The following is a 55267-nucleotide window of genomic DNA, read 5'->3' on the forward strand; positions in this document are numbered from 1 at the left end:
GTTTCTGGCTAGGATGCAGGAGGGGTCGGTTCCCCAAGGTGTCTCAAATGTGGTGGCCAATTACAACCTCTTGGCAAGGGGGCCTCCCCGTGGTATAAAGGAAGGGTATGCCCTTCGGGGCCGGTTCACACGGAAGCGGGGAGTGAGGCTTCTCCCCCTCCTTTTCGTGTGGACGTGCGCAAAATGCGCCCGCCTTCCCTGGAAGGCGCGTAAGGAGGAAAGAGGCGGCATGGAAGAAAAGGCGACCCAGGTCAGCGAAGCCAACTTGACCCCAGGCCAGACCTTCAGCATGGAGGAGGCCCTTCAGGAAACCGAGGCCCGCTTGGAGAAGCGCGTGCGCCCGGGCCAGATCCTGACGGGCAAGGTGGTCCTGGTGGGCTCGGAGGGTGTGGCGGTAGATATCGGCGCGAAGACGGAAGGCATCATCCCCTTTAACGAGCTTACGGAGAAGTCCCTTCCCGAGGAGGAGCTAAAGGCCCTTTTGAAGCCCGGGGATCTGGTGCGGGTCCAGGTGCTCAAGGTGGACCCCGAAACGGGCCAGGTCCTTCTTTCCCGCAAGCGGGTGGAGGCCACGGAGCACTGGGACCGCATCCGGGAGCTTTATGAGAAGGGCGAGCCGGTGACCGTCACCGTAAAGGAGAAGGTCAAGGGGGGTGTGGTTGCCGACCTGGATGGCGTGTCCGCCTTCATCCCCGCTTCGCAGCTGGACCTCAAGCGCATCCCCAACCTGGATGCCTACGTGGGCCAGCAGATCCTAGTGAAGATCATCGAGTTTAACCGCAAGAAGGGGCGGGTTCTCCTCTCCCGTCGGGCGGTTTTGGAAGAGGAACAGAAACGGGCCAAGGAGGCCTTTTTCCAAAGCCTACAGCCCGGCCAGGTGGTGGAAGGTACGGTGGTGGACGTTACCGACTTCGGAGCCTTCGTGAACCTGGGTCCTGTGGACGGTCTCGTGCACCGTTCCGAGATCACCTGGGGGCGGTTTAACCACCCCAAGGAGGTTATCCACAAGGGGCAGAAGGTGCGGGCCCAGGTGGTTTCCGTGGACCCCGAGAAGGAGCGGGTCAACCTTTCCATGAAGGCTCTGATCCCCGATCCCTGGACCACCGTGGCCGAGAAGTACCCGGTGGGAAGCCGGGTCCGGGGCAAGGTGGTGGGCCTCACCCAGTTCGGGGCCTTCGTGGAGGTGGAGCCGGGCCTCGAGGGGCTCATCCACATCTCCGAGCTTTCCTGGACCAAAAGGCCCAAGCACCCCTCCGAGGTGGTGAAGGAGGGGGAGGAGGTGGAGGCGGTGGTGCTGAGACTGGATCCCGCCGAGCGCCGCCTCTCCCTGGGCCTCAAGCAAACCCAGCCCGATCCCTGGCAGCTCCTCACCGAGAAGTACCCTCCTGGCACGGTGGTCAAGGGCAGGATTACCGGGATCACCGACTTTGGGGTCTTCGTGGAACTGGAGCCGGGCATGGAAGGGCTGGTCCACGTTTCCGAGCTGGACCATGCCCGCATTGAAAACCCCGCCGCCCTCTTCAAGAAGGGGGAGGAGATGGAGGTGGTGGTCCTCAACATCGACCCCGTGGAACAGCGGATCTCCCTCTCCCGCAAGCGCCTTCTGCCCCCGCCTCCTCCCAAGGCCGAGGAGGAGCGGCCCCGCCGGGCCAAGGGCAAGGAGGCCCGGGGCAAGAGGAAGCCCGGACCCCGCCGGGAGGAGCGCCGGGAGTACGAGTACGGGGCGGTGGCCGAGTACAACCTGTACGATGCCTCCGTGGTGCCTACGGCAAGCGCCAGCGTGAAGCTGGGCGACCTCTATGGCGACCTGCTGGTGAGCCTGGGCCTCGAGGAGGAGAAGTCCTCCTAAGCCCCCAAAAGGCTTGGGGCCCCGCCATCGGGCGGGGCCCCTTCGCTTCTCCCCCCCAGGTGCGGGCTTGGGGAGCAGGGGGCTTTACTGGCGGGCCTTTTCCTTCTCCTTGCCGTAGAAGATGCGCAGCAGGGTGTAGGAAACCAGGTAGGTGAGCAGGGGGCCTCCCAGGACCAGGGTCCAGAGCACGGCGTTGTTGCCCAGGATGGAGCCTTGTTGCTGGAACTCGATCTTGTACCCGGCCAGGGTGGTCATGAGGAAGAAGACCAAAAGGGCCAGGATGACGCTGGTGCGCACCGGGTGCTCCGAGGGGAGCTCCATGTAGCGCATCTTGTCCTTGCGGGTGTCCACGAAGGGCAAAAGAAGCCCCACCAGGGCCAGGATCCCCGGGATCACCACCCCCCCGATGAACTCCGGTCCTATGGTGGCCCCGAAAAGGTGGAACTCCCAGCTGGAGGGGATGAGCTGCAGGATGCCGTAGATCCAGAGGAAGTACCAGTCGGGTTTGACCGCCGGGGTGTTGGGGGTGGGGGGGCCGAAAGCCTCGATGGGGTGGGCCAAGAAGGCCCCGGCGATGAAGGTCATCACCCCCACGTAAAGGGCAAAGAGGATCCCCATCATCACCATCTGCTGGGGGTACATGGGAACACCCAGGATCTTGCCCGGGGCCACCCGCTCGGCATAGCGGGGCTGGGTGTGCTTCTGCTTCATCATGATGGCCATGTGCACCCCGATGAGGGCCATGAGAAGCAAGGGAAGCCAGAGGACGTGGAGGCTATAAAGCCGGGGGATGGACCTGTCCGAGCCCGGGAACTCTCCACCGAACATCACCTCCGCTATGGCCCCGCCCACCCAGGGTATGGAGGCGGCGATCCCATAGCCGATGCGGGTGGCGGTGACGGCATAGTTGTCGTAGGGCAGGGCGTAGCCGGTGAAGGCGGTGACCACCGCCAGGCCCAAAAGGGCCAGGCCCACCAGGTAGTTGAGTTCCCGGGGTTTCTTGTAGGCTCCCGAGAGGAGAATGCGGAGCATGTGCAGGAAGGCGGCGGCGATCATCACGTGGGCCGACCAGTGGTGGAGGCTACGGATCACCGCCCCGAAGGGAAGGCTGTCTATGTAGAGGACGCTGGCGTAGGCCGCGGGCACCGTGCGGCCATCGGGGAGCTTCACCTCCCGGATGGAAGGTTCGAAGTTCAAGGTAAGGAAGATGCCGGTGAGCACCAAGACGATGAAGGCGAAGAGGGTGATCTCCCCTAGGAAGAAAGAGTGATGCACCGGGAAGGCCTTGCGCAAGACCTTCTGGTAAAGGCCCGTGAGGTCTAGGCGTTCGTCTAGCCATTTGTACATGCTTCCCTCCTAGACGTGACGGCAGAAGCCCGCTTCCGCTTTCACTCCCACCTCGCCCAGAAACTCCCCAGCGGCTACCAGGACGCCTTCTTCCGCCTTAAGAGGAAGCTGGGGCACAGGCCTGGGCGGGGGGCCGGCGATGACCTGGGCGCCGCGGGCGAAGTCGTAGATTCCACCGTGGCAGGGGCAAAGGCCCGCTTTCTTGTCCGCCACCCACTGGCTCACGATGCAACCCAGGTGGGTACAGACCGCGGAGTAGGCCACGATCCCTTCCACCCCGTTCTGGGCCACCTCCGGGGAAAGCTCAGCCGGGTTGTACCGCACCACCAAGACGGTGTTCTTGGCCTCACCGCTTTTCACCACCTTGGTCTTGGGGTCCATGGGGTAGGCCAGAACGAAGGGGTCGCCGGGCTTGAGCTCCTCGGGGCGGATGGGCTTGGGCTCCCCCCCGCCTTGGGCGTAGACCAGGATGTCCCCCGGCTTCAGGGGTTCCTTCTCCGGGGTGACCTCCGCCTTGGGGCGGAGGCTCGCCCCCACGTAGAAGGCGGAAACCAGGGAGAGGCCGATTCCGGTGCCGATGGCGGTCTTTAGGAAAAGCCGCCTGCGGGATCTTTGCAAGCGAATCTCGCGTTCGTCCATGCTTCACCTCTTACCAGGGGAAGTGGCTCTTCTCCTCCTCGGTGACCACCTCGTCCCGGCCAAAGTACTTCTTGTAAATGCCCAAAAGGGTGGCCACCACCAGACTGATGGCCCCGAAGACCAGGCCCTGGAGCCAGGCGGGGTTGTGCCCAGTCTGGGCGGAGTAAACGATGAGGCGGACGAAGAAGCCGGAAAGGGCGGTGAGGAGGAGAACCAGGATTACCCCTACTGCTACAGGAGCCGTGGAGGGGGTAGGGAAATGGCGGCCGGGGCGCAGCTCTACTCCCTCCAGCCAGTAGGACACCAGACCGATGAGTCCGTAGAGAAGGAAGACGGCACCGAAGGCCATCAGGCCGATCTGGCCCACGGAAAGCTCCTCTGGGGTATGGCCCAGGAGGCGGGCGATGTGGAGACCATCCAGGTAGGCCATATAGAAGAGGCCTGCGGCCAGGATGAGGGCGAAGGTGGGTACGATGGGGTCATTGCGGTACATGCCTTGCCCTCCTTATTCCACCGGGCCGAAGCTGTTGCCGAAGCTGTTGCGGATATAGGTGGCCACGGCCTTGAGGTCCTCGTCCGAGAAGGCGGCCCCCACCGCGGGCATGGCTCCCCGCCCGTTCTTGACGATGTTCAGTATCATTTGGGCATCTTTCAGGTTGGCGTTGCCCGCCAGGGCGGGCATAACCGGGGGCATGCCCTGGCCGTTCGCCCCGTGGCAGGCGGCGCAGTTGGCCTCAAAGAGGGACTTGCCCTTCTCCATGAGGGCCGGGTCCACCCCTGCTGCGGCGCCTCCCTGCGCGGGGGCGTGGCTTTCCTGGGCAGGGGGGGCTATCTCAGCCACAACCCTCTCAGCGGCCGGGCTCAAGGCGAAGTAGGCCCAGATCCCGCCCAGCACGATCACCCAGGCTACCACGTACCAAAGGGGGTTGAAGCGCACCGGCTCCACGGGGAGCTCGGGTTCCCCCACGGCCAGGCGGAGCTCGAGGGTCCCCGCCACCTCGCTCCCCTCGTCCAGGCCCAGAACCATCACGTCGGGGTAGTTGTTAACGGTGAAGGGGATTTCCCGGATCTCCTCGCCCCCACCGCGGAAGTGGGTCACCACCCGCAGGACATGCTCCCCGTCAGGGATCTTTCGGGTGTCCAGGTTTAGCCGGTAAGGGGGTTCCTTCAGAACCGCCAGGGGCTCGCTGGCCCTGTCCAGGTACACCTCAATCCGGTCTACGACCATTCTGCCTCCCTTTGTGAAGGGGGGTACAAACCCCCACCCCACTACTATAAGGGTAGCCTGGCAAGGACAGATGTCCCCGCTTATGGAAAGGGAGGCTTAGGAGGCAAGGAGGGTCTGCAGGCGGGAAAGGCTCTGGCGTACTCCTTGGATGTTCCCACCCACCTCGAGGGCCGCGGTGGCAGGGAATCCCCTCAGCCGGGGGGCTAGCCTTTCCCAGGGCACGGCTCCCGTGCCCACGGGCAGATGGTCATCCCTGCGGGCGTGGTTATCGTGGAGGTGCAGGTGGATGAGCCGGTCTCCCAGGGTCTCCCAGTAAAGGGAAGGGCCCAGGGGACCCAGCTCCACCAGGGCGTGGCCCACATCCAAGCAGAAGCCGTACTGGGGGAAGCGGTCCAGAAGGGCCTTTAGCTCCTCCGGGCCCCGGAGGAGGTCCTCCTCGGAAAGGGCCAGGTTTTCCAAAGCCACGGGGAAGGGAAGGGGAAGGAGGGCGGAGAGGGTCTTTTCCAAGGCCTCCCGGGCCAGGCTTAAGGCCATGGGGTGGCGCACGGGCACCTGGCCAGTGTGGAGCACGCCCACCTTGGCCCCCAGGGCCTCGCCAAACTCCAGGGCCCGCTTGAGGCGCTCCTCGGCCAAGGCGCGGACGCTGGGGATGAGGCTGGCCGGGTTCATCTCCACGAAGGGAAGGTGCAGGGTGAACCCAACCCCCAGGGCTTCCCCCGTGGCCCGCAGGGTCTTGGCGTCGGGAAGGGGAAGGACCTCGTGCAGGTCGTAGGGAACCTCGAGGTCCAGGCCCAGTTCCGCCGCCAGGCGGAAGGCTTCCTCATAGCCCATCTCTGCATTGAAGGGACTGAAACCTAGGCGCATCCCAGCCATTTTAGGGTCTTTGCGGACCAGGCTAGCGGATGGCCTCCGCCTTCCGCTGGGCTTCCTCCAGGGCCTTCTGGGGAGGCACGCCGCCCTTTAGGGCCTTTTCTAAGGCTTCTGCCAGGACGCTGGCCCAGGCGGAGAACTGGGGGATACGGGGGCGCTCCTGGGCGTGGGCGATCTGCTCAAAGGCCACCTTGCGGAAGGGGTTTTCCCGGTAGAAGCCTTCCAGGAGGGGGATAGCCGACTTGCGCACGGGCACGTAGTAGCTGGCCTGGACCCAGCGGGCCACGTTCTCGGGCTCCATCAGGTATCTCCAAAACTCCAAAGCCCCCCGCACCTGGGCTTCCGTGGCCCCCTTGAGGACCACCAGCTGGGCTCCGCCCATGGGCACCTTGCCCCCGGGTTCCCGGGGCACCGGGGCCACCCCCAGGGTGAAGGCGAAGGAGAAGTTTTCCGCAGCGGGCCAGTTGGCGATGGAGGCCATGACCATCATCCCCTTGGTGCGCACGAAGTCCAGCTGGGCGAAGGTGGCCTCGGCCATGCTCCTTGCGGAAAGCGCCCCAGCCTGGTTCAGGCGGTGGAGCATCTCCAGGGCCTCGAGGGCCTCCTTGGAGGTGAAGTTGGGCTTGCCCTCCCGCACCAGGTTCCCACCCCGGCTGGTCACCATGGCCTCAAAGAGCCAGGCCTGGGGGTCGGTGACGAAGATGAAGCCCTTGGCCTGGCGGGAGGTGAGGGCCTTGGCCACCTCCTCAAACTCCTTCCAGTTCCTCGGGGCTTTAAGCCCCTTGGCCCGGAAGACGTCCAGGTTGTAGAAGAGAATCGGGGTGGAGGTGTTTAGGGGAAGGCCGTAGCGCTTTCCCTCCATGACCCCGTAGTTCCAGGCGGGTTCAAAGAGATCCTCCAGGAGGGCGCGCTCCAGGTTCAGATAACCATCCAGGGCCAGGGCCCGGCCTTCCCCCACCAGCCGGGGGAAGAAGCTGATTTCCGCCTGGAAGAGCACGGGCTGGCTTCCCGTGCGCAAGGAGGCCACCAGCTTGGTTTCGGCATCCCGGTAGTCCCCTGCATACTGGGGTATCACCCGGTAGAGCCCCTGGCGGGCGTTGAACTCCTGGGCGAAGGTGGAAAGAAGCCTCCCCGCGGGGCCATCCATGGAGTGCCAGAAGGAAACCTCCGTGCGGGTGCCGGCCTGGGCCAAGGCCAGGGGAAGGAGGAGAAACCCTAGGGCTAGGGCTAAGGGCTGTTTCATGGGGCGGATTTTACCATCCAAGAGGTCAAGCCTTGGTCAAGGGCTTCTTTAGCGCCTCTCCACCCCTATGGCCTTCCTCTGGGCCTCCTCGAGGACCACCTGGGGCTTCACCCCCTGCTTCAGGCTTCGTTCCAGGGCTTCCTCCAGGTAGCTGTACCAGACCACCAGCTCCGGGTCCTGGCTCCACGGGCGCCCCACCTCCGCCTGGGCGAAGACCGCCTGCCTTTCGGGGTCTTTCAGGAGGTCGGCAAGCTCCCTTTCCGCTTCCCTCCGCAAGGGCAGATACCAGGTGGTCCGCACCCACTCCGCTTGGCGTTTGGGTTCCAGGAAGTGGAGCCAGAAGGCCACGGCCCCCCGGGCCTGCTCCGGGCTTGCCCCCTTGAGCACCGCCAGGGCTGCCCCGGAAAGGGGTACCGTACCCCCTTCCCGCCGGGGCAGGGGGGCCATGCCCACTTGGAAGGGGAGGGAGGTTTGGGCCAGTACCACGGGCAAAGCGGTGGTGGGTCCGATTCCCATGAAGGCCTTGGTGCGCAGGAAATCGGCCACGGCGAACTGGGCCTCGGCCAGGTTCCGGGCCTGGGCGTGCCCCCTTTGCACCATGCGGTAAAGGATCTCCAAGGCCTCCACCACCTCCTTGGAGGTGAAGGCGGGAAGCCCATCCCTGACCAAGCTACCTCCCAGGCTCATCACGAGGGCGTTGAAGCTCCAGATGTCCGTGGAGATGACAAGCCCCTTGCTGGTGCGGCTGGTGAGCCTGCTGGCAGCTTCCTCCACCTCGGCCCAGGTCCTGGGGGGCTTAAGGCCCCGGGCGCGGAAGGCATCCTTGTTGTAGTAGAGGACGGGCACGGATAGTCCCAAAGGTAGGCCGTAGGTCTGCCCCCGGACCTGGGGGGTTCGCATCATCTCCGGATACAAGTCCTTGGGCAGGTTCTGGAGGTAGGGGTTCAGGGCCAAGGCCACCCCTTCCTGGGCCAGGCGGGGGAGGAAGGAAAGCTCCCCGTGGAAAAGGACCGGGGCACCCCCCGAGCGCAAGGCGGCCAGGAGCTTTACCCCCGCCTCCCGGTAGTCCCCCACGTAGCGGGCCTCAATCCGGTAGGTGCGCTGGGACTCGTTGAAGCTTTTTATAGCCTCCTCGAGGATGGCATTCCCCGGGGGGCCCGCCGTGTGCCAGAAGGGGATGACCACCTGGGCCTGGGCCAGGGTGGCCAGGATCAGGGGAAGGGATAGAAACCGCCTCATCCCCTAAAGGTTATCCCACCTGGGGTGAGAGGGCTGAGAGGGGGAGGGAGAGCTTTTTAAGGAAAGGTTCGGCCTGCCGGTAAAGGGTTTCCCGGAGGGCGAGAAAGCGCTCCCGGGCGGAGGGGCCTGGGAAGCCTGGGGGAAGGAGCTCGGGGGGCAGGAGGGGGTCTAGGAAAAGCAGCTTGCGCATTTCGTGCACCAGGCGGGTCAAGGTCCGGAAGGCCAAAAGGGGGTCCTCGAGCACCGGGGGCACGCTGGAGAAGAGGGTTTGGTAATGGGCCGAGGCCTCCTTAAGGGGGAAGGCGCGGAGCACTTCCTCCTTCGGCCCGAGGTGCTCCGCCCGGAAGAGGGTGGCGGAAAGCCCGTAAAAGGCGAGGAGCTCCTGGGTGGCGGCGAGGTCCACCCCCGCTCCCAGGTAGACCCCGCTTTGCAGGCTGCCGTAGCCCAAAAGGGCCATCTCCCGCCGGAAGCGTTCCCTTTCTCCCCGTTCCTTGGGGCCTTCCGGAAGGACCAGGAGGAAACGCCCATCCCAGGAGGTCCTGGCCTCGTAGAGGCGCCTTCGCACCTGGCGCACCTGCCAGTAGACCCGGTCGGAAAGGGCGTAGTAGGCTATGCGCCCCCGCCGCTCCGGCACCACCCAGCCCCTCTTGGCGCTCCGGGAAAGGGCCGCCCTCACCGCCGCCTCGGAGAAGCCCAGGACCTCCATCATGGTAATGAGGTCCCGAACCCGGGCGCGCCGTTCCGGGTAGATGTATTCCACAAAGAGGGTGAAGATGGTGGACCTGGCCCGCATCAGAGGGTTGGCTCCAAAAGGCGTTCCTTGTATTCCTTGAGGGCGGCCTCGAGGAAAGCCGCCAGGGGCATGCTTCCCAGGTTCCCCCGGTGGCGCCTGCGGACGCTCACCGTGCCCTCCGCTTTTTCCCTGTCCCCCACTACCAGGACATGGGGCACCTTCTGCACCTCGGCATCGCGGATACGAGCCTGCATGCGCTCGGGGCGGAGGTCGGCCTCGGCCCTGAGGCCCGCTTCCTTGAGCTTAAAGACCACCTCCTTGGCGTAGTCCTCCTGTTTTTCCGAAACCGGCACCACCACCACCTGCACCGGGGCGAGCCAGAGGGGAAAGTCCCCGGCGAAGTGCTCGATGAGGATGCCGATGAAGCGCTCCAAAGAGCCAAAGGGGGCGCGGTGGATCATGACGGGGCGGTGCTCCTCCCCGTCCGGCCCCACGTAGGTGAGGCCAAAGCGCTCGGGGAGGTTATAGTCCACCTGGATGGTGCCCAGTTGCCACTCCCTCCCCAAGGCGTCCTTCACCACGAAGTCCAGCTTGGGGCCGTAGAAGGCGGCATCCCCTTCCTCCACCGTGTAGTGGAGGCCAGCTTCCAGGGCTGCCTCCTCAATCTGCCTTTCCGCCAGGGACCATTTAGCCTCGTCCCCCACGTACTTGTCGCTTTTGGGGTCCCGGGTGCCGATGCGGGCCCTATAGTCCTTAAGGCCCAGGGTGGAAAGCACCTTCAGGACCAGGTCCAAGACCCCCAAGAACTCCGCCTTCACCTGCTCTGGGGTGCAGAAGAGGTGGGCGTCGTCCTGGGTGAAGCCCCGCACCCGGGTTAAGCCCAGAAGCTCCCCCGCCTTCTCGTAGCGGTAGACGGTGCCAAACTCGGCAAGCCTTAAGGGAAGCTCCCGGTAGGAGCGCTTCTTGAAGGCGTAGATGCGGATGTGGTGGGGGCAGTTCATGGGCTTTAGAAGGTACTCCTCCTCCTCGCCCCTTTCCTTGAAGCTTATGGGAGGGAACTGGCTTTCCGCATAGTAGGGGTAGTGGCCGCTGGCCCGGTAAAGCTCGAGGCTACCGATATGGGGGGTGGTGACCAGCTGGTAGCCCCGCCTTATCTGCTCCTCCCGCATGAAGGCCATGAGCTCCTCCCGGATCACGTTCCCCTTGGGGAGCCAAAGCACCAGCCCTTTCCCCACCATGGGATCGATCAGGAATAGCTCCAGCTCCCGCCCCAAACGGCGGTGGTCCCGCTTCTTGGCCTCCTCCAGTTGCCAGAGGTATTCCTTTAGCTCCTCGGCGGTGCGGAAGGCCACCCCGTAGACCCGCTGGAGCATGGGCCTTTTCTCATCCCCCCGCCAGTAGGCCCCGGCCACGTGGGTGAGCTTGAAGTGGGGGGGAATGCGGCCCGTGGAGGGCACATGGGGCCCGCGGCAGAGGTCGGTGAAGCCGTAGGCCTCGTCCCCTTGCTGGTAAAAGCTGATCTCCTCGTCCTCGGGCAGGTCCAGGATGAGCTCGGTCTTGTAGGGGTCCTTGCCCTGGTAGCGGGAAAGGGCCACCTCCCGGGGCAACACGTAGCGGCGCAGGGGAAGGTCTTTGGCGATGATGGCGCGCATTTTCTCCTCTATAGTGGGCAGGTCCTCATCGGAGATGGGCTCGGGGGCGTCGATGTCGTAGTAGAAGCCCTTTTCGATCACCGGACCCACCCCGAGCTTCACGCTTTCCGGGTCGTAGCCCTTTTCGGCAAAGAACTCCTTCACCGCCTGGGCCAGGACGTGGGCCAGGGTGTGGCGGAAAAGGAGCTGGTACTCGGGGTCCTTCTCCGTGAGGATCCGGACCCGGGCCCCGGGCGGGAGGGGCTTTAGCAGGTCGTAGACCTCCCCGTTCACCAAGGCCCCCACGGCCGCCTTGGCCAGCCCTGGGCCTATGGCCCGGGCCACGTCCCAGGCGGTGGCTCCCTCCTCCACCTCGAGGGCCTTCCCATCCGGCAGGTAGACCACCATGAACCCTACTATACACAGCCCCGTGGCCAGCGGGGATGGATTTAGCTAAGCGGAGGACTTGGGGTAAACCCAAGGTGTGCGCGGGGTGGGGGAACCGAACCCGCATGGGCAGGGGTGTGGATAAGCTAGATGAAAGGGCTCGTGGAGCTTTTTCCTTCTTTACCCCTCGTGGGGGAGTTTCCTCCCGGCGTAAAAGGCCCAGGCGTAGAAAAAGGCCGCCAGGAGGAAGAGGCGGGAAAACCCCAGGCTGTCGGCCACCCACCCTCCCAGGACGGTGGTGAAGGCGAAGACCCCGGCCACGGTGTTGGCCAGACCGATAAAGGCGCTTCGCTCTGCGGGAGGGGCCAGGTTAAGGAGATAGGTGGTGGTGGAAAGCCCCAAGGCGGCCAGGTAGGCCCCCTGGAGGAGGAAGACCAGGCCGAAGAGCTGCTCGGGCAGGAGGAGGGCCAAGAGGGGAGCGAGGAAGGCCAGGAAAGCCCCAGCCTGCAACACCCCCTTGGAGCCCCGCTCCGCCAGCCTGGCCCAAAGCAGGTTGGAAAGGGTGAAGGAAAGGGCGTAAAGGGAGAGGTAAAGGCCCAGCTCCTGTCCCTGCCCCAGGGTGCGCACCGCGTACACCGCATAAAAGGGCTCGGCCATCCCCGCAAGGCCCAGGAGAACTCGCACCCGGAGGTAGCGGCGGAAGCCTTGGTGCTCGAGGGGTAGGCGCAGGGAGATCCTTTCCTCCTTGGGAGGTTCTTCCGGCTCCCGGGTGAGGCCGAAAAGGTACCAACCCGTGCCAAAGGCCAAGGCCCCCAGGGCGAAGAGGAGGGCGTAGGGGAGGGGGAAGGGAAGGGGGAGGGTGAGGATTACCCGGACCCCGAAGCCCGCCAGGAAGGCCAGAAGCCCTCCGATGAGGTTCCGGGCGGAGAAGAGGTGGGCCCGGCGCTCCATGGGCGTGGTCTTGGCCACCACCTCCCAGAAGGGGAGGCTGGAAACCCCGGTAAAAAGGGCATTCAAGAGGAGTCCGGCCAGGAACCCCGCCAGGAGGAAGTGGGGCCAAGGACCCAGGAAAAAGGTGGCCAGGGCCATGAGGACCACCCCCAGAAGCCTTAGGGCCGCCACCTTCCGGTAGAGCACGATCTTCCGGGGAAAACGGGCCACATAGGGGGCCAGGAAGGCCTGGGGGATCATGCCCCCAGCCTGCAGCAAGGCAGGGAGGAGGCCGATCAGGGCCCCGGGGGCCCCCAGCTTGGCGGCAAAGCTGGTGAGGACGATGTTGGGGTTCAAAAAGGTATCCCCCAGCCATACCAGCCAGCCGTTCACCACCGCCAGGCGGTAGTTGCGTTCCCGGAGGTCTAAGATGGTGAGGATGCTGCTTCTTCCTTCCCTTGGGCCCTTCCACATCCTGCATCCACGCTACAACGCCGCCACGGTGCTGGCCCTTTTGGAAAAAGCCGGTGCCCCCGTCCTCTACCTGGCTTCCCACTCAGAGGAAAGCCTGCGGGAAGGGCTTTGGCGGGAGGAGGACCCCCTTCTCTTTCACCTGCTTCCCTGGGCGGAGGCGAAGGGCATTCCCGTGGTGGCCCTGGACGGGGAGGCCCATCTAAAGGAGGAGGCCGAGGCCTTCCGTCAAGCCCTGGCCCAGCACCCCCTGGGGAAATCCTACCTGGAGCGGATGCACGCCTTTGACCAGGAGCTTTTGCAGCTGCTCAAGACCCCCCTTACCCCGGAGGTCCTGGGCTCCCAGACCTTCCTGGACCATCTGGGCCAAATCTACGAGGGGTTCGCCCAGGCCTTCGGGGAAGGTCCGGCCACGGGATTCCGGGCCCGCCGCATGGAAAGGGTGGCGGAGGCCTTGAGGGGCCGGGAAGGGGTGGTAGTGGCGGAGCTTCTGGACTACCTCCTTCTGGCCAAGAGCTTTCCCGAGGCCTTGCTCAAGGCCCATGAGCCCACGGAGAAGGAACGCCAGAGGGCCCTTTTGGACCGGGCCTGGCAGCTTAAGGAGGAGGACGACTGGGCGGGGCTCTTGAAGGGGCTCTTCCAGATAGGGGATCCCGAGGCCCTGTACCTGGCGGCCCAGATCTACCTGGCGGCCGGGGAGTGGCAGGAGGCCTTAAGCCTCATGGAGGAGGTGTTCCGCATGGACTTCCAGCACCCCGGCTACCTGCCAGGCTACGTGCTGGCCCGCTTCGGCCAGCTTCTGGACCTGGCGGGGGAGCGGGAAAGGGCCCTGAGGGCCTACCGGGGAGTCCTGGCCCTCTCCTGGGCCCCGGAGGAGGCCAGGACCATCGCCTTGGCCGGGATGAGGAGCCCTTTCCGGCTTCCCTAGCCCTCTGGGGCATTTGTCCCGGTGGCCTTTGTCTAAGATGGAACCATGGAGGTGGAAATCCGCCGCACCCGCCATGCTGCGTACCTCCGCCTGGCCGCGGCCCATGCGGGGCCCCTGGGGCCCGCGCTTTTGGGGTATCCCGAGTTGGCTCCCCTGTACTCCAAGGCCTATGCGGCCTGTAGGGGTGCGGAGGGCCTTCCCTGTGCCGGGGTAGGAGGGGAGCCCCGGGTGTGCGTGGTGCGGCGGCTGGAGCACCTGGCCTACAGCGCCCTAAGGGGGGGCAAGCGCCGGCGGGAGCAGGAGAAGGCCATGGTGGAAGGGCTTCTGGTGTGCATGGGCCACCTGACCCGGGAGTTTCCCCCCGAGTTTGCCCCCGTCCTCGAGGCCACCCGCAAGGTGCTGGAAAAGGACCTGGAGTATCTTCGCGAGGAGCTTGCCCCAAAGGAAACGAGCCGGGTTTCCTGAGGTGGGAAACCCGCAAAGTGCAAAAGTGCCCTCCTTTGGCCGGAGGGCGCGGAGTCTAAAGCAGGTGGTGCATCTTGCCGAGAACCAGCATCAGGCCCACGGTGCTGGCGGCCAGGATGATGAGCATGAGCATGAAGAGGATAAAGCGTAGGTCAAAGGTTTCCCCCTCGGTGGTAAGCACGCGGGGGTTCAGGATCAGGTAGAAGAGCAGGGTAACCAGGGCCGCTCCCAAGGCAAACAGCGCGATGTACGCCATATTCTCCCTCCTGTTACCAGAGGCTGAGAAGCGCCTCCAGGCTTGCCCGTAAGTTTACCAAACCCACCCCGTAGGTGGGAATCCCCAAGGCCAAGCCCGCGCTTCCCCAATAGGGCCCTGGGCTTATGGGTAGCCCAAGGGGAAGAGGAGGGCTTTCCCAGGGCCCGTAGGCCCGCACCTCCTGGTAGATGAGGCCCGTGGGCGCCTCCACCCGCAAGACCAGGGGTTCTTCCTCGGCTTCCAGGGGTTGCCAGCCCCTTGGGGTTTCCTTGGCTCCCGGGAAGCTTTGGCCAAGCCCCTCCCCGGGAAAGGCTAAGAGGAGGCGGTCGGGGCGGGTTTTTTCCAGAAGGTGGGCCAGGGGTGCCCGGGTGGGGCCGGAAAGGGAAAGGCCCTCCAAGGTGGGCGAGAGGGGCGAAGGATCCAGGGCCAGAAGGATCCGTCCCCGAAAAGAGAGGCCGTTTAGGGCCTGGAGCACGGTCAAAGCCTCCTCGTAGGGGGCGTGGAGGAGGTAGGTCCTTCCTCCTCGTCCGCCTTCCAGGTAGCAGCAAAGGGTGCCGAATTCGTCCAGCCCTGCCCGGAGGTGCTCCGAGAGGACCTCGAGGTCCGCGGAAAGCTGTTCCAGCAGGGAGGAAGCCATGTTCTCATGGTATCCTAAACCCCGTGCGCTACCTGGTCCTCTCCGACATCCACGGCAACTGGCCTGCCCTAGAGGCGGTCCTCGAGGCGGCCCCTCCTTTTGATGGGGTGCTCTTCCTGGGGGATGCGGTGGGCTACTATCCGGATGGGGACCGGGTGCTGGACTGGCTCATGGAGGTGGAGGCCCAGTGCGTCCTGGGTAACCACGATGCCTGGCTTCTGGCCCTGGACCGGTTGCCAAAGGAGGGGGTGGTCCTGGAGATCCTGGCCTGGCAACGGGAGCGGTTATCCTCCAGGCACCTGGACTTCCTCTCCTCCTGGCCCTGGCAAAAGGAGGTGGAGGGGGCGCTTTTGGTCCACGGCAGCCCCTGCGATCCCATGGAGTACCTGGATGGGCTGGAGCTGGCCCGCCAGGCCTTCGCCTGTACGGACCACCGCCTCACCTTCCACGGGCATACCCATCTGGCCGGGGCCTTTCTGGAGCTTTCCGGGCCCCGCCCATGGGTGCGCTATCAGCGCCTGGCGGAAGGGGGTGAGCTGATCCTTCCCCCTACGGTGCGGGTCCTGGTCAATCCGGGTTCGGTGGGCCAGCCCCGCGACCACGTACCCGGGGCGGCCTTCGCCCTGTGGGAGGGGGACGGGATCACCTTTTTCCGGGTGGGGTACAGCCTGGACCAGGTGGCCCAGCGCCTGGCGGAGGAGGGGTTTCCCGCATGGCTCTACACCCGCCTGACCCTTGGGGAATAATCGGCCACGAGGCCATCCTGGAGCTTCTGCCCCGGCTTGGCGCCTCTACGCTGCTCTTCTCGGGGCCGGAAGGGGTGGGGAGGCGCCTGGTGGCCCGCTGGTATGCCTGGGGATTGAACCGGGGGTTTCCTCCCCCCGCCTTGGGGGAGCACTCCGACCTTTTGGAGATAGGTCCCCCGGAGCGGGGTTTGAAGGGGCAGGCGGAGATCCGCCTCGAGGAGGTGGAACCCCTTTTCGACTGGTTCGCCACCCACCCCCGGGAGCGGGTCAAGGTGGCCGTCCTGGACGCCGCTCACCTCCTCACCGAGGCGGCGGCCAACGCCCTTTTGAAGCTTCTGGAGGAACCTCCCTCCTACGGGCGCATCGTCCTCATCGCCCCAAGCCGCGCCACCCTGCTTCCCACCCTGGCCAGCCGGGCCCTGGAGGTGGCCTTTGCCCCGGTACCCGAGGAGCGGCTTTACCCCTTGACCCAGGACCCGGAGCTTCTGGCTTACGCTGGTGGGGCTCCGGGCCGGCTCCTGAGGGCCCTGGCCGACCCCGTTGCCTTTCGCGCCCGCATGGAGAAGGCCAGGGAGGTGGGTGGCGCCTCCTCCTGGCGGCGGTTTGCCCTCCTGAAGGAGCTCTTTGCGGACGAGGAAGGGATTTTCGCCCTTTATGCTGCCTTCCGCCACCGTCCGCAGGCGCTTCTGGCCCTCGAGGCCGCCCGGGAGGCCCTGGAGCGGTATGTGAGCCCGGACCTGGTCCTGGCCCGATTGGCCTTAGACTTGGAAACATGACCGTGGGCGTTCGCCTGCACGCCGATCGGCGCAAAGCCCGCACCCCTGTCCTGCGCTACTTTCGCTTCCAGGGGGATCCCCCGCCCCTGGAGGCGTATGTGGTGGTGCGCACCAGTCGGGGCCTGGAGGTGGGCAAGGTGCGCACCCCCCCCTGCAAGGAGAAGGAGGCCGGGGAGGTGGTGCGCTTGGCCACCAAGGAGGATCTGGACCTAGCCTCGAGGCTCCGGGCCAGGGCGGAGGAGGTGGCCTTTTACCTTAGGGCCCGCCTTCAGGAAGAGGGGGTGAGGGCTAAGGTGCTGGGGTGCGACTTCACCCTGGATGGCCGGCACCTTTCCGTGCACTATGCCGCGGAGGAGCGGGTGAACCTCAAGCGCTTTACCCGGGAGCTTTCCGAGCGCTTCGGGGCCCGGGTGGAGTTTTTGGCCGAGGGCCCCCGGGAGGAGGCCGCCTACCTGGGCACCTTGGGCGCCTGCGGGATGGAGTCTTGCTGCTCCACCTGGCTTCAGGGTTTTGCCCAGGTTTCCATCAAGCTGGCCCGCGATCAGGGGCTTCCCTTAAACCCTGAGAAGATCTCGGGTCCTTGCGGCCGGCTCCTTTGCTGCCTGGCCTATGAGCACCCCGTATACCAGGAGCTGCTTGCGGAGCTTCCCCGCAAAAACGCCCGGGTCTGCACCAAGGAGGGGGTGTGCGGCAAGGTGCAGAAGGTGAACCCCTTGAAGGGGACGGTGGAGCTCCTCCTGGAGGAGGGGAAGGCGGTGGAGGTGTCCAAGGAGGAACTGGCCTAGCGGGGATGAGCCAAGCTCAGGCCTTTGCCCTGTGGGTGAGCCGGATGGTCCTGAACCGCCAGGGGACCGAGGCCCAGATCTTCCTCCTCACCCCTGGGGAGGAGGGTTTCCTCTACCTGCGCTCGGATGGCTTCGCCCACTTTGCCCAGGGCCTGGGGGCGGAGGAGGTGGTGGGCTTCTCCTTGGGAAAGGGGCGGGTGGAGCTCCGCTTCCAAGACGGCAGCGCCCTCACCTTCCGCTACCGCCTGGGGCGGTGGGTCAAGGTCCTTCACTTTTCGTAGGGCCTTCCCACCGCTGCCGGGGGTCGGCTCTTGCCCATGAAGCCGGCCAGCACCAGAACGGTGACCACGTAGGGGAAGGCCTGCACCAAGACCGCGGGCAGGATCTCCGTGCCCTGAAGCTGGATGGCCAAGGCGCTGGCGAAGCCGAAAAGCAGGGTGGCGAAGAGGATGCCCAAGGGGTGCCATTTGCCGAAGATCATGGCCGCCAGGGCGATGAAGCCGAGCCCCGCGGACATCCCCCGCACGAACTGGTTGAGGAAGCCGATGGCCAGGTAGGCCCCGGCGAGGCCGGCCAAAACCCCGGAGAGCACCACCCCGATGTAGCGCATGCGGTACACGTTGATCCCCAGGGTGTCGGCGGCTTCAGGATGCTCGCCCACGGCCCTGAGGCGCAGGCCGAAGGGGGTCTTGAAGAGGACCCACCAGGTCAGGGGGACCAGGAGGAAGGCCAGGTAGACCAAGGGGGAAAGGGCAAAACCCTCGGGGCCCCAAAGGGGCAGGCGGTTTGCCACCTCCTTGGAGTTGGTGGCGTTGCCGTAGAAGTAGGTGAGCACCAGGCTGGGGGCTCCCAGGGCCAGGAGGTTGATGGCGGTGGCGCTGATGATCTGGTCGGCCCGGTATTTGATGGAGACCACCGCATGCACCAGGGCCACCAACCCTCCCACCAGCATGGCGCTTAGGACCCCAAGCCAGGGAAGCCAGGGATGGGGGCCGGGGCCTAAGGTGTGTTCCACCCTTTCCACCACCACCGCGGCGGTGAGGGCCCCGAAGAGGATGATGCCCTCGAGGGCGATGTTCACCACCCCGCTCCTTTCGGAGAACATCCCCCCCAAGGCGGTGAGCAAAAGGGGCGTGGTCTGGCGCAGGGTGGAGAAGAAGAGGGCGATCCAAAAGGCAGCGTCCAGGTTCATGGGGTCTCCTCCCTTTCCTCTCGCTTTCGGCTTTCTTCCTTAAGTTCCACCTCGGCTGCCCGCAAGGGGTCGGTGAAGTAGCGGGGCAAAAAGCCCCCTGCGGCGATGAAGAGAACGATCAAGGCCTGAAGCACTGCCACCAGTTCCCGGCTGATGCCGAGCTGCAGGTTCACCTGCAATCCGCCCGTGAGGAGGATGCCGAAAAGCCAGGCGGCGAGGCCCACCCCCAAGGGGGTGTTCTGGCCCATCAGGGCCACGGCGATGCCGTCAAAGCCCACGGAGTAGGGAAGGGATTGCTTCAGGCGGTACTCGTCAATTCCCCCACCCAGCACGTAGTGGGTGGCGGCTAAGCCCGCTAAGGCCCCCGCCAGGAACATGATGAGGACGATCTTCCGCCCAGAGAGCACCCCCCCGTACTCCGCCGCCTTGGGGGCCAGGCCCATGGCCCTCAGCTCGTACCCTCCCACAGTGCGAAAGACGTAGAAGTGGAAGAAGAGAAGGGCCAGAAGGGCCAAAAGGAAGGCCCCGTTGAGCCGCACCGAGGTGAGGTCGGGGCCAAAGTTCACCGCAGGCCCCGGGAGAAGGCCCCCCACCAAGTACCCCACCACCCCGGCCAGGAGGCCCATGAGCACCCGGTGGCCAAGGCTTTTCCTGGTGAGGAAGTAGCCCAGGAGGCCCAGGAGGAGGGCCAGGGGCAGGGCGAAGGAAAGCTCCCCCCCTGGGGCCACCAGCTCGGTCCAGTGGAGGATGCGGGCCTCGGGGCGGATCTCGTGGCTCCGGGCCTCGTAGCCGGGGTACTTAAAGGGCAGGTACAGGGTCCTCCCGAAGAATTTGTACTCGTTGGCGGAGATGAGGAAGAGGAAGAGGCTGGCGGCGATGTAGTTGAGCATGATGGTGTTGATCACCTCGTGGGCCCCGAAGCGGGCCTTGAGCCAGCCGGGCAGGGCGCCCCATAGCCCCCCGGCCAGGGCGGCGGCCAGGATGGCGAGGGGCAGTACCAGCCACCTGGGCCCCGGCAGGTATACCCCCACCAGCATGGCGGCGATGCCTCCCAGGATGAGCTGCCCCGGGGCTCCGATGTTGAAGAGCCCCCCGCGGAAGCCTAAAGCCACGGCTAATCCGGTGAAGATCAGGGGGGTAGCCAGGAGGAGGCTTTGCAGAAAGCCCGAGGGGTTGACCAGGGGGCTATAGAGGAGCTGGTAGGTGTAGGTGATGAGGTCCAGCTTCAACATAGCGGCTTCCCGCAGGGTCTTAGCCTCCCCGGGGTTCGCCTTCATCACCGCCACGATGACGCCACCCAACAAGGAGGCCAGGAGGAGGGAGAAAAGGGGCACCACCACCCCCCGGCGGCGCACCAAAAAAGCCAGCCCCCCAGGGGAGAAAAGCCGGGCCAGGAGGAGGAGGTAGAGGCTATAGGCCAAGGTGGCGTAGCTGCCAAGCCCCAAGGCGTACCGCCTGAGGATGGGCCTTTCCGCACCCGCGTTCACCTGGGCCACGCTGGCTTGGAAGAGAAGGTAGGTGAGGAGGAAGAGGCCTAGGCCTAGGATCCCCATGAGGTAAAGCTTCCGGGCAGGCTTAGGGGTCCAGGCTAGGACCAGGGTGAGGGCCAGCCAGGCCAAGGAGGGATAGAAGGTCCAAAGGAGCCAGCCATCCCGGTAACCCGGGGGCAGGCTTCCTTGGGGCAGGTGGTGGCCGAAGGGGCTTAGGAGCACGCCTTCGCCGCCAAAAAGGCGATGGGGTACCGCCCAGGGGGCTAGGTACCAAAGGAGGAGGAGAACCCCGCCTCCCAAGGCCACCAGGACTCCTAGGCGCCTCTCGTCCGTCAACACGCCCAAGATTGTACCCTAGCCCCGTGGGTCTAAAGTCCTGGAAGGTGTTAGACTCCTTCCGTGGCGGTTTCGCCGGAGGAGAAGGCAAAGCGGGTGCGGCGCATGTTTTCGGAGATCGCCCCGCGCTACGACCTTTTGAACCGGCTCCTTTCCTTCGGAACCGATCTTCGCTGGCGCAGGCGGGCGGTGGCCCTGGCTTTGGAAAAAAATCCCCGGCGCATCCTGGACCTGGCCACGGGTACGGGAGACCTGGCCCTTATGTTGAAGAGGAAGGCGCCCACGGCCCAGGTGGTGGGGGCGGACTTCGCCCCGCCCATGCTGGAGATCGCCCGCAGGAAAGCCCGGGCGCAGGGCCTTGCGGTGGAGTTTCTGGAAGCCGATGCCCTGTCCCTTCCTTTCCCCCAAGGGAGCTTTGAGGCCATCACCATCGCCTTTGGTTTCCGCAACTTCACCGACTACCGTAAGGCTCTTTTCGAGCTCCGCCGGGTCCTGGCCCCTGGAGGGCGGCTGGTCGTCCTGGAGTTTCCTCCCCCTCCCCAAGGGGTTTTTGGCCGGGTCTTTCGCCTTTATTTCCGGAGGATTCTCCCCTTCCTGGGGGGCTTGGTTTCGGGGAACTTTGGGGCCTACCGCTACCTGCCGGAGAGCGTGGAGGCCTTCCCCCCACCGGAAGCCTTAAAGGGCATGATGGAGGAAGCGGGCTTCAAGGTGCGCTACGAACTCCTCACCTTCGGGGTGGCGGCCATTCACGTGGGGGACCTAGAGGCCTGAGACCCGCTTTAGCTCCGCATCGGTGGGGATGCGCCCCGCCTCGAGGCTTTCCACCAGAAACTGGGCCATGCGCCCGAGGGCGTCCCGCACCCTGCGCCACTCCTCCAGGGGTTTTCCCGAGGGGTCGGGGAAGGAAACATGGCGCTTTTCCGTCTTTGCGGGGTAAGCGGGGCAGGCTTCCTTGGCAGCGTCGCACACGGTGAGAACCAGGTGGAAGTTCCAGGGATCGGGGAGCTCAAAAAGGGTTTTGGAGAAGTGCCCCGTAAGGTCAATCCCCACCTCGGCCATCACCCGCTTGGCCTCTTCCTTGACGAGGGTCTTCTCGGTGCCGGCGGAGTGGACCTCGAGGTCCACCCCCATCTCCCTGGCCCAGTGCCGGAGCCAGCCCTCCGCCATCTGGCTGCGGGCGGAGTTGTGGGTGCAGAGAACCAAAAGGCGCATCCCAATAAACCTAACCTTCCCCAGGTCAGGGGAAGGTCAGGAGGGCACCCGGTGGACTAGGCAAGCCTCCTCTCCAGCTCCTCCACCTTCTCGGCCAGAACCGCAAACCCCTTTCGCCAGAAGGCGGGGTTTTCCAGGTCAAAGCCGTAGCGGGCCGCCAGCTCCTTGGCCCGGTACATGCCCGAGGTGGCTAAAAGCTCCTCGTAGCGCTCGGCGAAGCCCGGGTCTTCCTTGGCCTCCTGGTACACGGCCAAGCCGAAGAGGAGGCCGAAGGTGTAGGGGTAATTGTAGAAGTCGGAGCCGTAGTAGTGCCCCTTCACCGCCCACATGTAGGGGTGGTGGGTGGCGAGGACCTCCCCGTAGGCCTCCTTCTGGGCCCTCAGCATGAGCTCCTTGAACTCCCTGGGGGAAAGCTCCCGGGCCTTTCTTCCCTCAAAGACCCAGGACTCAAAGAGGTAGCGGCTATAGATGTCCACCACCACCTGGGCCGCTCCTTGCAGGTAGGCGTCCAGGATCAGAAGCCCCTCTTCCGGGGAGACTTCCCTAAGGGCCGCCTCCACCACCAGGGTTTCGTTCATGATGCTGGCGGTCTCCGCCAGGGTCATGGGCACCTCCCTCAAGGAGGCGGGCACCCGGGCCAGGGCGAAGTTGTGGTAGGCGTGGCCCAGCTCGTGGGCCAGGGTGGAAACCGACTCAAAGCTTTCCTCGTAGTTGGCCAGGATAAGGCTTTTGCCCCCGCCCCTCGGCATGCAGTAGGCCCCGCCGATCTTGCCTTTGCGGGGCAGGAGGTCCATCCAGCGCTCTTGGAATGCGGTTTCCGCCACTTTAGCGGCGTTCGGGACCAGGGTGGCGAGCTTTCCCCGGATGAAGTCCCGGGCCTCCTCCAGGCTCCAGCGCCGGCCCTTTCCGATGGGGGCAAAGAGGTCCCACCAGTCCAGCCTTTCCTTGCCCAGGGCCTTGGCCTTCAGGAGGTAGTAGCGGCGGAAGAGGGGAAGGCTTTCCTGCACCGCTTCCAGAAGGGCCATGAGGGCTTTCCGGGTGATGCGGTTTCGGTGTAGGCTGGGCTCGAGGTCATCCCGGTAGCCCCGCCTGCGGTTCAGGACCGAGGCTTCCCCCTTGACCCCGTTTAGGGCGTAGGCCAGGGACACCTCGTGGCCTTCCCAGGCCTTAAGCTCCGCCTGGTAGGCCTTCTTGCGCACCTCCTCCTCGGGGCGGAAGTAGAGGTTCCGCACCTGGGTGATGGGCAACTCCTCCCCGTCCACCACCGCGGTGATCTGGCTGGTGAGGTTCTCGTGGAGCTTGGACCAGGCCTGGCGCCCGGAGAGGGATAGCTCCGCCGCCAGGACCTCCTCCCCCTCGGGCATCATGTGCAGGGCTTCCTCCCGGGCCTCCTCCACCAGGATGCGGTAAGGCCCCGCCTCCTCCGGGTCCTGTAGGGCCAGGTAGCGGGTGAGGCGGGGCCTTAGGCGGGCGAAATCCAGGAAGAGCACCTCCAGCTCGGAGAGCTTGGCCAAGGCGGCCTCGTCGGTGGTGTCGGCGGTGAAGCGGGCGTAGAGGTAGGCCCAAAGGGGGGTGGATTCCTCCAAAAGGGCGTCCAGGGAGGCCAGGACCTCCTTGAGAGGGGCTCCTTGATCCACCTGCTCCTTGAGCTGGCCAATCCGTTTCCTCACGCCTTCCCAGGCCGCCTGGAACTCGGGGTTTTCCAAGCCGGGGAAAAGGGGGGTTAGATCCCACGTGGTTTCCATGGCCCCACTATACCTGACCCGCGGGTCAGCCCCTGGTATACTCTGAGCCCGTGGAGGGTTTCCCCGTGTCTGTACCCATACAGGTGCGCTTCCGTGACCTGGATGCCCTGGGGCATGTGAACAACGCGGTCTACCTCACCTACTTTGAGGTGGCCCGCGCCGCCTACTTCCAGAGATTGGAAAGGGACTGGGTGGAGAAGGGGCATTTCATTCTGGCCCGGGCGGAGGTGGATTTCCTGAAACCCATCCTCCTCGAGGATCCCGTGGAAGTGGGGGTGCGGGTGGTGCGCATCGGGCGGAGCAGCTTTGACATGGAGTACCTGCTCCTGGCCAGGGGGGAGGAGGCCGCCCGGGGCAAGACGGTCCAGGTTTGGCTGGAAGGAGGCAGGCCTGCTCCTTTGCCCTCGGTCATCCGAGGGCGCATAGAGGCCCTGGAAGGCCGCTCCTTCTAGCCTTTCAGCACCACCACCGTGACCCCGTGCCCGCCCTCATGGGGAGGGGCGTCGGCGAAGCTCTCCACCCGCTTGTCCCGGCGCAGGAAGTCGCGGATGGCCTGCCTGAGGGCCCCGGTACCCTTGCCGTGGAGGAGGCGCAAAGTGGGAAGGCCCAGGGAACGGGCTTCTTCTAGGGCGCTTTCCACCTCCAAGAGGGCCTCCTCCACCGTGAGGCCCCGGAGGTCCACCTCCCTCACCTCCCGCCTGGGCCTGGCGGAGAGGGCCTTGGGGGCTTCGGGGGCCTCGAGGGGCCTGAGCTCCTTGGCCTTCAGGGTCATCCGCACCGGTCCCACCTGCACCAAAGCCTCCTCGCCCCGAAGCTCCAAGAGCTTCCCCTGGCGGCCCAGGGAGACCACCTCCACCGCCTGCCCCTCGGTCAGGCCGGGAGGGGGCGGTGGAGGAGGGGCCTTCTTGGCGTAGCGCTCTCGGAGGGCCATGAGCTCCCTGAGAGCGTCCTTTTTGGCCCCGGTCTTGGCCTTTTCCTTCAGGGCCTTGAGCTCGGCCTCTACCTGGAGGAGCCGCCCCCGCACCTCCTCCTCCAGGGCCCGCATCCTCTCCGCCCGCTCTTCCTGGTAACGGGCTTCGCGGGCCTCGAGGCGCTTCCTGAGCTCCTCTGCCCGGCTGAGCTCCGCCTGGAGCCTGCGCCGCTCTTCCTCCAGGGAGAGCCTTTCCGCCTCCAGCTTTTCCAGGAGAGCTTCCAGCCTGCCCCCTTCCGGCAGAAGGGCCTCTGCCCGCTTCAGCACCGCCTCGGGTAGGGAAAGCCTCCTGGCGATGGCCAGGGCGTAGCTCCGCCCCGGCACCCCCAGGACCAGCTCGTAGGTGGGGCGCAAGCCCTCCAGGTCAAAGCGCATGGAGGCGTTTTGGATGCCTTCCCTTCCCTGGGCAAAGGCCTTCAGGGGGGAGAGGTGGGTGGTGACCAGGCCCCTGACCCCTTTTTCCAGGAGGGCTTCCAGGATGGCCTGGGAAAGGGCGGCTCCCTCCTCGGGGTCGGTGCCGCTACCCAGCTCGTCGATGAGGACCAGGCTTTGGGCTGTGGCGCTTTCCAGCATCTCCTTGAGCCTGCTTAAGTGTCCGGCGAAGGTGGAAAGGTTTTCCTGAAGGGATTGCTCGTCGCCGATGTCGGCGAAGACCCTGTCGGGCCAGGCCAAGGTGGCCTTCTTGGCCGCTACGAAAAGCCCCGACTGGGCCATGAGCACCGCAAGGCCCAGGGTTTTTAGGAGGGCCGTCTTTCCCCCCATGTTGGGGCCGGAAATGAGGATGAGGCGCCTTTCCCCATCCAGGGCCAGGGAGTTGGGGACGGGATTGGGGATGAGGGGGTGGAAGGCTTGGAAAAGCTCGTAGGCTTCCCCGAAGCGGGGCCGGCTAAGCCCGAAATCCCGGGCCAGGCTCGCCTGGGCCTGCACGAGGTCCAGAAGGCCCAGGGCCTCGAGGGTGCCGAGCAGTTCCGCATCGGCCGCCAAAGCCTCGGAAAGCTCCCGCAGGATGCGGTTTATCTCTTCCTCCTCCTGAAGGCGCAGGGTCTGGAGGCGGTTGTTCAGCTTCACCACGGAAAGGGGCTCTATGAAAAGGGTGGCCCCGGATTCGGACTCATCCAGGAGAAGGCCAGGGATCCTTTGGGCCATCCCCGCGCGCACGGGGATGCAGTAGCGCTCGCGGCGCAGGGTGACGAACCGGTCCTGGACCGCCTCGGGGTGGCGGTCCATAAGGGCGTAGAGTTTGTCCAGGATCTGCTGGCGCAGGGGCTTGAGTTCCCGGCGGATGGCGAAAAGCCTGGGGCTTGCCTCATCCCGCACGGCTCCTTCCTCGTCCAGGGCTTTCCTGACCTTGGCGAGAAAGGCCCCGTGGTCCCCGATGCCCGCCGCCACCTGGCTCAGGAGGTTTTGTAGGGGAAGAAGCTCCTCCTTGAGGGCTATGGCCTCCTCCAGGGCTTGGGCTGATTTCAGGAGCTCGAGGCCCGAAAGCCTGGCCCCGCCTCGCGCCTTTTGGTAGGCCTCCTCGAGGGTTCCCGCCTCGGGAAGGGTGTAGGGATAGGCTAAGGCCTCCTGGGTTAGCCCGTGGCGCCTTTCCGCCTCCTCCTGAGAGAGGGGGGCAAGGGCCAAGGCCAGCCTTCGCCCCAAGGGGGTCTTGGCCCTTTCCGCAAGGAGGGCGCGGACCTTGGGGAACTCCAGGACCTCGAGGACATCCCGCACAAAAGCTTAGTATACCTCTTGGGTTCTAACGCTTCAGGAGGCGGAGCAGGACGACAAGGGCAAGCTGTCCCTCAGGGCCTGCAGCCTTCTTCAAGAGCAACCTTACCCGTCCAAGCCGCCCCCAAGGCAGGAGGGAGAGCAGGGTGGTAAGAGAGGCAAGGATAGCCTGTTTTTGTTCCTGGGGGAGGCTATTCCAACGGGCATAGGCTTCTTGAACCAGAGCGATGACCCGCTTATGGAAGCCAGGATCCTTGGGGTTTTCCCCCTTTAGCGCTTCCATCTGGGCCAATAGCTCTTCTGAGGAGACCCTTCCCCCAGCCTGGGCCTGAAGGGAGGTTGCATCCCGGATGCCTTCCCCTGGCTTGGCGTCGGTGCTCCCCACCCGCCTCACCCTTCTATTGAAACTTTTGAGCCGCATCTGGCTTGCATTATACGGGTTGGAATAACAGGAAGGAGGTTTCCACCTCCCCCGCCACTTCCTTCTCGGCGATGAGGTCTATCCCAGGGGGAAGGGTGAGCCTTGCCCCTTCCGGGGCGAAGAAGGCCCAGATTTCCTGGCCCTGGTACCGCCTTCTGAAGGCCAGCACCTCTTTGCCGGCCTCTAAGGGAAGAAGTCCTCCCAGGCGCAAGGCAGGGTGGGTGCGCTTGAGTTTTACCAGCCTGTGGATAAGGGTCAAGACCTCAAGGTTCCATGCGCTTTCGTCCCAAGGGAAGGGGGCCCGGCAGTAGGGATCCCCTTGCCACTTTGCGTAAGGGTTGGGTTGGGAGAGGCCCACCTCGTCCCCGTAGTAGATGGCGGGGCTTCCCGGGAAGCCGAAGAGGAGGGCGTAGGCCAGCTTGAACCGTTCCACATCCCCCTTAAGCCGCCAAAGGGCGCGGGGGATGTCGTGGGAGGAGAGGAGGGTGTACATGCTGTGCCGAAGCTGCACGGGCAGGGCCTGGTGGTGGTCCCAGAGAACCTGCCAGGTTTCCTGGGCATCCAGGTGGACGGGCCTTCCGTGCACATCCCTTCCGGAAAGCCACTCCATCACGGGGTGGGCGAAGCCCGCATAGTGCATGGCTCCATCCAGGGTATGGGCCCTTAGGGTGGCGGTGGTGTCGTAGGAAAGTTCCCCGAAGACCACGGCCTCGGGCCTTTCCTCCTTGGCAGCCCGGGCCAAGGCGCGAAGCCAGCGGGCGTTCTTGCGGTTGGTCCCCCCTTCCCCGATGGAATGGGCCACATCCAGCCTGAAGCCGTGGGCCAGACGCATCCAGTGGCGGATGGGGGCCCGTGGGCCATAGACGAAGCGTTCCTGGGTGAGAGGGGAGGCATAGTCCAGCTTGGGCATGGACTTTACCCCCCAGAAGGCGGCGTAGGAGCCATCGGGGTAAAAGGTGAACATACTCCGTTCCGGACTTTCCGGGTCCTTTAGGGCCCTTTGAAACCAAGGGTGGGTGGCCCCCACATGGTTGAAGACACCGTCCAGCACCAGGCGCATGCCCCTCTTTTCCAAAGCCTGGAAGAGGGCTTCCAGGGCCTCTTCTCCTCCCAGGTGTGGGTCCACCCGCAGGTAGTCCTCCGTGTCGTAGCGGTGGCTGCTTGGGCTTTGGAAGATGGGGGTTAGGTAAAGGGTTTCCACCCCCAAGGCTTCCAGGTAGGGGAGGGCTTCCAGGATTCCCCAAAGATCCCCCCCGTAGAACTCCCAAGCCCCTTCTGGGCCCGGGGGGTCGTTCCAGGCCTTCTTGCGGATGGGCCTGCCCATGAGAAACCATTCCCCATCCTGGGGGGCAAGCTCCTTTCGCCCCTGGCGGAAGCGGTCGGGGAAGATCTGGTAATACACGGTGCCCAGGGCCCACCTGGGGGGAAGGGGCCCCGCCAGGAGGTGGAAGAAGCGGTCGTAGCGGGGAAGGGTTTTTTCCAGGCCGTGGCTTCCCAAATAGCCCTCGGGCAGGAGGAAGCAGTAGCGAAAAGGGCTTGTGTGCACGGGAACCCGCACCCTTAGGCCCCCCTTGGCCGGTTCCATGGGTTTTTTGTGGATCTCCCCGTCTTTTTCGTAAAGGAGGAGCCCTTCCTTGGCCGCGGTTTCCAGGTGGAGGGTCACCTCCTCCCCCAGCTCGGGCAGGGGGGGATGGAGGTGCTCGAGGTCGTGGTAGTGGGCCATGGCCTTACTCTTTCACCGCCCCTGCGGTGTACCCGGAGACGAAGTACTGCTGGAATCCGTAGAAGAGGAGGAGGATGGGCAGGGAACCCAGGACGCTGGCCGCGGCGAAGATCCCCCACTTGGTCTGGAACTGGCCGGTGGTGAAGCTCCGAAGCCCCACACCCACGTTCCAACTCTCCACCCCCGTGAGGACCAGGTTGGCCAGAACGAACTCCGAGTAGGTGCCCACGAACTGGAGGAGGAAGATGAAGACGAACATGGGGGCGGAAAGGGGAAGGAGGATCTTGGTGAAGACCTGCCACTTGGTGGCCCCGTCCACCATGGCCGCCTCCTCGAGGCTCGGGCTGATGCTCTCCAGGTACCCCTTGTACACCCAGGTGCCGAAGCTGATGATGCCTCCGGAATAGGCCAGTACCAGTCCGGTAAAGGTGTTCAGGAGGTCTAGCCGGGAAAGCAGGTAGTAGATGGCCACCAGGGCCAAAAACCCCGGAAACATCTGCACGAAGATGAGGAAGAGGAGCATGGGGTAACGCCCCGGCAGGTGGCGGAAGCGGGCGAAGGCGTAGCCCGCGGTGGCGGTGAGCAACACGGCGAGGAGTCCCGTGAGCCCGGAGATGAGAAAGGTGTTCCGCACCCAGAGCAGAAACTTGGCCTCGGTGCCCTGCCCGGTGAACTGCCTGGGGGAAAGGGTGAGGGCCAAGGCGAAGACCGCCAGGGCCAAGAGGAGGAGGAGCCTTCCCTGCCAGAAGTCCATCCAGTCCTCAGGGGTTAAAAGCCGCCTCAAGAGGCCGATGAGGGCCACACCCAGAAGGGCGAGCCCCCCGAGGAGGAGAAGGCCCACCTGGTAGGGGTAGAGCACCACCCCCTCCACCAGCTTGGCGTAGTTTTCCAAAGAGGGCTCGGGCACGTAGGGGATGACCTTGGCGTCCAAAAGGAGAAACCCCGTGTCCGGCCTGCGGAAGCTGAAGAGGTTGTTGGTGGGGTCAAAGCTCGCCGCCACCACCTGCACCACGGGGTAGTAGACCAAGAGGATCAGCACCCAGAGGAAGAGGTGGGTCACCCCCTGCCAGAAAAGGGGCCAGGGGCTTCGCTTGCGCCCCTGGATGCGGTTGGTCAGGGCGGTGTGAATCAGGCTGTAAAGGAGAAGCAGGAGGACCAGGCCCAAAAGGAGGCCTAGGGCATAGACCCAGCCGTAGGGCACGAAGACGCTGCCGAAGGCCACCTGCTTGCGGTAGGAACCCGCGTCAAAGAGCCGGTTTAGGGCAAACCAATAGACCCCGTAAAGGGCGAGGCCCACGAGGAGGAAGGCCAGAAGCCGCCGCATCTACCTCACCTCCCTCAGGGCCCCGGTGACGCGGAAGTTCACCAGGCTGATGGCCACGGTGAGGACAAAGATGAGGAGGCTGATGGCCGCCCCCAGGCCGTAGGCGGACTGCCCCTCGGCGCTGAAGGCGGTCTTGTAGGCCCAGGAGATGAGGATGTCCGTGGCCTGGGCCGTGGCCAGGCGGCCCTCCTGGGCAGGTCCCCCTCCGGTGAGCAGGTAGATGATGTAGAAGTTGTTGAAGTTGAAGGCGAAGGAGGAGAGGAGGATGGGCAGCATGGGTTTCTCCAAAAGGGGAAGGGTGATGCCCCAAAGGGCCTGCCAGGGGTTAGCCCCGTCCACCTTGGCCGCCTCGTAGAGCTCGTCGGGGATGGTGGAAAGGGCCCCCAAGGTGGCGGTCATCATGTAGGGAAAGCCCAGCCAGAGGTTTACCAGGAGGATGGCCACCTTGGCCCAGTCGGGGTCGTTGAGCCAGGGGATGGGGTAGATCCCCAGGACCCCCAGGAGCCGGTTGATGGCCCCGAAGTTGTAGTTCAAGAGGGCCACCCAGACCTGGACGGTGATGACCCCGGGCAGGGCCCAAGACACGATGAGCACGGTGCGGTAGAAGTTCCTCAGCTTTAAGGCTTTGTTGTTGAGGACAAGGCCCAGTATGAGGCCAAAGAGGGCATTGAGAAGCACGGTGCTTAAGGCAAAGACCACGTTCCAGGCGAAAACGGGGAAAAGGGCCTTGCTGGCCTGGGAGAGGATGAAGCTGAAGTTTCTAAGGCCCACGAAGCGGAAGGCATTCACCTTGGCCACAAAGGCGGCCTGAAAGGGGGGGATGCGGTCTAGGACCAGGGCGTTTCCCTCAGCCTCGAGGATCCTAGCCCGCAGGCGGTGCCCCTCTGCATACACCTCCACGGTTTCCCCTGCGCAGGGACGGCAGCGAAGGGCTTCCTCCACCGGTTCCTCTAGAAGAAGCCGTGGCCCCTCCTGGGCCACCACCTGGGTTTCCGTGGAGCGGTCGGGAAAGCCGCTTCGCGCCCCCGAGTAGTCGGTGAAGGCCAGGTAAACCGTGAGGGCGATGGGGTAGAGGGTGAAGACCAAAAGAAAGGAGAGGGCGGGGAGGAAGTAGTACCAGTCGGTAAGCCAGGGAAATAGGCGTCCCACCAGGATGGCCCCCGGCACCATCACCAGAAGGGCCAGGACCAGGATGGTCCAGCCTGGAGGGGCCAGGTAGGCCTCGAGGGCCAGATACCCCAGGATGCCCACCCCTGTGGACAGGATCAGGAGGCCCAAAAGCAAGGACAGGGCCAGGAGAAAACCCTTAAGGCCAGGAGGGTGTTTCATGGCTTAAAGATACGCCCCCCACGGGGGAAGGAGGTCCCATGGGGGGGCCGCATACGTGCGCATTTCCGCTACGCGGTGTGTTCCAGGGTCCCCACCCGGGCTTTGCCCGGGTGGGATGGTGTCACCTGCCGATGCCCTTTCTGATCTCGGCCACCATGTCCTCCACGATCTTCTTCAAGTTGGAGTCGGGCCGCTGGATGGCCAGGTTGATGGCGTTGGCCCAGGGACCCCATACCTTGCCCATCTCGGGGATGTTGGGCATGGGGGTGCCCAGGGCGAAGACCTTGGAAAAGCCCGACACCACCGGATCCTTCTCCAGGGTCTTGGCGGCGCTCTTGGACACAGGGATGCGGCCGCCCGCTTGGTTGAAGGAAACCAGATTCTTGCCGGTGACCAGGGTCTTGGCGAAGTTGACCGCGGCGGTCTTGTTCTTGGAGTAGGCGTTCACCACCACCCCCTGCACCCCCAGGAAGGGACCCCAGGGGTTCTTGGCCCCGGGCGGGGTGGGGAAGGGGGCGATGCCGAAGTCGATCTTGGCCTTCTTGTAGTCGCCCAGGGCCCAGGGGCCGTTGATGATCATGGCCAAAGCCCCGTCCTTGAAGGCTCCGTCCGCCACGCCGTAGTCCACCCCTTCGGGCACCAGGTTGTAGCGGAAGCGGAGGTCCTTGATGAACCCTAAAGCCTTTTCCCCTACTTCCCCGCCTATTAAGAGCTTGGAGGGGTCCAGGTTGCCCTTGGCGTCCTTGGCGAAGACGTTGTCCGCTCCAAAGGCCCGGAAGAAGCCGAAGTTGAAGTAGGGGTCGCCGATGTTATACAGGAAGCCGAAGGTGGAGCCGGTGGTGAGCTTCTGGGCCAGGGACAGGAACTCCTCCCAGGTCTTGGGGGGTTCTTTTACGTACTTCTTGTTGTAGATGAGGGCCACGCTCTCGGCGAAGGCGGGAAGGCCCATGAGCTTGCCCCCGAAGGTGAAGGCCTCCACCGCTACGCCTTGGAGGTCCGAGAGGTAGCTCTGGGTCACGTACTTGCCCATGGGCTCCAGCACCCCGGCCTGGGCCATCTCCCCCAGCCAGTCGTGGGGGATGGTGACCACCAGGTCTGCTGCCTGTCCCTGGGGTGCCCCCAGGATGAACTTCTGCTTGATGTCCCCGAAGGGGACCTCCACCACCTCCACCTTGGTGCCGGAGGTCTTCTCATAGGCTTGGGCTTGGGCCTTGAGCCACTCCAGCTCGGGACCGCCGAAGTGGGTCCATACCGTGATCTTCCCCTGGGCAAGGGCCAAGGAGAGCCCGAGGGCCAGTACCGCCACTGCTCGTTTCATATCCCACCTCCGGGCGCGTGGTAGCGTTTCCGCTCAACTTTTTTCCGCGCCCTGCAGGCTGCAGTATACTCCTATTTTCCCGGGACACAAGCCCCCCTAATAGAGGGCCCGCACCACCTCAAAGGCGATGAGAGCCAGGATTCCCACCTCCACCGCCTGGCTTCTTAGGTGCACCACCTCCTCGGTGACCATCTCGTAGGTGGCCTCGAGGACCCGAAGCTTCTCCTCCAGACTCCTTTCCAGCTCGTGGGCCCCATAAAGCTCCAAGGCAGCCCGGTAGATCTTGGCGTAGAAGAGATCCTCGGTGATGCGCAAGGCTCCCTCCATCCGGGCCCGCACGTCGGCGATCTCCGCATGCCGGGCCATGAGGCGCCGCCTTAAGCGCTGGAGCTTCCCGTAGCCCCAAAGGCCCCGGTGCCGGAGCACCTGGGGCACGGCCTCCAGCTCCTGGGTGAGGACCCCGTCGTAGTAGGAGAGCTCAAGAAGCTGGGCGTGCACGAACTCCACCAGATCGGCCACGTCCCAGATGCCCTCCGAGTCCAGGATGAGGACCCGGTCAAACCCTAAAAGGGCCAGGTCCTCCGTGGAGTAGCTGTAGCGGTAGCGCTCCATCTCCCGCCTGACCTCGGGGGCGAACTCCTCCTTGGCCCCCATCCAAAGGGGGGTGAGGTCCACGGTGGGGGCGTGGGCCTTTTCCCCTTCTATCCCCAGGGCGTGGTAGACGGTGAACTCCTCGCTCAGGCGCTTTTCCTCGGGGTGGAGGAGGGCGCCTTGCAGGTAGGGCTCGAGGGCCAAAAGCTCCGCCAGAAAAAACCCTTCCCAGAAGGGGAGCTCGGGAAGGGCCAGGGCCTTTTCCAAAAAGGCTTCCCAAGGTACCCTCTCCCCCAGGTGCACCCGGAAGGAAAGGGAGGCCACCCCAAACTCGTAGAGCCGGGCGGTGAGGAGGCCGGAGATCCCCTCCACGCTCCTCACCCCAAGCTCCACCTGCGCCGGAGGGTTTTCAAAGCGCACCGCCCCAAGCCTTGGCCGGGAGAGGCGAAGCCTGGGGGTGGCCAGGCGGGAGAGGTCGATCTCGTCCGCCAGGTCGTAAAGGCGGTACAGGGCGATATGGGGCGAGAGGAGATTCATGGGAAGGCCCGGCTCATTCCAGCTGGGAGACCTCCCGCGGTGGGGGGCCCTGCTCGTAGGCCTTGAGGAGGGCCTTTAGCGCCTTTCCCCGATGGGAGTACTGGGCTTTTTCCTCCAGGGTCATCTCCGCAAAGGTCTTGCCCGCCTCGGGCAGGTAGAAGATGGGGTCGTAGCCGAAGCCGCCTTCCCCCCGGGGGGCCTCGAGGATGTACCCCTCCACCTGTCCCTCGTAGGTTTCCACATGCCCGTCAGGGTAGGCTAGGACCAGGACCGCCACGAAGCGAGCCTTGCGCTCCTCCCCCTTGAGGTGGCGCATCCTCTCCAGAAGGTAAACGTTCCGCTCCCGGTCGGTTTCCCTTCCCCCGTAGCGGGCGGAGTAGACCCCGGGTTCCCCCCCTAAGGCGGGCACCTCGAGGCCCGAGTCATCCGCCAAGGCGGGAAGGCCCGTGGCCTTGGCCACGTAGGCGGCCTTGAGGAGGGCGTTTTCCAGGAAGGTGGAACCCTCCTCCTTGGGCATGCGCAGGGGGAAGTCGGCCAGGGAGAGGAGGGTCCAGCCTAGGAGAGCCAGCCCCTCCTTAAGCTCCCTCACCTTGCCAGGGTTGCCCGTGGCCAAGACCAGGCGCATCCCTTCTAGGATACCCCCTTAAGGGCCTGCACCACCTCCTCCGGGGAATCCAGGGGGGTAAGGAGGGCAAGGTCTTTGGGATCGATGGCCCCTTGTTCTTTCAGGGATTCCATCCAGCTCAGAAGCCCTTGCCAGTACCCCCGGTCCAAGGCGAAGACGGGGAAAGGGTGGACCTTCTCCGTCTGGATGAGGACCAGGACCTCGGAGAGCTCATCCAGGGTGCCAAAGCCCCCGGGCAGGAAGACGAAGGCGTGGGCGTAGCGCACGAAAAGCACCTTGCGCACGAAGAAATAGCGCAGGGTGAGGGTATGGGTCTGGTAGGGATTGGGCTTCTGCTCGTGGGGAAGCTCGATGTTCAGGCCCACGCTCACCCCGCCTGCTTCAAAGGCCCCTCGGTTCACGGCCTCCATGACCCCACCCCCGCCGCCCGTCACCACCCCGAAGCCTGCTTCCGCCAATGCCCTTCCCAGACGGTAGCCCAGGGCGTAGGCGGGGTGGCCTTCCCCGAAGCGGGCCGAGCCGAAGACGGAAACCAGGGGGACCCCTATCTCCGAAAGGGTTTCAAACCCCTCCACGAACTCCGCCAGAATGCGGAAAAGCCGCCAAGCGTCCTCGTGGTGAAGCTGGTCGATCAGGGGCTTCTTGGCCATCAAAGCTCCTCCAGGCTGACCTGTTTTAGCTCCTCTACCCTTACCCCCAGGCGCTCCGCCAGGTTCCGGTAGCTTTCCGGGTCCCCGGTGACGAAGTGCACCACCCGCCCTTGGCCCTCGGGGTTTAAGAGCCCTTCCCCTTTAAGAGCTTTGGCCACCGCTTCCGCCGTGGCCTCGGCCGAATCGATGAGCCTCACTCCGGGCAGGACCTTGGCCAGGGTGCCCTTCAGAAAGGGGTAGTGGGTGCAACCCAGGATCAGGGCCTCGAGGTCCTGGGGGGCGTCCTCGAGGTAGTGCCGGGCCACCAAGAGGGCCACGGGGTCATCCCAAAGCCCTTCCTCCACCAAGGGCACGAAGAGAGGACAGGCCCTGGCCCAGGAAACCTCCACGTAGCGCTCGTAGGCCCGGCTTTCCACCGTGGCCTGGGTGCCGATGAGGCCCACCTTGCCGTACCCTCGTGCGGCCTTGGCCACGGGTTCCAGCACCCCGAAGACGGGCACCGAAAGATCCTCGGCCAGATCGGGAAGGGCGGCGGAGCTTGCGGTGTTGCAGGCCACCACGATGGCCTTCACCCCTTGCCGGAGCAAAAACCCCGCGATCTCCCAGGCGAAGCGCCGCACCATGGAGAGGGGTTTGCTGCCGTAGGGTACCCGGGCGGTGTCGCCAAAGTAGAGGAAATCCTCCTGGGGCAGGGCCCGGCGCAAAGCGGAAAGCACCGTAAGCCCTCCCACCCCCGAATCGAAGACGCCGATGGGCCGCCTAGGGTCCTTCACAAGCCGCCATCATACCCTGGACGGGAAAAGGGGGGTGCTATACTATCAGGGTTGCCCCGGTGGGGGGCAAGGGAGGTGCGCAAGTTGAGGCTGGTCACGTCCGAGTCGGTCACGGAAGGGCACCCGGATAAGCTGGCGGACCGGATCTCCGACGCCATCCTGGATGCTTTGATCGCCCAGGATAAGAAGGCCCGGGTGGCGGCGGAAACCCTGGTCACCACCGGGCTGGTGTTCGTGGCGGGAGAGATCTCCACCGAGGGGTATGTGGATATCCCCGGCCTGGTGCGCAAAACGGTGAGGGAGGTGGGCTACACCCGGGCCAAGTACGGCTTCGACGCCGACACCTGTGCGGTCCTCACCGCCATCGACGAGCAGTCCCCGGACATCGCGGGCGGGGTCAACCTCTCCTACGAGTGGCGGGTGCTCAAGTCCACGGATCCTCTGGACCGCACGGGCGCGGGAGATCAGGGCCTCATGTTCGGCTACGCCACCGACGAAACCCCGGAGCTCATGCCACTGCCCATCACCCTGGCCCACCACCTCACCATGCGCCTGGCGGAGGTGCGGAAGACGGGGCTTCTTCCCTACCTGCGCCCCGACGGCAAGGCCCAGGTCACCGTGGTCTACGAGGGGGATAGGCCCCTTTACGTGAAAACGGTGGTGGTCTCCGCCCAACACTCCCCCGAGGTGGAGCAGGACCAGCTCCGGGAGGACCTGATCCGCGAGGTGGTGCGCCAGGCCATCCCCCCCGAGTACCTGAAGGAAGGGGAAACGGAGTACCTCATCAACCCTTCGGGCCGTTTCATCCTGGGGGGACCCCATGCGGACACCGGGCTTACCGGACGCAAGATCATCGTGGACACGTACGGGGGGGCGGTGCCTCATGGGGGCGGGGCCTTCAGCGGCAAGGACCCCACCAAAGTGGACCGTTCCGCCAGCTACTACGCCCGCTATATGGCCAAGAACCTGGTGGCGGCAGGCCTAGCCCGCCGGGCCTTGGTGGAGCTAGCCTACGCCATTGGCAAGGCCAGGCCTGTTTCCCTGCGGGTGGAAACCTTCGGCACCGGGGTCTTGCCCGATGAAAAGCTCACGGAGATCGTGAAGCGGGTCTTTGACCCCAGGCCCTTGGCTATCATCGAGGAGCTGGACCTCCTCCGTCCCATCTACACCCCCACCAGCGCCTACGGCCACTTTGGCCGTGCGGGCTTTCCCTGGGAGGAAACGGACCGGGTGGAGGCCCTAAGGCGGGAAGCGGGCCTCTAAGGCCACCCCACCCTGGCGTAGCCAGGATGGGGGCCCGGCAAGAGCTTTTCCGGGCCAAGTTTGGGAATCTCGGGGAAGTGCGGGGTCGTGAAAGAGAAAGAAGGGTAGACCACCCTAAGCTTGACCAAAGCCAAGGTGGGTGGGTTCCCGGAAAAGGACTAAGTGCTCACGCAGGAAGGTTGCTTCATCGGAAAGGATGGATACAGCGTGCCCATGGCCTTTTTGGGGTCCCCGTCGTGACACAAGCCACGACGGGGTACTTAGCCCACCTCCACCCGGTTTTTCCCCCGGCGCTTGGCCTGGTAAAGGGCGTCGTCGGCCCGCTTGAGGAGGGAAAGGGGGGAGTCCTCGGGGCGGGCCTCGGCCACGCCGATGCTGACGGAAATCCCCTCCACCGGGGGAACCCGCAAGGCGGCCACCGCTTGCCGGAGCCTGCCCGCTAGGCGCACCGCCTGGGCCAAGGGGGTTTCCGTCAGGAGGACGGCGAACTCCTCCCCCCCGAGGCGCACGGCCCGGTCGCTTTGCCGGAGGTGGTCCTCTAGGCAGCGGGCTAGGGTTTTGAGCACCCGGTCCCCCACGGGGTGGCCGTGGCGGTCGTTCACCTGCTTGAAGTGATCCAGGTCCAGGATCAGGAGGGAGAGGGGCCGGCGGTAGCGCTGGACGCGGAAGAGCTCTCTTTCCAAGACGAGATCCAGGTAGCGCCGGTTCCTGAGCCCGGTTAGGGGGTCGGTGTAGGCATCCAGGCGGGCCTCGAGGTAACCTTCCTTAACCCGCACCAGCATGTAGAGGAGGCTCACGTAGGCCAGGTTGGCCCCGAAGAACTGGGCTAGGGCGTTGAGGTGCGCCGCATGGAAGTGGCCGCGGAAAGCTCCCAGGAGGGAGAGGAGGAAAAGGGTGAGGAGGTAGAGAAGGGCCAGGCGCACCGCTTGGTGGGTTTGGAAGAAGAGGAAGCTGCTGAAGTACACGAAGGGAACCCAGTGGGCGGCGGGGGATAGGCCGAAGGGATTCGGGGCGATGAGGAGCTGGAAAGCCAGGGTGGCAAGGAGATACGTGGCCACGAGACCATGGGTCAGGGGAAGAACCCAGGAACTGGTGCGGGGAAGGCGCCATAGGGCCAAGGCCAGGAGGGAAAAGCCCAAGGCCAGGAGGGGAAGGAAGAAGCGGTCCACTGGGTCCAGGCCCACGGCCCTCGAGGCGGCAAAGGCCACCAGGGCCAGAAGGGTCCCCAAGGGCAGAAGCAAAAGGGCCATCCTGCGCCTTAGGGGGTTTAGGGGGTCTAGGAGCTCGAGGGTGGGATGCAAGCTGCTTCCAGTATACAGGGGTCCCGCCCGGGCCATACCCCTAGGATGGCCAAGCCTCCCTTAACAAGCCCTTAACGGCTCCTCAGTCTTCCAGATAGGTGTAGCCCTGGAGCTCCCGCATGTACCGCTCCAGGAAGGCCCCCTTTTCCACGGGGGAAAGGCGGCTTTGCCGCACCAGCCGCTCCACGCCCAGGAAGAGCTCCCGGGCGGTGAAGCCCATCTTCTCGATGACCTTTTCCGCGGTCTCCCCGGGAACGAAACGTTCTATGGCAAACCCTTCCTCGTCCACCACCACGTGGGCCTCCCCCACCTGGCCGAAAAGGTTGTGGTTGCTGCCCAACACGTCCTGGTAGCCTCCCACCAGGAAGACCCCCAGGTAGTAGTCCTCCCCCGGGCGGATGGGGTGGACGGGCAGGCTCTGACGCACGTCGTGCAGGTCGATGAAGCGGTCTATCTTGCCGTCGGAGTCGCAGGAGATGTCCACCAGGGTGGCCTGGCGGGTGGGGGGTTCGTTAAGGCGGCTTAGGGGGACGATGGGGAAGAGCTGGTGAATGGCCCAGGCGTCGGGGAGGCTTTGGAAGATGGAGAAGTTGCACACCAGCTTGTCGGCCAGGAGCTTCTCCAGATCCTCAAACTCGTCAGGAGCGTAGGGCAGTTCCCGCACAATGGCGTAGACCCGCCGGGCGATGTGGTAGAAGATCTCCTCCGCCAGGGCGCGGTCCCGCAGGGACACGAGCCCCAGGTCGTAAAGGGTCTGCAGGGTTTCCTTGTCGGCGAAGGCGTCGTGGTAGACCTCGCGGAAGTTCTTGGGGGAGAGGTTTTCCAGGCTCTCCCAAAGCTCCTTGACCAGGGGGTGGGCCTCCGCGGGCGGGGGGGAAGGCCGGGTCTCCCCCGGGGGGGTGATGACGTCGATCACCTCGAGGACCAGGACCTCATGGTACGCGGTCACCGCCCGGCCCGACTCCGTGACCAGGGTGGGGTGGGGTTCCCCCTGGGCTTCCACCACCTCCTTGGTCACGTAGACCAGGTCCTCGGCGTACTCGGGAAGGGTGTAGTTGGCGGAGGCGTAGAAGTTGGTCTTGGAGCCGTCGTAGTCCACGGCCAGGCCCCCGCCTAGGTTCAGGTACTGGAGGGGAGCCCCCAGCTTCCTGAGCTGCACATAGGTCTGGGCGGCCTCCCGCACCGCCGCCTTGATCTTGCGGATATCGGTAACCTGGCTGCCGATGTGGGCGTGGACCATCACCAGGGTGTCCAGGAGGTCCTCTTCCCTCAGGATCTCCACCGCCCGGATGATCTCCGGGGTGGTGAGGCCAAACTTAGCGTTTTCCCCGCCGCTGGCTTCCCACTGCCCGGCCCCTTTGGCCTTCAGCTTGTAGCGGATGCCCAACTTGGGCCGCACGCCCAGCTCCTTAGAGATGCGGATCACCCGGGGGAGCTCGGCGAACTTCTCCAGGGTGATGACCACGTTCCGGGAAAGCTTCCTTCCCATTAGGGCCAGGCGGATGAAGTCGTCGTCCTTGAAGCCATTGGTGGTGATGAGGGCTTCCGGGGAGAGGTCCTGGGCTAGGATCAGGGCCAGCTCGGCCTTGCTCCCCGCCTCGAGGCCATAGTGGTAGGGCCTGCCCGCCCGGGCCACCGTCTCCAGCACCAGCCGGCGCTGGTTCACCTTCACCGGGTAGACCCCGCGGTAGCCACCGTGGTAGCTGTACTTTTCCATGGCCCTCTGGAAGGCCTCGTTCAGCTCCCGCACCCGGGCCTCGAGGACCTGGGGGAAGCGGAGCACCAGGGGCAAAGGCCGCCCCTCGTCCCTAAGGGCCTCCACGATCTCCAAAAGGGAGGCGGAAGGGCCTTCCGGGCCCAGGGGGGTCACCTCCAGCTCCCCATTCCGCCCTACCCGGAAGAACCCCGCTCCCCAGTAGGGCACCAGGTAGATCTCCTCCGCTTCTTTGGGGGAAAAGCGCCTGGCGGTCTTCAAGCTAGCCCTCCGGGGCTGACCCATCCTGGTCAACCTCCGCCCCCAAGTGTAGGACGGAAGGAGCGGCTTGGGAAGAGCCTAGGCTTACGTAGAGGTAACCCTCGCCTTCTTGGGGGATTTCCCCAAGCCGTGCCCCCGGGTCCACCAGGTAAAGAAAGGGACCTTCTAGCTGGTTTACCAGGGCATAGCCCCTCATTTGCAAGAGGGGATGCAGGGCCTCCTCCGCCTGGAAGGCAAGGGGGAAGGGCCCCACCTCCTTTTGTACTTCCTCCAAAAGATCCAGCCAGTGGGCCAGTTGGGTGGGTTCCACGCCTGCGGGCACCAGAAGCTGCACTGCTCCCCGCTTGTCGCCAAAAAGCCGGAAGCGCCTCAGAAAGCGCCTCAGGGTGCGTCTTTCCTCCCCCGAGGGCTTAAAGGTGAGGTGCTTGTGGCCACAGACGCTGAAGCGAAACCCTTCAGGGGCCAAGGCCCTTAACCGGCTTATGGTCTTCCTGTCCCCTACCCGGTGCCACCAGGAAAGCTCCACCGTGGGAAAGGCCTTGGCATAGGCCTTGAAGCCCCCAGGGTAGCCCCTATACCCCTTAAGGCCTTCCAGGATCAAGCCAGACCTCCAAGAAGGCCAGCCCCATCCGGGCCATCAGGGGGGTGATGGTGTGCCCAGCTCCCTCCTCCACGAAACGGGCAAGCCGCCCCTCGGGGTAATGGGGCCTCAAGGCCTCCACGGTTTTCTCCATGCGGGAAAGGGGCACGATCAGGTCCTTGGTGCCGTGGAGGTGGAGGAGGGGTACACCTCCATAGGCCTCTCCCCTCTGGGCAGGGGGGGTTTCGTAAAGGGCCAGGACCCGGGTATCCCGCACCTCCTGACCCTGGGGAAGCTTCATGGGGAAACCGCTACCGATAAAGGCCAAGGCCCCTTCCGCCCGGAAACCCTGGGAAAGAAGCAAGTGCACCACAAAGGCCCCCAGGCTCCCCCCCGCCAGGAAAAGGGGTAGGCCAAAGCGCTCCCTGGCCTCCTGGGCCACTTCCCTGGCTTCCTCGGCAAAGGCCAGGGCTATCTGGTACACCTCCTCCACATACCTGGGGCTTTTGGAGGAAGGGGGTAGGCCTTCCCGTTTCCCGTGCCGGGGGGCGTCAAAGGCCAGGAGGAGGAGGCCCCTTTCCGCATACCCCGGGAGGAGGGAAAGGATGTGTTCCTTAGAGCCCTGAAGCCCGTGGAGGGCCAGGAGGAGGGCCCTCGGGCGCTCGGGGATGTGGGCCAGCACGCTTTGCCCCGCCAGGGTAAACGCCTCTTTCCGCATCCTGCTTCCCCTTAGGTAAAAAGGCTGGACACCGACTCCCCCCGGTGGATGCGCCAGATGGCCTCGGCGAAGATGGGGGCCACGGGGAGGGTCTTGAGCTTGGGACCCTCCTTGGGGAGGCAGGTGTCGGTGGCGGCCACCTCCTTGACCGGGCTTTGGGCGATGCGCTCCAGGGCCGGGCCCACATAGACCCCGTGGGTGGCGGCGGCGTAGACTTCCTTGGCCCCGGCCTGCAGGAGGGCGTCCACCGCCTCCACCAGGCTTCCTGCGGTGGAGATTTCGTCGTCCACGATCAAGGCGGTTTTCCCCTTCACCTCCCCCACCAGCATCCTGACCCGCACCTCGGTGTCGGAAACCCGCTCCTTGTCGATGAAGGCCAGGGGAAGGCGAAGGCGCCGGGCCAAGGAGCTGGCCCTTTTGAGGTCGCCGGCATCCGGGGCCACCACCACGGCATTTTCCAGGTCCACCCGGGTGGCGAAGTGGTTGGCGATGACGGGCTCGGCGGAAAGGTGGTCCACGGGAACCTTGAAGAAGCCGTGGACCTGGGGGGAGTGCAGGGTCATGGTGAGGACCCGGTCGGCCCCGGCGGTCTGGAGGAGGTCGGCCACCAGCCTGGCGGCGATGGAGATGCGGGGGGCGTCCTTCTTGTCGCTACGGGCATAGGAGAAGTAGGGGATGACCGCCGTGACCCGGGCGGCGCTGGCTCCCTTGGCGGCGTCCACCATCATGAGGAGCTCCATGAGGTGGTCCTGCACCGGGGGGGTTAGGGACTGGACGATGAAGACATCCCCTTCCCTCAGGCTTTCCTCGAAGCGCACGAAGAGGTTGTCGTTGGCGAAGCGCTGGGTGGTGCTTTTGCCCAAGGGCAGGCCTAGGGCCTCGGCGATGGCTTCGGCCAGGGGGCGGTTGGACTGGCCGGAAAAGATCAGCAGGGGGCGGTCCATGCCGTTCCCCAAGATACCACGGGAGAGGGGTATGCCCAAGTTGGCCCCGAAAAGGGCTACTTAGAGGAGGGTAAGGGCTTCTTGCAAGGGAGTGGTGACCTCCGGACCCGTGGGGTGCAGGTAAACGTTCACCTCGGTGCGCACCCCGAAACTGGGCAGGTAAAGCCCGGGCTCCACGGTGAAGGCCAGACCCGGCACCAAGGGGCGGAAGTCGTGGGTTTCCAGGTCATCCAGGTGGGGACCTGAGCCGTGGACCTCCTCCCCCAGGTTGTGCCCCGTGCGGTGGCGGAGGTAGGGGCCATAGCCTGCGGCTTCCAGAAGCTTCCGGGCCACCTGGTCCACCTCGAAGCCCTTGGGGTAGTGCCCTCTTTGGTAGGTCTCGGCCACGAAGCGGATAGCCTCATCCCGGGCCTTTACCACAGCCTGGAAGGCTTGGTGGGCGGCCTCGGGAGGCCTTAGGCCGGCCATCCAGGTGATGTCGGCGTAGACCCCTCCTTTTTCCTTGGCCCAGAGGTCCAAAAGCACCACTTCTCCCTCCTCGAGGACCTTGTCCGTGGGGGCGTGGTGAGGGTTGGCGGCGTTTCGGCCGAAGGCCACCATGGGGGGGTGGTCGAAGACCAGGCCCCGTTCCTCCAGGGCCTGGATCAATATGGCCTGTACCGCCTGTTCCGTGGACCCAGGGTTTTGGCGCAGGAAGGCTATGGCCTGGTCCTTGGCGGCCACCAGGCCCTCGGCTGCCCGGCGGTGGCTCTTTAGCGTTTCCTCCCCCCAGGTCTGGAAGAGGAGGAGCAAGGGCCAGGAGGAGGTGAGCTCGAGGCCCATTCCCCTGAGAAGGTCCAAACTGCCCCCATCCACCCGGGAGAGGTAGGGGATGAGCCCTCCCGGCACGTACTCCAAGGCGATGCGCTGCTGTCCTTCCAAAAGCTCCGAAAGGGCTTCTAGGTACCCCCGCCAGGTGTGGTAAGTGCGCCTCTTCCCGGGAAGAAGGGGAAAGAGGCTTTCCTCTATGGCGTGGCAGAGGAGCACGGGTTCCCCTTCCCGGGGGATGAGGTAGGCAAAACGGCGGGTTAGGTGAAGGTGGGTGAGGGCAAGCACCTCGAGGGCCAAGGGATTGCTCCGGCCAAAGGAGAGGAGGAGCCAAGCATCCAGCCTCTCTTCCCTGAGGATTTCCTGCACGCGGGTGAGCTCCACGTTCCCATGCTACCCCTTGGAATCCACCTCACCTTTTCTTACCCCTGACGTGCTACGTTAGGGGGTAGGGAGGTTTGGAAGATGGTCGAAACGCAGGAGGCGGTCATCCGCATTACCCCCTTGGCGGCGGAGAAGGCCAAGGAGATCCTGGCCCGTTATGGCAAGGAGCATGCGGCCATCCGGGTCTACATCAAGTCCGGCGGGTGCTCGGGCTTCCAGTACGGCATGGCCGTGGACGAAAGGGAGCTTCCGGGGGATACCCTCGTGGAGATGCACGGGGTGCGCCTGGTGGTGGATCCCATGTCCCTGCCCTACCTGGTGGGTTCGGAGATCGACTGGGTGGAAAGCCTCATGGGCGGCGGGTTCACGGTGCACAACCCCAACGCCGCCAGCACCTGCGGTTGTGGCCACTCCTTCCGCACCAAGGACCAGGAAGGTGAGGCCCGCACCTGCGGCCACTGATTCCCTCTTTTGAGCGCCTTTTGGGGCCCAGATCCTGGGCCCCTTTAACCTTCTTCCCATTGACCTTCATGGGAGGCACCGTATAATAGCTTCGGCCACTAAGGATAGTGCCGCAACCACGAAAGGAGGCCGTATGAGAAAAGTAGGCAAGCTGGCTGTGCTCGGTTTAACCGCCCTGGGCCTGGCCCTAGCAGGTCCCCAGGACAACAGCCTGGTCATAGGGGCTTCCCAGGAGCCCAGGGTTCTGGCAGGGGACTTCCTCAGCGTCATCTCCAACCAGGCCATCAAGAGCGAGATCGAAGGCTATCTCTTCGCGCCCTTTATCGGCTTCAACGCGGATAGCCAGAACTTCCCTGTTCTGGCCACCGAGGTACCCACCCAGCAGAACGGGCGCCTGCGGGTGACGGACATCGGCGGGGGCAAGAAGCGCCTGGAGATGGACCTCACCATCCGCCCCGATGCCCGTTGGTCGGACGGCAAGCCCATCACCACCGACGACGTGCAGTTCTACTTTGAGGTGGGCAAGGCCAAGGGCATGCCCGTGCTAAACCCGGACTATTGGGAACGGGTGAACCTACGGGTCAAGGACGCCCGCAACTTCACCGTCATCTTTGAGCCCGCCTACTACTACGACACCTACGGCTCCCCCATCGGCTACGCGCCCAAGCACATCATGGGGGCGGAGTGGGAGAAGGTGAAAGCCGCGGCCCGCAACCTGGACCCCGACAAGGACGCGGAGAAGCTCAACGAGCTCTACCGCAACTTCTTCCTCAAGTTCGCCACCCCCCAGGCCCTGAACCGGGGAGCCATGGTCTACTCGGGTGCCTTCAAGCTGAAGCGCTGGGTGCCGGGGAACTCCATCGAGATGGAGCGCAACCCCAACTTCCCCATCAAGCCGGAAGGCGGGGAGAGCAGGTACGTGCAGAAGGTGGTCTACCGCTTCATCCAGAACACCAACTCCCTCCTGGTGGCGGTGATCGGTGGCTCCATCGACGCCACTTCCAGCGTGGCCCTCACCTTTGACCAGGGTCGTTCCCGCCAGCTCACCTCCCGCGCCCCCGGCCGCTTTGACATCTGGTTCGTGCCCGGGGCCATCTGGGAGCACATCGACATCAACAAGTTCGCCAACTGCCAGCAGGTGAAGGACCTGGGCCTGGATGATGTCCGCACCCGTCAGGCCCTCCTCCATGCCCTGAACCGCGAGGGGCTGGTGAAGGCCTTCTTTGATGGCTTGCAGCCCGTGGCCCACACCTGGATTGCCCCTGTTAACCCCCTCTTCAACCCCAACGTCAAGAAGTACGAGTTTGACCTAAAGAAGGCCGAGGCTCTCTTGGCACAGATGGGTTGGCGTAAGGGGTCGGATGGCATCCTCCAGCGCACCGTGGGCGGGCGCACCGTGCGCTTCGAGATCGAGTACGTGACCACCGCCGGCAACGCCATCCGCGAGCGCACCCAGCAGTTCTTCGCCGAGGACCTCAAGAAGATCGGCATCGCTGTCAAGATCAATAACGCCCCTTCGGCCGTGGTCTTCGCCGACGACTACATCCAGCGGGCTTCCGAGTGCAAGTGGACCGGGATGTTTGAGTTCGCCTGGGTGTCCAGCTTGGCGGAGGGTGGCAACCTCTTCCAGTACCGGAACCTGAACACTGGGACGATCCTGGTGCCCACCAAGGAGAACAACTACCAGGGCCAGAACATCGGCGGCTGGCGGAACGACGAGTTCGACCGCCTGACCAGCCAAGGGGTCTTGGAGTTTGATGAGGCCCGCCGCAAGCAGCTCTTCGCCCGGGCCCAGGAGATCTGGGCGGAGGAGCTTCCCGCTCTGCCCCTCTACTTCCGGGCCAACCCCTACGTGGTGCGCAAGGGCTTGGTCAACTACGTGGCCAGCGCCTACGCGGGGGGCAACGGCTACCCCGGCTGGAACGCCTGGGAGATTGGCTGGGAGAGCCGCGGGGCCGTGAAGAAGTGGGACCAGGCGAAGTACGCCCTTTCCGTCAAGTAGCCTGGGTGGTATAGTGGGGCCCGCTGGGCTTTGGCCCAGCGGGCTTTTTGAGTGTCATAAACGGGAGGTACAAAGGTGTTCGCCTACACGGTACGTCGGCTTTTGCAGATGGTCCCCTTGCTCCTGGCCGCCAGCGTGGTGATCTACGCCCTCTTGGCCCTACAGCCCGGGGACCCTTTGGAGGAGCTCAAGCGGCAGAACCCCCGCATGACCGCCGAGCAGTTTGAGGCTCTGAAGAAGGCCTATGGCCTGGACCAGCCCTTGCACATCCGCTACTTCAAGTGGCTTTCCCGGGCGGTGCGGGGGGATCTCGGGTATAGCCGCACCTACGGGATCCCCGCCGCGGAGTACATCTTTGCGCAGCGCCTGCCCAAGACGCTGATCCTTTCGGGGCTGGCCCTTACCCTGGCCTTGGTGGTGGCCATTCCCGTGGGGATCTTCTCGGCGGTGCGACAGTACTCCCTGGCAGACTACGCCATCACCTTCCTCTCCTTCGTGGGCTTCTCCATGCCGGTCTTCTTCCTGGGTATCTTGCTGCTCTACCTCTTCGCCATTTGGCTACCGGACCATATCCCAGGTTTCCCTCGCTTTCCCACCGGAGGGGTGCCGGGGGTCCTGCCGGAGGACGTGCGTCTGGGCAACGTGACCCTTTGGGGGTTCCTGGGGCAGTGGGCGTGGCACTTGATCCTGCCAGTGCTGGCCCTTTCCTCCCTGCAGATGGCGGAGTGGACCCGGTTCATGCGGGCTTCGCTTTTGGAGGTGCTTTCCCAGGACTACATCCGCACCGCCCGGGCCAAAGGGCTTTCCGAACGGGTGGTGCTTTACAAGCACGCCCTTAGGAACGCCCTCATTCCCATCGTGACCCTGGTGGGCCTGGCCATCCCCGGGGTATTGGGCGGGGCCACCATTACCGAGACCATCTTCAGCTACCCCGGCATGGGGCGGGCGATTTTTGACGCCCTGGTGGAGAAGGACTACAACGTGGCCATGGCGGCCTTGGCCTTCTTGGCCTTGATGACGGCGCTTTTCAACCTGCTGGCGGACCTGGCCTATGCGGTGGTGGACCCCCGCATCCGCTACAGCTAGAGGTGAACCATGGCAACGCAAGCTGTGAAGGCCAAACCCCGCACCTTCGCCAGCCTTTTTTGGCGCCGCCTAAGGCGGCACAAGATGGCCATGGCCGGCCTAGTGGTCATCGTGTTGCTCATCTTGATGGCCATCCTAGCTCCCTGGATCGCCCCTTACGACCCCACCGCCCAGCCCACGGGGGAGGACGTGGGGCAGTACTACTTCAACCCCCCCTCCAGGGAGCACCTTTTGGGCACCGATGACCTGGGGCGGGACGTGCTCTCCCGCATCATCTACGGTTCGCGCATCTCGCTTCTGGTGGGCTTCGCCGTGGCCTTCTCCAGCGTGATTTTGGGGACCATCATGGGCACCCTGGCGGGGTACTTCTCCGGCAGGCCCCTGCGCTTTTACCTGGGTCCACTACGCCGGGAGAAGGAGGGGTTTTACCCCTGGAGCTTCGCCTTGTGGCGGGTGTTCTCTTGGTTCCTCTACTACGGGGCCTTGTACCTGGTCCTCTCCATCGCCTGGACCCTGGCGGAGGACGGCGTGCGGGCGGGGAGCGTGGGAAGCTACCTGGGCTTTGGCTTAACCCTAGCCTTGGTGCTCTGGGCTGCCTGGTACGGCCTTAAAGGGCAGATCCGCCTGGACCTGGACGTGGCCATCAGCCGCCTCATCGACTTCATGCTCACCATTCCCACCCTGCCCCTTCTCTTGGTGCTCTCCGCCCTCCTGCGCGACCCTGGGGTGAAGGTGGGGCAGTGGGCGCAAGGGGTCTTCGGGGATGCCGCCAGCGTGTTCATCATCATCACCATCCTGGTCCTCTTCGGATGGCTGGGCACCGCAAGGCTGGTGCGGGGGAACATCCTCTCCCTTCGAGAGCAGGATTACGCCACCGCCGCCCAGGCGTTGGGGGCTACAGACGCTCGCATCATGTTCCGCCACCTGGTGCCCAATACCATGGCCCCCCTTATTGTGCAGGCCACCCTACAGGTAGGTGGCGCCATCCTTACCGAGGCCGCCCTTTCCTTCTTGGGCTTCGGCATCCAGCCCCCGGTGGCCACCTGGGGTAACATGCTCACCAACGCCCAGGAGTACATCTTCACCGCGCCCTGGCTGGCCCTGCCCCCGGGCTTTATGATCTTCATCACGGTGCTGGCCTTCAACTACCTGGGCGACGGCCTCCGGGACGCTTTGGACCCGAGGAGCCGCCTCTAGGCCCCTGTCCTTGGGAAGGGCCGGGGTACGCCCCGGCCCTTAGCCCTTTGGGGAGAGCCGGTCCTCGGGGTAGCGGGCCTCGAGGAAGTAAAGCCCCTGGGGCGGGGCGCTGGGGCCCGCCAGGCGGCGGTCGGCGGTTTCCAAAATGAGCCTCAGGCTTTCGGGGGGGCGCTTCCCCAGGCCCACCTCCAAGAGGGTGCCCACCATGCCCCGCACCTGGCCCCGGAGGAAGCTTTGGCCCCGGAAGTAGAAGCGTAGCTCCCTGCCTGCTTCCCCTTCCACCTCCTCCATGCGGGCCTCGTAAAGCTCCCTTTCCCCTGCCCGCACTTCCTCCTTAGCGAAGCCCAGGAAGCTGTGCCGGCCCGGGAGGTGGGCGAGGGCCTCCTGCATGGCGGCGAGGTCCAGGGAGTGGCGGATCCAAAGGGCCCGGTGGCGGAGGAGGGGAGAGGGGTGGGGCCTCAGGAGGAGGCGGTAAAGGTAAGCCCGCCAAAGGGCCTCCTTGCGGGCATGGAAGCCTGGGGCCACCTCCTTGGCGGTGATCACCTTTAGGTCCTCAGGGAGAAGGCGGTTCAGGGCCTCGGGGATCCTCTCTGTGGGAATCTTGCTTAAGAGGTCAAAGTGGAAGGGCATGGCCAGGGCATGCACCCCAGCGTCGGTGCGGCCTGCGGCCACCGCTTTGGGCAGGGCCCCGATTTCCGGCAAAATCCTTTCCAGCTCCCCCTGCACGGTGCGCAGGCCAGGCCGCTGGCGCTGAAGCCCAGCGAAATGGGTGCCATCGTACTCAGTGAGGATCAGGATGCGGCGCACGAACCCAGCTTATCCCTTGTTCCCGTGCATCCTTCCCTGAGCTACACCGAGTTCTCGGCCACCCCAAGGCGTTTTCCGGGGCTCCCACCCTGGCGCAAGCCAGGGGTGGTATTAGTCCACCCCCACCGGGGCCTTGGAGGGATGCCCCTCGAGGGCCACGCCCTTTCCCACCACCTTGAGCCGCACCCGGTTCCCCACGCGGAAGGGGCTTTCCGGTCCCTCCTGCGCCAGGATCTCCTTCTCCGGGGAGAAAAGGCGCACCCGGTAGGTGAGGTCGTGCCCCTTGAACTCCCGGGCCAGCACCTCGCCTAGGGCTCCTTCGGGCGCTTCTGGGGGCAGGAGCTTCAGGGCCTCGGGGCGCAGGGAGAGGAGAAGGGGTCCGTGGGCGGGCTCCGCCAGGGGCACCGGGCCCAGGCAGGTCTCCGCATGCCGCCCAAACCCTTCCCCCGAAAGCAGGTTGGTCCGCCCCAGAAACTGGGCCACGAAGGGGGTCTTGGGCCTGAGGTAGACCTCCTCCGGGGTACCCACCTGCTCTAGCCTTCCTCCCCGCATCACCCCCAGACGGTCGGCGAAGGAGAGGGCCTCCTCCTGGTCGTGGGTGACCAGGAGGGCGGTGGTGCCCGTTTCCTTGAGGATCTTGCGCACCTCCTCCCGGGTGCTGGTCCGAAGGCTTGCGTCCAAGCTGGAAAAGGGCTCGTCCAGGAGGACCAGCTTCGGCCCCGGGGCCAGGGCCCGGGCCAGGGCGATACGCTGCTGCTGCCCCCCGGAAAGCTCCCCGGGCTTGCGGTCCTGGAAGAGGGTCATGCCCACCCGCTCCAGGGCCTTCCTGGCCTTCTCGTGGCGGTCTTTTCCCTTAAGGCCGAAGGCCACGTTGCCCAAGGCGGTGAGGTGGGGGAAAAGGGCGTAGTCCTGGAAGACAAAGCCGATGCCCCGCTTTTCCGGGGGCAGGGAGGTGATCTCCTTGCCTTCCAGGAAAATCCGCCCTGCCTCCGGGTTTTCCAACCCGGCCACCACCCTCAAGAGGGTGGTCTTGCCGCAGCCCGAGGGTCCCAAAAGGGCCAGGATCTCCCCGGGGTAGACCTCGAGGTCGATTCCCTTAAGCACCTGGTGCTTCCCGAAGCGCTTGACAATGCCCTGCAGGGTTAGAAGCGGCGCTCGCTCCAAAGTAACACCCCCACGAAGGCCGCCGAGAGCAGGACGATGAGGAGGGCGAAGGGGGCGGCCTCGGCGAACATGGCTTCCTGAGTGTAGCTGAAAACCCGCGTGGCCAAGGTGGCGTAGCCCATGGGCGCCAGGAGAAGGGTAATGGGTAGCTCCTTCACCGCCCCGATGAAGGCCAGGGCCCCTCCCGCCACCGCTCCCCGCCAGAGGAGGGGGAAGGTGACGCGGAAGAAGGCCCGCGCCGGGGTGTCCCCCAGGGTCCTGGCCGCCTCCTCGAGGCGCCTTGGCACCTGGTAAAGCGCCCCCCGCACCGGCCCCAGGCCCTCGGCCAGGAAGTGGAAGGCCAAAACCAGGATGAGGAGGGGCAGGGTGCCGTAGAGGAAGGGAAGGCTTTTCAGGCTGAAGAAGATCCAGGCCAGGGCAAAGGCCAAAGGGGGGATGGTGTAGCCCAGATAGCCCAGCCTTTCCAGGAAGCGGGAGGCCGGCGAGGGGTAGCGCACCGCCAGGTAGGCGATGGGCAGGGCCATGCCCACGGCCAGAAAGGAGGCGGGGATGGCGGCCATGGCGGAGTGGGAGAGGGCTTCCCAAAGCCCGGTGAGGTGTTCCCGGGGAAAGCGGCTTGCCAGGTGGAAAAGGGCATAAAGGGGGAGGACCAGGGCCAGGAGGACGGGGAGGAGGAGTAGGAGGTAAGCCCAGGGGGTGAACCCGCCCAGGCGCACGGACCTGGCCTTTTTCCCGCTGCCCTTTCCCGTGCGGGCCAGGCTAAGGCGGCGGAGGAAGGTGCCTTCCAACAGGAGAAGCCCTCCGGTAAAGAGGAGGAGGAAAAGGGCCAGCCAGGCGGCGTACACCCGGTCAAAGGCGGCGCTGTACTGAAGGTAAATGGCGTAGGAGAAGGTTTCGTAGCGAAGGAGGCTCACGGTGCCGAAATCCCCCAGGACGTGGAGGCCCACCACCAGGTACCCCGAAAGGAGGGCGGGGAAGAGTTGCGGAAAGACCACCTGGAAAAAGGCCCTTAAGGGTCCCACCCCCAGGGTTCGGGCGGCTTCCTCCAAGCTGGGGTCCAGCCCCAAAAAAGCGGCCCGCAAACCCAGAAAGAGGTAGGGGTAGGTGATGAGGGAGAGGACCAAAAGCGCTCCCCAGTACCCCTCGAGGCGCGGCAGGGGGAGGATTCCCCCGGGCCCCGTGGCCGAAAGGATCACGTAGGCCCCCACGTAGCCGGGGATGGCCAAGGGCAGGGTGAGGAGGATGGAGAAGAGGCGCTTCCCCTTGAGGTCGGTGCGGGTGGTGAGGAAGGCCAGGGGCAGGGCGATGAGGGTGGTGAAAAGGAGGACCCCGAGGAGAAGGGAAAGGGTGTTCTTCACCAGCTCCAGGTTCTTGGGACGGAGGAGGATATCCCGAAGGGTTTCGGGATCGGCCTCCAGGGCCCTTAAGGCTAGGTAGAGGAGGGGAAGGGCCACCCCGCCCCCCGTGAGGAGGGCGGGCACCAGGAAGGGCAGGAGCCCGGGAAGTTGGTAGAGCCTTCTTGCGCTGGTCATCTTCGGCTTCGGCGCTCGCCCCCGGATCCGGGGGGAGGGGGTGGTCCTAGAGAATCCCCAGTTCCCTTAGGAGCCTTAGGGCCTGGTCCAGGGGGAGCTTCTCAAAGTCCAGCTTGGGGCTTTTCGCCAGGGCCTCCTCGAGGGGCAGGAGGTGGGCATCGGCCACCACCCCCTTCACCAAGGGGTATTCCCCCACGGTGCCCGCGAAGTACTGCTGCCCCTTGGGGGAAAGCAGGTAGGTGAGGAAGCGGTTTGCGGCCACCAGGTTCTTGGAGGTCTTGAGGATGCCTGCTCCTGTAACCAAGGCCAGATTGCCGGCGTCCCCGTCCTTAAAGGAGTGCAACCCCAGGTTGTACCCGGCCCGGCGGAAGCGCACCACGTAGTAGTGGTTGGTGGAGCCAAGGTCGATCTCCCCGGCGCGGATGGCGTCCAGCATGGCCGGGTTGGAGGCGTAGCCCTTGGGGTTTAGGGCCTTCATGGCGGAAAGCCACTCCCGGGTCCTGCCTTCCCCGTAAAGGGCGATCATCCCCGCCACCATGTCCTGGAAGCTGGAGTAGGTGGGGGTCCAGCCCACCCGGCCCACCAGGCCCCTTTCCTGGGCGAAGCGGGGGAGGTCCAGGATGCTTGCGGGGAGCTCTTCCGGCTTAAGCTTCTGGGGGTTATAGGCCAGCACCCTCAGGCGCAGGGTCACTGGCACCCAGGCCTTGGAGGCGGGTACGAAGGCCACGGGTTGCCTAAGGAGGGTGTCCCCCAGAGGCCGTAAGAGCCCTTTGCTGGCTGCTTGGCCCAAGGCGCCTGTGGTGTTGGCCCAGAAGACATCCGCCGGGGAACGGCTTCCTTCCTCCTGCAGGGCCGCCAGGATCTGAGCGTCGGTGCCGTAGCGCACCTGGACCCGGATACCCGTTTCCGCCTGGAACTGCTTCACCAAGGGTTCCACCAGGCTCTGCCCCCGCCCGGAGTAGAGGGTTAGGGTCTGCTGCTGGGCAAAGGCCAGTCCTAAAGCCGCAAGGCCGATCAGGGTTATGAACCTTCTAAGCTGCATCTTGCCTCCTTCCTGCATCCCCAGGGGTTCCCCGGGGCGAGGGCGCCCTCTGCCTGGGGACTTTACCCCACGGGGGGATTAAAGTCAAGTATTCCGGTCGGATTTTGTAAGTTTAGAAGTGATAATCACTTGCAGCCAGGGGAACACCCCCACCAGGTCTTGTGGCCAGAAGGGGGTTTCTCCGGTATACACCAGGGGTACAGGGTTTCGGGTGTGCTTGGGGTGCCAGGGTTCCTCGGCGTTGCCGTGATCGGAGGTGAGGAGGAGGGTGCCGCCTGCCTCCAGGAAGCCCTTTACGAATAGGGAAAGCTCGCGAAAGCGTTCCGGCAAGGTATGCGGGAAGCGGTGGGCGAAGAGGTCCAACGCCCAGTACTCCAGGACCACCAGGTCAAAGCTCCGGGCCAAGGCCGCCGCCTGAGCGCCAGCACCGCAGGGATCCTCCCAGAGCCCAGGAGGGAGGGCCTTGGGGTGGTCCAGGGGCAGAAGGGGCAGGTCCGCCATCAGGGCGGCCTGGGCGAAGGCGGAAAGGAGAAGCCTTCTTCCCCCGGTGGCCCGCTTTAGGTATTCCGGGCGGTAAGCGTTGGCGTGGAGAACGCGCAGGCCTGTTTCCTTCGCCCAGGCGTACAGGCTTTTCTGGAGAAGGGGCCTGATCCTGGGGCTAGGAAAAGGCCCTTGATGATGGCCTAGCAGCCTGGCGGCATTGACCCCGGTAAGGAGGGTGGTCTGGCCTGTGCCCGACTGGGGCAGGCCCTCCACCCCCAAGGTGGCGTCCAAGGCCTTGGGGGAGAGCTCCAAAAGAAAGGGAAAGAGCTCCTCCAAGGCCTCTCCCAGGCCCAGGCCGTCCACAAAGAGGAAGAGCACGCCTATAGTGTGCGCCCGTGGTTCTCCTTAGTCAAACCAGAGGAAACGTGCCTTTCCTCACCGGAGCTTCCTCTTGGTTCCAGGTATCCTGGCACTGGGGGTACAGCTATGCCGGTTAGAAAGGCCAATGCGGTATGGGAAGGCGGTTTGCGTGACGGTCGCGGTCTGATGAAGTTGCAGAGCCAGGCCTTTGAGGGGCCCTATTCCTTCCCCTCCCGGTTTGAGGAGGGGCCGGGGACCAACCCCGAGGAGCTCATCGCCGCCGCCCATGCGGGGTGCTTCTCCATGGCCCTGGCTGGAGCCTTGGAGCGGGCAGGGTTTCCTCCAAAAAGGATTTCCACGGAGGCCCGGGTGCACCTGGAGATGATGGAGGGGAAGGCCACCCTTACCCGGATTGACCTCATCACCGAGGCGGAGGTGCCGGGGATAACCCCGGAGGAATTCCAGGAGATCGCCCGGGCGGCCAAGGAAGGGTGCCCGGTTTCCCGGGCCCTGGGGGCGGTGAGGGAGATTACCCTCGAGGCCCGCCTGGCCTAACCTTCCCCCTTCCAGAGAAGCCGGCCGCAGGAGGGGCAGCGCACCAGCTGCCCCTGTACCACCTTTTGCGCCACGTGGGTGGGCAGGACCACGTTGCACCCCTCGCAACGGAAGACCTGGCCCTGGCGGCGCATGCGGGCGATGCCGGTGCCCTTGCGGGCCCGGCGGATGGTCTCGTACTCCTTCAGGACAGGGGCAGGAATGGCCTGGGCCATGAGGGAGCGCTCCCCCAGCCTGACGGTGATCTCGGCCCTTAGGGCCTCCACCCTTACCCGGTTGGCCTCTAAGAGCTCTTCCAAGCGGGGCCTTAAGGCGGCGAGCTCGGCTTCCACCTCCTGGATCTCGTTTTCCAGGTTTTCCATGGCCTCCATGATGGGGGTGGAAAGCTCCAGGAGCTCCTTGATGCGGTCCTTGATCTGCTGGATGCGGTTCTCGTACTGGGTCTGCTCGCGGGCGCTTTGGGCCTGGCGCTGCTCGGCCTCCGCCTGCTTCTCCTTGGCGGTGAGGTCTTCTATATCCAGGCTGTGGCGGTTGTACTCCTTGCGAAGCTCCGCCTGGCGCTCCAGGAGGTCGGCAAGCCGGTCTTCCAGGGCCTCCACCTGGGCCTTCACGGAAACCAGGTCCTCGGGAAGGGTTTCCGCCTCCTTTTGCAATCGGTCTATCTCCAGGTCCTTTTCCTGCAGGTCATAAAGGGCCTTAAGCGCCTCAAGGTGTCCCCTGTGGGGAGCATCCGCCCCGTTCACGTTTCCCATTCTAACCCGAGGAGGAAGGGGTTGGTCTTGGCCTCGAGAGCCAGGGTGGTGCTGGGTCCATGCCCCGGGTAGACCACCGTCCTTTGGGGCAGGGTGAGGAGGCGTTTTAAAGAGCGGAAAAGGTCTTCCCGGCTTGCCCCGGGCAGGTCGTAGCGGCCGATGCTCCCTTGGAAGAGGAGATCCCCGGAAAGGACCCGGGGGGGTTCCCCGGCCTCGCCGGGATGGATGAAGGCCACATGGCCGGGGCTGTGGCCGGGAAGGTGCCAGACGGTGAAGCCGTAAAGGATCTGCCCCTCTTCCAGAGGCTCTACCGGGAGGGGCGGGTCGGGGATGGCCAGGCCCCACATGTGGGCCGCCTCCGCCGCATGCCGGTAAAGGGGAAGGTCCAAGGGGTGGAGGAAGACCGGCAGGGAGAGGGTCTTCACCAAGGGGGCCACCGCCCCCACGTGGTCGAAGTGGGCATGGGTGAGGAGGATGGCCTCGGGTGTTAACCCCGTGGACTCCAGGAGGGCCAGGATCCTCTCCGCTTCGTCCCCGGGGTCTATGAGCACCGTCCCTTCCTTCCCCTCCACCAGGTAGGCGTTTTCCTGGAGGGAACCCACGCTCAAGCGGTAGACCCTCATGGCTCGGTGGGAAGGCCCTCCCCTAACCACTCGTGCATGGAGCCCAGGTAGTTCCTGGCCCGTACCCCGAGGCTTCTCAGCACGAAGAAGGCCACGGCGCTCCGGGCCCCGGAGTGGCAGTAGA

General features: G+C 64.9%; 55 protein-coding genes (1 of these 55 cut by a window edge). 15 read left to right on the plus strand and 40 right to left on the minus strand.

Going from position 1 to position 55267, the window contains the following annotated elements; translation table 11 throughout:
- Positions 1-229: 229 nt before the first annotated feature.
- Positions 230-1849 carry a 30S ribosomal protein S1 gene (locus C2847_RS02025; RefSeq protein WP_105316881.1) on the plus strand — a complete coding sequence of 540 codons (1620 nt, stop codon included), beginning with the start codon at positions 230-232 and terminating at the stop codon, positions 1847-1849.
- 84 nt (positions 1850-1933) lie between these two features.
- Here C2847_RS02025 and C2847_RS02030 read toward each other — a convergent pair whose 3' ends face one another.
- The 10 genes from C2847_RS02030 to C2847_RS02075 all read right to left on the minus strand — a co-directional run bounded on the left by C2847_RS02030 (position 1934) and on the right by C2847_RS02075 (position 12570).
- Positions 1934-3196, minus strand: coding sequence for a cytochrome b (locus C2847_RS02030; protein ID WP_105316824.1), 1263 nt, complete (start codon positions 3194-3196; stop codon positions 1934-1936).
- Positions 3197-3205: 9 nt separating this feature from the next.
- Positions 3206-3835 carry a QcrA and Rieske domain-containing protein gene (locus tag C2847_RS02035; protein WP_105316825.1) on the minus strand — a complete coding sequence of 210 codons (630 nt, stop codon included), beginning with the start codon at positions 3833-3835 and terminating at the stop codon, positions 3206-3208.
- Between the two features lie 10 nt (positions 3836-3845).
- A complete protein-coding gene (locus C2847_RS02040) occupies positions 3846-4328 on the minus strand; it encodes a DUF1129 domain-containing protein (RefSeq protein WP_105316826.1) in 483 nt (160 codons plus the stop codon).
- Between the two features lie 12 nt (positions 4329-4340).
- Positions 4341-5063: a c-type cytochrome gene (locus C2847_RS02045; RefSeq protein ID WP_105316827.1), complete on the minus strand. Its 723-nt coding sequence runs from the start codon at positions 5061-5063 to the stop codon at positions 4341-4343.
- Between the two features lie 96 nt (positions 5064-5159).
- Positions 5160-5927, minus strand: coding sequence for a sugar phosphate isomerase/epimerase family protein (locus C2847_RS02050; RefSeq protein ID WP_164835604.1), 768 nt, complete (start codon positions 5925-5927; stop codon positions 5160-5162).
- 31 nt (positions 5928-5958) lie between these two features.
- The gene (locus C2847_RS02055) at positions 5959-7176 is read right to left on the minus strand and encodes an ABC transporter substrate-binding protein (RefSeq protein ID WP_105316829.1); all 1218 of its coding nucleotides are present in this window, start codon (positions 7174-7176) and stop codon (positions 5959-5961) included.
- A gap of 48 nt (positions 7177-7224) precedes the next feature.
- Positions 7225-8415 (minus strand): ABC transporter substrate-binding protein, encoded by a 1191-nt coding sequence (locus tag C2847_RS02060; RefSeq protein WP_105316830.1) that lies wholly within the window; start codon positions 8413-8415, stop codon positions 7225-7227.
- A 10-nt stretch (positions 8416-8425) separates the two neighbouring features.
- Positions 8426-9208 (minus strand): PaaX family transcriptional regulator C-terminal domain-containing protein, encoded by a 783-nt coding sequence (locus tag C2847_RS02065; protein ID WP_105316831.1) that lies wholly within the window; start codon positions 9206-9208, stop codon positions 8426-8428.
- The gene (gene thrS, locus C2847_RS02070) at positions 9208-11187 is read right to left on the minus strand and encodes a threonine--tRNA ligase (RefSeq protein ID WP_105316832.1); all 1980 of its coding nucleotides are present in this window, start codon (positions 11185-11187) and stop codon (positions 9208-9210) included. Before thrS ends, C2847_RS02065 begins: the two co-directional genes overlap by 1 nt.
- A 159-nt stretch (positions 11188-11346) precedes the next feature.
- Positions 11347-12570: an MFS transporter gene (locus C2847_RS02075; protein WP_105316833.1), complete on the minus strand. Its 1224-nt coding sequence runs from the start codon at positions 12568-12570 to the stop codon at positions 11347-11349.
- On the opposite strand from C2847_RS02075, the gene C2847_RS02080 reads away from it, so the two are divergent.
- Both C2847_RS02080 and C2847_RS02085 read left to right on the plus strand, forming a co-directional pair.
- Complete coding sequence (locus tag C2847_RS02080) at positions 12536-13495, plus strand: tetratricopeptide repeat protein (RefSeq protein ID WP_105316882.1); 960 nt, start codon at positions 12536-12538, stop codon at positions 13493-13495. The two genes, C2847_RS02075 and C2847_RS02080, sit on opposite strands and share 35 nt — an antisense overlap.
- Before the next feature lie 45 nt (positions 13496-13540).
- Positions 13541-13960 (plus strand): hypothetical protein, encoded by a 420-nt coding sequence (locus C2847_RS02085; protein ID WP_105316834.1) that lies wholly within the window; start codon positions 13541-13543, stop codon positions 13958-13960.
- Between the two features lie 55 nt (positions 13961-14015).
- On the opposite strand, the gene C2847_RS02090 is transcribed toward C2847_RS02085, so the two are convergent.
- Positions 14016-14216, minus strand: a complete 201-nt coding sequence (locus C2847_RS02090) for a hypothetical protein (RefSeq protein WP_105316835.1) — start codon at positions 14214-14216, stop codon at positions 14016-14018.
- A 13-nt stretch (positions 14217-14229) separates the two neighbouring features.
- Positions 14230-14853, minus strand: a complete 624-nt coding sequence (locus tag C2847_RS02095; protein ID WP_105316836.1) for a hypothetical protein — start codon at positions 14851-14853, stop codon at positions 14230-14232.
- 23 nt (positions 14854-14876) lie between these two features.
- Here C2847_RS02095 and C2847_RS02100 point away from each other — a divergent pair, with 23 nt between their 5' ends.
- Genes C2847_RS02100 through C2847_RS02115 form a run of 4 tightly spaced genes read left to right on the plus strand, consistent with a single transcriptional unit; the run spans position 14877 to position 17441 of the window.
- Entirely contained in the window at positions 14877-15599 is a 723-nt protein-coding gene (locus tag C2847_RS02100; RefSeq protein ID WP_105316837.1) for a metallophosphoesterase family protein, read from the plus strand.
- On the plus strand, positions 15566-16375 hold the full coding sequence (locus tag C2847_RS02105; RefSeq protein ID WP_105316838.1) for a DNA polymerase III subunit delta': 810 nt from the start codon (positions 15566-15568) through the stop codon (positions 16373-16375). Before C2847_RS02100 ends, C2847_RS02105 begins: the two co-directional genes overlap by 34 nt.
- Positions 16372-17160, plus strand: a complete 789-nt coding sequence (locus C2847_RS02110) for a PSP1 domain-containing protein (protein WP_105316839.1) — start codon at positions 16372-16374, stop codon at positions 17158-17160. Before C2847_RS02105 ends, C2847_RS02110 begins: the two co-directional genes overlap by 4 nt.
- Positions 17161-17165: 5 nt before the next feature.
- Positions 17166-17441, plus strand: a complete 276-nt coding sequence (locus tag C2847_RS02115; protein ID WP_105316840.1) for a hypothetical protein — start codon at positions 17166-17168, stop codon at positions 17439-17441.
- On the opposite strand, the gene C2847_RS02120 is transcribed toward C2847_RS02115, so the two are convergent.
- Positions 17429-18352 carry an ABC transporter permease gene (locus C2847_RS02120; RefSeq protein WP_105316841.1) on the minus strand — a complete coding sequence of 308 codons (924 nt, stop codon included), beginning with the start codon at positions 18350-18352 and terminating at the stop codon, positions 17429-17431. The genes C2847_RS02115 and C2847_RS02120 overlap by 13 nt on opposite strands.
- A complete protein-coding gene (locus tag C2847_RS02125) occupies positions 18349-20181 on the minus strand; it encodes an ABC transporter permease (RefSeq protein ID WP_105316842.1) in 1833 nt (610 codons plus the stop codon). Before C2847_RS02125 ends, C2847_RS02120 begins: the two co-directional genes overlap by 4 nt.
- Positions 20182-20241: 60 nt before the next feature.
- On the opposite strand from C2847_RS02125, the gene ubiE reads away from it, so the two are divergent.
- Positions 20242-20949, plus strand: coding sequence for a bifunctional demethylmenaquinone methyltransferase/2-methoxy-6-polyprenyl-1,4-benzoquinol methylase UbiE (ubiE, locus tag C2847_RS02130; RefSeq protein WP_105316843.1), 708 nt, complete (start codon positions 20242-20244; stop codon positions 20947-20949).
- On the opposite strand, the gene C2847_RS02135 is transcribed toward ubiE, so the two are convergent.
- Positions 20938-21390 (minus strand): arsenate reductase ArsC, encoded by a 453-nt coding sequence (locus tag C2847_RS02135; protein ID WP_105316844.1) that lies wholly within the window; start codon positions 21388-21390, stop codon positions 20938-20940. The two genes, ubiE and C2847_RS02135, sit on opposite strands and share 12 nt — an antisense overlap.
- A gap of 56 nt (positions 21391-21446) precedes the next feature.
- On the minus strand, positions 21447-23135 hold the full coding sequence (locus C2847_RS02140; protein WP_105316845.1) for a M3 family oligoendopeptidase: 1689 nt from the start codon (positions 23133-23135) through the stop codon (positions 21447-21449).
- A 50-nt stretch (positions 23136-23185) separates the two neighbouring features.
- Between C2847_RS02140 and C2847_RS02145 the strand changes: the two genes are divergently transcribed.
- On the plus strand, positions 23186-23587 hold the full coding sequence (locus tag C2847_RS02145; RefSeq protein ID WP_105316846.1) for an acyl-CoA thioesterase: 402 nt from the start codon (positions 23186-23188) through the stop codon (positions 23585-23587).
- On the opposite strand, the gene C2847_RS02150 is transcribed toward C2847_RS02145, so the two are convergent.
- From C2847_RS02150 to murI, 10 genes are all read right to left on the minus strand, one after another.
- Positions 23584-25818: an endonuclease MutS2 gene (locus C2847_RS02150; protein WP_105316847.1), complete on the minus strand. Its 2235-nt coding sequence runs from the start codon at positions 25816-25818 to the stop codon at positions 23584-23586. The two genes, C2847_RS02145 and C2847_RS02150, sit on opposite strands and share 4 nt — an antisense overlap.
- A 25-nt stretch (positions 25819-25843) precedes the next feature.
- On the minus strand, positions 25844-26236 hold the full coding sequence (locus C2847_RS12470; protein WP_244187330.1) for a hypothetical protein: 393 nt from the start codon (positions 26234-26236) through the stop codon (positions 25844-25846).
- Positions 26237-26246: 10 nt separating this feature from the next.
- The gene (locus tag C2847_RS02160; RefSeq protein WP_164835606.1) at positions 26247-27959 is read right to left on the minus strand and encodes a glycoside hydrolase family 13 protein; all 1713 of its coding nucleotides are present in this window, start codon (positions 27957-27959) and stop codon (positions 26247-26249) included.
- Positions 27960-27963: 4 nt separating this feature from the next.
- Positions 27964-29283, minus strand: a complete 1320-nt coding sequence (locus C2847_RS02165; protein WP_105316848.1) for a sugar ABC transporter permease — start codon at positions 29281-29283, stop codon at positions 27964-27966.
- Complete coding sequence (locus C2847_RS02170) at positions 29284-30612, minus strand: ABC transporter permease subunit (RefSeq protein ID WP_105316849.1); 1329 nt, start codon at positions 30610-30612, stop codon at positions 29284-29286. It lies immediately after the preceding gene.
- A gap of 121 nt (positions 30613-30733) precedes the next feature.
- Positions 30734-31930: a sugar ABC transporter substrate-binding protein gene (locus C2847_RS02175; RefSeq protein WP_105316850.1), complete on the minus strand. Its 1197-nt coding sequence runs from the start codon at positions 31928-31930 to the stop codon at positions 30734-30736.
- 96 nt (positions 31931-32026) lie between these two features.
- A complete protein-coding gene (locus C2847_RS02180; protein WP_105316851.1) occupies positions 32027-33058 on the minus strand; it encodes an RMD1 family protein in 1032 nt (343 codons plus the stop codon).
- A 13-nt stretch (positions 33059-33071) separates the two neighbouring features.
- Positions 33072-33683, minus strand: coding sequence for an XTP/dITP diphosphatase (locus C2847_RS02185; RefSeq protein WP_164835607.1), 612 nt, complete (start codon positions 33681-33683; stop codon positions 33072-33074).
- A 5-nt stretch (positions 33684-33688) separates the two neighbouring features.
- Complete coding sequence (locus C2847_RS02190; protein WP_105316853.1) at positions 33689-34333, minus strand: LOG family protein; 645 nt, start codon at positions 34331-34333, stop codon at positions 33689-33691.
- Positions 34333-35106 (minus strand): glutamate racemase, encoded by a 774-nt coding sequence (gene murI, locus C2847_RS02195; RefSeq protein WP_105316854.1) that lies wholly within the window; start codon positions 35104-35106, stop codon positions 34333-34335. Before murI ends, C2847_RS02190 begins: the two co-directional genes overlap by 1 nt.
- Before the next feature lie 84 nt (positions 35107-35190).
- On the opposite strand from murI, the gene metK reads away from it, so the two are divergent.
- The gene (gene metK / locus C2847_RS02200; protein ID WP_164835608.1) at positions 35191-36369 is read left to right on the plus strand and encodes a methionine adenosyltransferase; all 1179 of its coding nucleotides are present in this window, start codon (positions 35191-35193) and stop codon (positions 36367-36369) included.
- Between the two features lie 260 nt (positions 36370-36629).
- On the opposite strand, the gene C2847_RS02205 is transcribed toward metK, so the two are convergent.
- From C2847_RS02205 to C2847_RS02230, 6 genes are read right to left on the minus strand one after another with little or no spacing between them, the layout of a single operon-like run.
- On the minus strand, positions 36630-37706 hold the full coding sequence (locus C2847_RS02205) for a GGDEF domain-containing protein (RefSeq protein ID WP_208619924.1): 1077 nt from the start codon (positions 37704-37706) through the stop codon (positions 36630-36632).
- A 46-nt stretch (positions 37707-37752) separates the two neighbouring features.
- Positions 37753-39645, minus strand: a complete 1893-nt coding sequence (gene speA / locus C2847_RS02210) for a biosynthetic arginine decarboxylase (protein ID WP_105316887.1) — start codon at positions 39643-39645, stop codon at positions 37753-37755.
- 1 nt (position 39646) lies between these two features.
- Positions 39647-40246 carry a DUF72 domain-containing protein gene (locus tag C2847_RS02215; protein ID WP_105316855.1) on the minus strand — a complete coding sequence of 200 codons (600 nt, stop codon included), beginning with the start codon at positions 40244-40246 and terminating at the stop codon, positions 39647-39649.
- Positions 40227-40943, minus strand: coding sequence for an alpha/beta hydrolase (locus tag C2847_RS02220; protein WP_105316856.1), 717 nt, complete (start codon positions 40941-40943; stop codon positions 40227-40229). Before C2847_RS02220 ends, C2847_RS02215 begins: the two co-directional genes overlap by 20 nt.
- Positions 40944-40954: 11 nt before the next feature.
- Positions 40955-41887, minus strand: coding sequence for a ribose-phosphate diphosphokinase (locus C2847_RS02225; protein WP_105316857.1), 933 nt, complete (start codon positions 41885-41887; stop codon positions 40955-40957).
- A 60-nt stretch (positions 41888-41947) separates the two neighbouring features.
- Positions 41948-43078 (minus strand): M24 family metallopeptidase, encoded by a 1131-nt coding sequence (locus tag C2847_RS02230; RefSeq protein WP_105316858.1) that lies wholly within the window; start codon positions 43076-43078, stop codon positions 41948-41950.
- An 81-nt stretch (positions 43079-43159) separates the two neighbouring features.
- On the opposite strand from C2847_RS02230, the gene erpA reads away from it, so the two are divergent.
- From erpA to C2847_RS02250, 4 genes are all read left to right on the plus strand, one after another.
- Positions 43160-43540 carry an iron-sulfur cluster insertion protein ErpA gene (erpA, locus tag C2847_RS02235; RefSeq protein WP_105316859.1) on the plus strand — a complete coding sequence of 127 codons (381 nt, stop codon included), beginning with the start codon at positions 43160-43162 and terminating at the stop codon, positions 43538-43540.
- 133 nt (positions 43541-43673) lie between these two features.
- Positions 43674-45542: a peptide ABC transporter substrate-binding protein gene (locus C2847_RS02240; RefSeq protein WP_105316860.1), complete on the plus strand. Its 1869-nt coding sequence runs from the start codon at positions 43674-43676 to the stop codon at positions 45540-45542.
- Positions 45543-45617: 75 nt separating this feature from the next.
- Positions 45618-46628, plus strand: coding sequence for an ABC transporter permease (locus tag C2847_RS02245; RefSeq protein ID WP_105316861.1), 1011 nt, complete (start codon positions 45618-45620; stop codon positions 46626-46628).
- A gap of 9 nt (positions 46629-46637) precedes the next feature.
- Entirely contained in the window at positions 46638-47825 is a 1188-nt protein-coding gene (locus C2847_RS02250) for an ABC transporter permease (RefSeq protein WP_105316862.1), read from the plus strand.
- 39 nt (positions 47826-47864) lie between these two features.
- On the opposite strand, the gene truA is transcribed toward C2847_RS02250, so the two are convergent.
- From truA to C2847_RS02275, 5 genes are all read right to left on the minus strand, one after another.
- Positions 47865-48632, minus strand: coding sequence for a tRNA pseudouridine(38-40) synthase TruA (gene truA / locus C2847_RS02255; protein ID WP_105316863.1), 768 nt, complete (start codon positions 48630-48632; stop codon positions 47865-47867).
- Between the two features lie 111 nt (positions 48633-48743).
- Positions 48744-49796, minus strand: a complete 1053-nt coding sequence (locus C2847_RS02260; protein ID WP_105316864.1) for an ABC transporter ATP-binding protein — start codon at positions 49794-49796, stop codon at positions 48744-48746.
- A complete protein-coding gene (locus C2847_RS02265) occupies positions 49775-51328 on the minus strand; it encodes an ABC transporter permease (RefSeq protein ID WP_105316865.1) in 1554 nt (517 codons plus the stop codon). The genes C2847_RS02260 and C2847_RS02265 overlap by 22 nt, the downstream gene beginning before the upstream one ends.
- Positions 51329-51374: 46 nt before the next feature.
- A complete protein-coding gene (locus C2847_RS02270; RefSeq protein ID WP_105316888.1) occupies positions 51375-52370 on the minus strand; it encodes an iron ABC transporter substrate-binding protein in 996 nt (331 codons plus the stop codon).
- An 84-nt stretch (positions 52371-52454) separates the two neighbouring features.
- Positions 52455-53231 (minus strand): metalloenzyme, encoded by a 777-nt coding sequence (locus C2847_RS02275; protein WP_105316866.1) that lies wholly within the window; start codon positions 53229-53231, stop codon positions 52455-52457.
- 108 nt (positions 53232-53339) lie between these two features.
- Here C2847_RS02275 and C2847_RS02280 point away from each other — a divergent pair, with 108 nt between their 5' ends.
- Positions 53340-53768 carry an OsmC family protein gene (locus tag C2847_RS02280; protein WP_105316867.1) on the plus strand — a complete coding sequence of 143 codons (429 nt, stop codon included), beginning with the start codon at positions 53340-53342 and terminating at the stop codon, positions 53766-53768.
- Here C2847_RS02280 and C2847_RS02285 read toward each other — a convergent pair.
- The 3 genes in view from C2847_RS02285 to C2847_RS02295 are tightly spaced (each overlapping or abutting the next) and all read right to left on the minus strand, a layout consistent with a single transcriptional unit that may run on beyond the window.
- Entirely contained in the window at positions 53765-54520 is a 756-nt protein-coding gene (locus C2847_RS02285; RefSeq protein ID WP_105316868.1) for a zinc ribbon domain-containing protein, read from the minus strand. The genes C2847_RS02280 and C2847_RS02285 overlap by 4 nt on opposite strands.
- Positions 54508-55143, minus strand: coding sequence for an MBL fold metallo-hydrolase (locus C2847_RS02290; RefSeq protein WP_105316869.1), 636 nt, complete (start codon positions 55141-55143; stop codon positions 54508-54510). The genes C2847_RS02285 and C2847_RS02290 overlap by 13 nt, the downstream gene beginning before the upstream one ends.
- On the minus strand, positions 55140-55267 hold the end of the coding sequence (locus C2847_RS02295) for a sulfurtransferase (RefSeq protein WP_105316870.1). 565 nt of this gene lie beyond the right edge of the window; 128 of the gene's 693 nt are visible here — the last part of the coding sequence; the start codon falls outside the window, past its right edge; it ends in the stop codon at positions 55140-55142. The genes C2847_RS02290 and C2847_RS02295 overlap by 4 nt, the downstream gene beginning before the upstream one ends.

The sequence above is a fragment of the Thermus tenuipuniceus genome, from assembly GCF_002964845.1.
In the GTDB taxonomy this organism is placed as follows: Bacteria; Deinococcota; Deinococci; order Deinococcales; family Thermaceae; genus Thermus; species Thermus tenuipuniceus.

Bases quoted from the DNA above. Each gene is read 5' to 3' on its own strand.
- C2847_RS02045 (WP_105316827.1), bottom strand. From the start codon at position 5,063: ATGGTCGTAGACCGGATTGAGGTGTACCTGGACAGGGCCAGCGAGCCC.
- C2847_RS02240 (WP_105316860.1), top strand. From the start codon at position 43,674: ATGAGAAAAGTAGGCAAGCTGGCTGTGCTCGGTTTAACCGCCCTGGGC.
- C2847_RS02110 (WP_105316839.1), top strand. From the start codon at position 16,372: ATGACCGTGGGCGTTCGCCTGCACGCCGATCGGCGCAAAGCCCGCACC.
- C2847_RS02075 (WP_105316833.1), bottom strand. From the start codon at position 12,570: ATGTGGAAGGGCCCAAGGGAAGGAAGAAGCAGCATCCTCACCATCTTA.
- C2847_RS02205 (WP_208619924.1), bottom strand. From the start codon at position 37,706: ATGGCCCGGGCGGGACCCCTGTATACTGGAAGCAGCTTGCATCCCACC.
- C2847_RS02050 (WP_164835604.1), bottom strand. From the start codon at position 5,927: ATGCGCCTAGGTTTCAGTCCCTTCAATGCAGAGATGGGCTATGAGGAA.
- C2847_RS02165 (WP_105316848.1), bottom strand. From the start codon at position 29,283: ATGCGGCGGCTTCTGGCCTTCCTCCTCGTGGGCCTCGCCCTTTACGGG.
- C2847_RS02040 (WP_105316826.1), bottom strand. From the start codon at position 4,328: ATGTACCGCAATGACCCCATCGTACCCACCTTCGCCCTCATCCTGGCC.
- C2847_RS02085 (WP_105316834.1), top strand. From the start codon at position 13,541: ATGGAGGTGGAAATCCGCCGCACCCGCCATGCTGCGTACCTCCGCCTG.
- C2847_RS02080 (WP_105316882.1), top strand. From the start codon at position 12,536: ATGCTGCTTCTTCCTTCCCTTGGGCCCTTCCACATCCTGCATCCACGC.
- C2847_RS02105 (WP_105316838.1), top strand. From the start codon at position 15,566: ATGGCTCTACACCCGCCTGACCCTTGGGGAATAATCGGCCACGAGGCC.
- C2847_RS02120 (WP_105316841.1), bottom strand. From the start codon at position 18,352: ATGAACCTGGACGCTGCCTTTTGGATCGCCCTCTTCTTCTCCACCCTG.
- C2847_RS02135 (WP_105316844.1), bottom strand. From the start codon at position 21,390: ATGCGCCTTTTGGTTCTCTGCACCCACAACTCCGCCCGCAGCCAGATG.
- C2847_RS02160 (WP_164835606.1), bottom strand. From the start codon at position 27,959: ATGGCCCACTACCACGACCTCGAGCACCTCCATCCCCCCCTGCCCGAG.
- C2847_RS02180 (WP_105316851.1), bottom strand. From the start codon at position 33,058: ATGAATCTCCTCTCGCCCCATATCGCCCTGTACCGCCTTTACGACCTG.
- C2847_RS02270 (WP_105316888.1), bottom strand. From the start codon at position 52,370: ATGCAGCTTAGAAGGTTCATAACCCTGATCGGCCTTGCGGCTTTAGGA.
- C2847_RS02140 (WP_105316845.1), bottom strand. From the start codon at position 23,135: ATGGAAACCACGTGGGATCTAACCCCCCTTTTCCCCGGCTTGGAAAAC.
- C2847_RS02025 (WP_105316881.1), top strand. From the start codon at position 230: ATGGAAGAAAAGGCGACCCAGGTCAGCGAAGCCAACTTGACCCCAGGC.
- C2847_RS02095 (WP_105316836.1), bottom strand. From the start codon at position 14,853: ATGGCTTCCTCCCTGCTGGAACAGCTTTCCGCGGACCTCGAGGTCCTC.
- C2847_RS02190 (WP_105316853.1), bottom strand. From the start codon at position 34,333: ATGGCCAAGAAGCCCCTGATCGACCAGCTTCACCACGAGGACGCTTGG.
- C2847_RS02030 (WP_105316824.1), bottom strand. From the start codon at position 3,196: ATGTACAAATGGCTAGACGAACGCCTAGACCTCACGGGCCTTTACCAG.
- C2847_RS02060 (WP_105316830.1), bottom strand. From the start codon at position 8,415: ATGAGGCGGTTTCTATCCCTTCCCCTGATCCTGGCCACCCTGGCCCAG.
- thrS (WP_105316832.1), bottom strand. From the start codon at position 11,187: ATGGTGGTCTACCTGCCGGATGGGAAGGCCCTCGAGGTGGAGGAGGGA.
- C2847_RS02055 (WP_105316829.1), bottom strand. From the start codon at position 7,176: ATGAAACAGCCCTTAGCCCTAGCCCTAGGGTTTCTCCTCCTTCCCCTG.
- C2847_RS02170 (WP_105316849.1), bottom strand. From the start codon at position 30,612: ATGAAACACCCTCCTGGCCTTAAGGGTTTTCTCCTGGCCCTGTCCTTG.
- C2847_RS02250 (WP_105316862.1), top strand. From the start codon at position 46,638: ATGGCAACGCAAGCTGTGAAGGCCAAACCCCGCACCTTCGCCAGCCTT.
- C2847_RS02115 (WP_105316840.1), top strand. From the start codon at position 17,166: ATGAGCCAAGCTCAGGCCTTTGCCCTGTGGGTGAGCCGGATGGTCCTG.
- C2847_RS02090 (WP_105316835.1), bottom strand. From the start codon at position 14,216: ATGGCGTACATCGCGCTGTTTGCCTTGGGAGCGGCCCTGGTTACCCTG.
- C2847_RS02220 (WP_105316856.1), bottom strand. From the start codon at position 40,943: ATGCGGAAAGAGGCGTTTACCCTGGCGGGGCAAAGCGTGCTGGCCCAC.
- C2847_RS02065 (WP_105316831.1), bottom strand. From the start codon at position 9,208: ATGCGGGCCAGGTCCACCATCTTCACCCTCTTTGTGGAATACATCTAC.
- C2847_RS02175 (WP_105316850.1), bottom strand. From the start codon at position 31,930: ATGAAACGAGCAGTGGCGGTACTGGCCCTCGGGCTCTCCTTGGCCCTT.
- C2847_RS02265 (WP_105316865.1), bottom strand. From the start codon at position 51,328: ATGACCAGCGCAAGAAGGCTCTACCAACTTCCCGGGCTCCTGCCCTTC.
- C2847_RS02185 (WP_164835607.1), bottom strand. From the start codon at position 33,683: ATGCGCCTGGTCTTGGCCACGGGCAACCCTGGCAAGGTGAGGGAGCTT.
- C2847_RS12470 (WP_244187330.1), bottom strand. From the start codon at position 26,236: ATGCGGCTCAAAAGTTTCAATAGAAGGGTGAGGCGGGTGGGGAGCACC.
- erpA (WP_105316859.1), top strand. From the start codon at position 43,160: ATGGTCGAAACGCAGGAGGCGGTCATCCGCATTACCCCCTTGGCGGCG.
- C2847_RS02280 (WP_105316867.1), top strand. From the start codon at position 53,340: ATGCCGGTTAGAAAGGCCAATGCGGTATGGGAAGGCGGTTTGCGTGAC.
- C2847_RS02290 (WP_105316869.1), bottom strand. From the start codon at position 55,143: ATGAGGGTCTACCGCTTGAGCGTGGGTTCCCTCCAGGAAAACGCCTAC.
- C2847_RS02225 (WP_105316857.1), bottom strand. From the start codon at position 41,887: ATGGACCGCCCCCTGCTGATCTTTTCCGGCCAGTCCAACCGCCCCCTG.
- C2847_RS02285 (WP_105316868.1), bottom strand. From the start codon at position 54,520: ATGGGAAACGTGAACGGGGCGGATGCTCCCCACAGGGGACACCTTGAG.
- C2847_RS02035 (WP_105316825.1), bottom strand. From the start codon at position 3,835: ATGGACGAACGCGAGATTCGCTTGCAAAGATCCCGCAGGCGGCTTTTC.